Below are 57,671 nucleotides of genomic sequence, written 5' to 3'. Positions count from 1 at the left end.
CGCAGGCGGCATTGGCGATCTGCGCCGGGGAAGGTGTGGAACGGCACGGCTCGCAGGAACTGCGCGCCTGCCTGCGCCGTGTCGGCCGCGCCCAACTCCCGATCTATGCCTTGGGCACCGCAACCTGGCTGCTGGCCGACGCTGGATTGCTCGGTGACGCCCGTTGCACCATCCACTGGGGCAAGATGGCGGCGCTGTCCGAGACCTTTTACGACCTCGCCATCGACGATGCGCTGTTCGTGCGTGATGGCCAGATCATCACCTGCGCCGGTGAGTTGGCGGCCTTCGACCTCGCCATCGACATCGTGCAGGAGCGCTGCGGCACCGAGCTGGCGCGCAGCATCTGCCAACACGTCACAGCCGACCGCTGGCGTGATGGCGCGGCCTGCCAGTCGGTGCCACCCGGCCTGCGCTACGGCAACACCGGCAAGAAGCTGTTGCGCATCATCCAGCTTATGGAAAAGCACATCGAAGAGCCGCTGTCGCTCGAGGAGATCTCGGAGCGGGTTACGCTGTCGCGCCGCCAGATCGAACGGCTGTTCGAACGCCATCTCGCGACAACGCCGTGGCAGCATTATCTCGGCCTGCGGCTTGCCAAGGCGCGCCAGCTGATCGAGCTGACGGCGGTGCCGATCATGGACGTCGCGGTTGCCTGCGGCTTCGTTTCGTCATCGCATTTCTCGAAAAGCTTCCGCGATCACTTCAAGGTCCTGCCGAGCAAACTGCGGGCGGCGGCAGCCTAGCCGTCCCGATCCAAGCCTCGACCGATCTTCAGGTCCGCATGGGCAATGACGCGTTCAAGGCCGCAGCCCTGCACCAGTCACGAATGGCTATGGATCGCGCCGATGCCGCTCTTTCATTGGGAGCCGATAAGGTGCGCCTGCGTGCGTTGATCGACGCGAGCACCTGAGTTCGTTCGCACATCGAGCCGAAACTTCGCCGGCATCGTGGTCGACATGGGTCTGTGCCATGTCGGGCGCGGCGCGCATCATTGGGTACCAGAAGGCATGTGCGGCTGTGGCGGTTTGCGCGGGGGGATGACCCGACGATATCGGCGCTGCTCGTGCCGCGAAGGTGCCTGACGCCATCCGCTCTCCAACGACAATGCCGGCGAAGCCTCCACGCGACCTCTCCCCGGGGCTGCTCTGACGCCGGACCTGCCTTGGCCTGCAACGGCTTCGCCGACCTTCTTCCCCTGGCCTGAAGGCCATTCCTCGCGAGGCAACAAGGTCGGCTGACGCCGTCCTGCGCTGTCGCTTCGGTCCGCCGGATGCAGTCGGCAGAACCCGCGTCCATCGACCGCCATCGAGGCCGCAAGGGGCGGCTTCGGACAAACAGTCAGGAGATACGAAAATGGCTCAGATCGGCACCTTCACCCGCGACGAAAACGGCAACTTCGCCGGGACCATCAGAACCCTCGCACTCATCGTCAAGGCCACCATCAAGCCCTGCGACCGCGACAACGAAAAGGCACCCGACTACCGCATCAGCGCAAACGGGGTCGAGCTCGGCGCAGGCTGGAGCAAGACCGCCAAGGAAACCGGCGCCGAATACCTCTCGGTCAAGCTCGACGACCCGTCCTTCACCGCTCCGGTGTACGCCTCCCTGGTCCAGGGCGACAAGGGCGAGCACAAGCTCATCTGGTCGCGATGAACCAGCAAGGGCGCTCCGCTCACCGGCGGGGTGCCCACCTCACGCACTCCGGTATTATGCGGAGCAAAAAACACAGCAAACGCCCGGAAACCGGGCATCGCAGCCGCCGACCCCGCATAACGACGCGCTACGCATAATCCGTCCTATGTAGAGCTCTACATAACGTGGAACTCGGCGCCGCCTGGCAGAAGCACTCCGAGCAGAGCGGCCGCGACTACCTGTCGGTCAAGCTGGACGATGCGAGCTTCCAGGCTTCTATCTACGCCACCCTGGTCCAGGTGGAAGGCGAGCAGGGTCTCCAGTTCATCTGGTTCCGCCCTAACCGGGAGTAGCCGCGGAGCCGGCCCGCCCACAAGGCGGGGTCACAGCTCTGGTCCTTGGAGCGTCAGCGGTGTCTCAGCCAACTCAAGACCCGCCTTCCGCACGTCCATTGGCGCCCGGTAGCTCCGTCTTCTCATCGTCGTCTCCAGGTGCTTCCGAGCGCGCCGGTTTCGTCGACGGTTTCGATCATGGCTTGTTCGTTGGTACCGATCTGACCCCAGTTGGGAATGACCGATGCGCCGCCAAACAAGGTCGGCTGGAGAGTGAGGCCGTGGAACCGGCACATGTCCCAAGTCCGGTCGGCGCGGTCGGGGAAAGGAGCTGAAGTGCGGAGGCGCGAAGGAAGTCGTCCCAGGCCGATGCCTGTCTCGGCGGGCCGGTCCCCACCCATGTCGCTACAGCACAGTTTCCTCCTCCTTGGTGCCGCCCAAATGACCGATCCGGTCGAGGGCGCTGAAGCTGGTCGCGGGTCAATGGAATCGAGCACGATGGCCTAACAGCCGGCTTTGCCGTGGCGCGCGATCACTATCGGTGCGATATCGAAGGACGGATCAGGCACCACGAGGCCGCTGTCAAATTTGAGCGCGGTGGGGATGGTCCCCGACGAGATCTTCAAGCCGCCCAAGCCGACAAAGACAGTGCGCAGCACATCCCCGTTTATTGTGCAGTCGGCTGCGCCGCCGCTCTGGACGATGATCCCGCCGTTCCGAAGGAGCGGTCCAAGGGCGCAATTATACGTCGCTGACGCGACGCCTTGCTCAACGGCCTGTCCAGCCAGCCGCTCCAGACGAACGCACGAGTGTCCGTTCGCTATTCAGGAGCAATCTGAGCCGTGGCTGTCCCGCACTTCTCCGTCAGCATCGTCAGCCGCGGTGACGGCCGCAGCGCGGTGCTGTCGGCCGCCTACCGGCATTGCGCGAAGATGGAGTACGAACGCGAAGCGCGCTCGGTCGATTACACACGCAAAACGGGGCTGCTGCATGAGGCGTTTTCGGTGCCGCCCGATGCGCCGCAATGGCTGCGCAGCCTGATTGCCGACTGTTCGGTAGCAGGTGCTTCGGAAGCCTTCTGGAACAAGGTCGAGGCTTTTGAGAAACGCTCGGATGCCCAGCTTGCCAAAGACATCACAATCGCCTTGCCGCTGGAGCTTTCTGCCGAGCAGAACATCGCGCTGGTGCGTGATTTCGTCGAGCGACACATCCTCGCCAGGGGCATGGTTGCGGACTGGGTCTATCATGATGCGCCTGGCAATCCGCATGTCCATCTGATGATGACCCTGCGGCCGCTGACCGAAGACGGCTTCGGTGCCAAGAAGGTTGCCGTCATTGGTCAGAATGGCGAAGTCTTGCGTAACACCGCCGGCAAGATTGTCTATGAGCTATGGGCCGGCGGCATGGACGACTTCACGGCCCTTCGCAATGCCTGGTTCGAGATCCAGAACCAGCATCTGGCACTCGGCGGGATCGATCTGCGCGTCGATGGCCGCTCTTATGCCGAGCGTGGCATTGATCTCGTGCCAACCACCCATATTGGTGTTGGCGCCAAGGCGATCCAGCGCAAGTCAGCGATTGAAGGCCATGAGATGTCGCTCGAGCGGATCGATCTGCTCGAGGCACGGCGCAAGGAGAATGCGAACCGGATCCTAAAGCGACCCGAGATCGTGCTCGACATCGTCTCCTCGGAGAAAAGCGTCTTCGACGAACGCGGCATCGCAAAGATCCTGCATCGTTATGTCGACGATGCCGACACGTTCCAGCAGCTGATGGTACGCATTCTGCAGAGCCCGGAGGCGTTGCGTATCGAGCGCGAAGGCATCGACCTTGCGACGGGAGCGAAGGTCCGTTCCCGCTACACGACGCGTGAGCTGATCCGCGTCGAAGCGAAGATGGCGAAGCAATCGCTGTGGCTGTCACAGCGCACATCACATGGCGTCCGGCAGAAGGTGCTGGACAGTGTCTTGGCGCGTCATTCGCAGCTGTCGCAGGAGCAGCGTGTCGCCATCGAACATGTGGTGGACGAGGCACGCATTGCAGCTGTCGTCGGTCGTGCCGGTGCAGGCAAGACCACGATGATGAAGGCAGCACGCGAGGCCTGGGAACTGGGGGTTATCGTGTTCGGTGCTGCCCTTGCCGGCAAGGCAGCGGAGGGCTCGAGAAGGAAGCAGGCATCGTCAGCCGCACGCTTTCGTCGTGGGAGCTGCGCTGGAAACAGGGCAGGGACCTGCTCGACAAAAGCACGGTGTTTGTTGTCGACGAGGGGCATGGTGGCCTCGAAGCAGATGGCACTTGTCGTCGAAGCAGCAACCCTGGCCGGCGCAAAGCTGGTGCTGGTTGGTGATCCCGAACAGCTCCAGCCGATTGAAGCAGGGGCTGCGTTTCGGGCCATCGTTGACCGCATCGGCTACGCTGAACTCGAGACCATCTACCGCCAGCGTGAAAAATGGATGCGGGCCGCCTCTCTTGATCTGGCGCGTGGCCGCGTCGCACAGGCGCTCGGGTTTATAGCGAGCATGGCAGAGTGCGCGGATCAGAGCTCAAGGCACAGGCGATCGCCAATCTGATCGCCGACTGGAACAGTGACTACGATCCGACCAAGACTACACTCATCCTGGCCCATCTTCGGTGACGTGCGCGAGCTCAACAGCCTGGCGCGTGAGAAGCTCGTCGAGCGCGGGATCGTCGGTGTGGGACATGCCTTCCGCACTGATGACGGTCTTCGCCGGTTCGATGCTGGCGACCAGATCGTCTTCTTCTCAAAAACGAGACTTCGCTCGGGGTGAAGAACGGCATGATCGGGCGTGTCGTCGAGGCGGCACCAAACCGGATCGTTGCGGCCATCGGTGAGGGTGAGCATCGCCGGCTGGTCACGGTCGAGCAGCGCTTCTACCCCAACATCGATCATGGTTATGCGACCACGATCCACAAGTCTCAGGGCGCGACCGTCGACCGGGTCAAGGTGCTGGCTTCGCTGTCGCTGGATCGGCATCTGACCTATGTCGCAATGACCCGCCACCGGAGGACATGGCACTCTATTACGGGCGTCGTTCCTTCGCAAAGTCAGGCGGGCTCAAGATGATTCTGTCGCGAACGAACGCCAAGGAAACCACGCTCGATTACGAGCGTGGCACACTCTACCGGCAGTCACTGCGCTTTGCCGCGAACCGTGGGCTGCACATATCGCGTGTTGCCCGTACGCTCGTTCGCGACCGGCTCGACTGGGTGCTGCGCCAGAAGGAGCGGCTTGCCGATCTGGCGCAACGGTTCCGTGTCCACGGCGCGCGCCTTGGCCTGTTGCAAAGCCCGACAATGCAAATCCGCAACAGGGCCGAACCGATGGTCGCCGGTGTTACGCTGTTTGCCAGGTCGCTGGCTGATGTCGTCGAGGAAAGGCTTCTCGCCGATCCGGCCCTTGCCAAGCAGTGGGAGGAGATGTCCACACGCTTCCGCTACGTCTTTGCCGATCCGGAGGCCGCTTTCCGGGCAATGGAATTCAATGCGCTTCTCACCGACCAAAGGGTCGCGCAACACACACTTGCTCAGCTCGTCAGCGAGCCGGCATCGCTCGGAGCATTGAAAGGGCGGACGGGTCTTCTCGCGTCAAAAGCTGACAAGGAGGCGCGCCATGTTGCCGAGGTCAATGTGCCGGCACTGAAGCGCGACATCGAGCGTTATCTCAAGCTGCGCCAGGTTGCTGCCGAGAGGATCGAAAAGGAGGAGCAGGCACATCGTCACCGACTGTCGATCGACATCCCGCGCTGTCGCCGGCGCTAGGTCCGTGCTGGAAACGATCCGCGAGGCGATCGACCGCAGCGATCTGCCAGCTGCTCTCGTCCATATCCGCGACAATCGCGAGGTGAGGCTGGAGATCGACGGCTTCAACCGTGCCATTGCTGAACGCTTCGACGAGCGGACGTTGCTTACCCACGCAGCCCGGGAGGCCTCGGGCTCTCTCTTCGACAAGGCCGCCGAGGGTCTTCGACCTCTCGAGCGCGAGAAGCTCCGTCAGGCCTGGCCGGTGATGCGCGCGCGGCCAGCAGATCGCTGCCCATGAGCGCACAGTGCTGACATTGAAGGAGACCGAGCAGTTGCGACTGGCACAGCGCGAGGGCTTGGCATGGAAGCTATGAGACACTGGCGCACGAAAATTGTGGCTGCTATCGCGGGGCAGATGCGGAGGCCTGCGACGATGATCATCGAGTTGAAATCGTCGCCAACCCGCGCATCGGCTTGGTCGTGTCATGAACGCGCGTTCCGGGTAGTCCCTCGATAACGTTCGAGCCGAGGCAGCGTACGCTTATGTGGCGAAAGCCGACGGTATGTCCTGCGCGTCGAAAGGGGTACGCAATGTCGTGGTGCATAAGGGAGCCTAGTATACGTCCACCACAAGCTTGAACAGGCAATCTCCAGGCTCGGCTAGTGCCGGAGCCCGTTGGCAGGCGACGACGAGACCCGACTGCACGAAGTGAACTGACCTGGCAGGCTCCGACGGCCCTGCAATCGGATTGTGTGCCGGCAAGATCTCCTGCCTCAACCTCGTCTCCCACGGTCACGGCTGGCTCGAATATCCCCTGACCGGCGCATAGGTGAAGGCCTGCCGGCCATCGACCCGCATGGATCGTGTCGGCCCAGCCGGCTCGACGATGGCGTCGGGCAGGGATGCCCAGATGTTTCAGCACACGCAGCACCCCCCCCGGGCAAGGGTTTCGCCCGCCCGTGACAATGACGCCCCGCCACCGAGTTCGGTCGTCAGGGCAGGAATGCCGAGCGCCTGGGCTGTCGCCGACAGTGTGCTGGCGCCGCCGCCGCCCGAACCGTCGCTGATCGAGCCGATGGGAGCGCCGAAGACATGCATGAGCTCGACAAGCTGTGCCGTCTCGGCAGCGGACTTGCCCACGCGGATCAGGCAGCAGGGGAGATAAAGCAGCGAGGTGCCACCGGAGTGCAGGTCGATGACGATGTCGGTGAGCGGCAGAAACACCTCTGAGACGTAGTGGGCGATCATCTCAGTCGGTGAGCCATTGGCGTCGCCGGGAAACATCCGGTGAGATTGCCCTGATCGAGCGGCGACACGCGTCTGCCTGCGTCGACCGCAGGATAGTTCAATGCCGGCAGGATGATGATCCGGCCGCGGAGCTCGTTTGCATCAAGCTGTCGGGCAAGCTTGCTGAGCGCCACCTGGCCCTCATACTCGTCGCCATGATTGCCTGATATCAAGAGTGCGGTTGGCCCGGCACCGTTCCTGAAGCAGACGACCGGGATGGGGATAGTGCCATAGGCGGAACGGTCACTCGAATACGGCAAACGCAGGCAGGAGATCTGCTTGCCGTCTTTGTCAAAATCAACGTCCGTCCAGATGCGTGTGTCGTTCGCCACCGATCCGTCCTCTCAATGCAGCAGCGTGTTGAGGAAAGACTGGGCGCGCGGATGGCTGGGCGTCGAAAAGAACGTCATCGGCGATGCCTGCTCGACAATGCTGCCCTGATCCATGAACACAACCTGGTCGGCAACCTCGCGGGCAAAGCCCATCTCGTGGGTGACGCAGATCATCGTCATGCCTTCGTGGGCCAGTCCGGTCATGACGTCGAGGACCTCCTTGACCATTTCCGGATCAAGCGCGGAGGTTGGCTCGTCGAACAGCATCAGCCGCGGGTTCATACACAGCGCCCGCGCGATCGCCACCGCTGCTGCTGCCGCTGACAGTTGCGCAGGGTATTTGTCGGCCTGTTCGGGAATGCGGACCTTTTCCAGGAAATGCCGCGCCAGGCTCTCAGCCTCCTTGCGGGGCATGGAAAGAACCGGCGCAGTGCCAGCGTGCAGTTCGACAACACAGTCAGATGTGGAAACAGGTTGAAGCTCTGGAACACCATTCCGGTCTGGCGACGCGCCAGTGCTGTCTCCCTGGCATTGTCACCCAGCCGGATCGTGCCAAGTGTAACGGTTCCCTGCTGGTAGGCTTCGAGCCCATTGAGGCAGCGGATCAAGGTCGACTTGCCCGAACCCGAGGGTCCGCAGATCACGACGCGGGAACCGCTTGGGATGGTGAGGTCGATCTCCTTCAACACATGGAAGGCGCCATACCACTTGTTGAGCGAGGATATCTGGACGGCAGGTTTGTCGTCTGTGAGGGTCATGAAGTACCTCTGTAATCGCTTGAAGCCAGCGATCTAAGCATCTGATTTCGTGTAAACGTGACTGGCGACTGGGATGCCGACTGGCCGCCTACCTCGCTGTCGGCCCCATCAGCCTGTTTTCAAGCCGTTTGATGGCTTGCGAAATGAGGAGTGCCAGACCGAGGAAGATCAGGCCGGCAACCATCAGCGGCTCGGCATAGCGATACGTCTCCGAGGCAATGTCGAAGGCCCGTCCCAGCATCTCCGGCACGGCAAGCACCGCCAGATAGGGCGTCGCCTTGAGGATCGAGACGAAGTAGTTGCCCATCGGTGCTGCGATGTTGCGCAGCATCTGCGGGGCGATGACAAAGAGGGTCATGTCGATCCTGCCGAGGCCAAGCGCTTTTGCAGCTTCGCCCTGGCCACTGGGAATGGCATCGATGCCGGCTTTGAACACCTCCGCGAGATAACCGCTGTAATAGAGGCTGAGCCCGATCATGCCTGTGGCAAGCGCACCAAGGCGAATGCCGTAAAAGGGCAGGATGAAATACAGGCAGTAGAGCCAGACCAGCACCGGCGTCCCTGATAAAGTCGATCAGGAAGCGGACGAACAGCCCTCCCAGCCCACCCGAGCGGCGGGTGAGTTCAAGGCCAAAGCCGACTACCGAGGCACCAACGCAGCTGACCGCTGCACCAGCAGCGTCATGCCGATGGCGCCAAGGATGGTCGGCACAGTCGAAAGCGCAAAGGCGAGATCAAACTGCACAACGCGCCTCCCTTGCCGGGTTGATGCGCCGTTCCACCCAACGTCCAAACAGCGCCACGGGATAGCAGACGATGAAGTAGGCCAGCAGCAGCGAGCTGTAGATCGGCACCGGGTCGTACTCGATCTGGGATATCTCCTTGGCGCGGAAGGTCATGTCGGTCAGCGTCACAGCGAGACAAGCGATGTCGCCTTCACAAGCTGGATCAGCTGGTTGATGAAGGTCGGGCTCATGGCGACCAGTGCCTGCGGCAGTTCGATGCGCAACAGGATGGTGGAACGCGAAAGCCCCAGTGCCAGGCCAGCTTCCTTCTGGCCACGGTCCAGTGCCTGCAGGCCGGCTCTCACCGCTTGGCTGGCATAACCGCCAATGTTGAGCCCCAGCACCATGGCGCTGACAGTCATTGCCGACAGCGCCAGTCCGGCAAGCGGCAGGGCGTAATAGAACACGAACAGCAGGATGATGACGGCGGAGCTGCGCCAGAACTCGATCACCGACGTCACCACGAACCGTGCCGGGCCCGTGGTCATGTATTGGGCGACACCAAAGACGAGGCCAAAGGGAATGGCAAAGACAAGGCCATAGAGCGTCACCAAAGCGGTGACGCGAAAGCCCTGCAGGATGCCGAGCCAGATCTCGAAGATGGTCATTTGCCGGCACCAGCCGTACCGCAGAGCTTCTCGACGGTGACGGTATCAGGCACTGTCTCGGTCTCGCCAAAGCCATATCTGGCCATGACCTTCGTCACCGCGCCGTCCTTCGTCAGCGCCAGTAGCCTTTCATCCCACAGTGCCCGCAAATCCCCGTCTTCACTGCGGAACGCCACAGCGGCATAAGTTGCCTGCTCGTCTGTCGTCACGAAGGGTGTCGCACTCTCCAGTCCTTTCAGCTTGCCGCTGGCAAGCAGCCCGATCACGGTGGGCGAGGACAGTACCGTCACATCGATGCGGCCGGCGCGCAGGGCCGAGATGTTGGCCTCGATGTCGGGAAACAGCAGCATGTTGCTTTCCGGCACACCGCGACAGTCGCATTCCTGACCGACACGCTGCCGCGGCCGGCGCCCATGATGATCTGCTTGCTGACGATATCGTCAAAGCCATGGATCTGTTTTGGATTTCCAGAAAGCACGATGGCCGCGTCATGGACCTTCAGATCGGGAGCGCCAAAGGCAACTGCCGGCAGCGCTCCGGCGTGATGGACAGACCTGATGCCACCGCATCGAAGCGGCCGGCCAGCAGGCCCGGGATCAGGGCGCCGAATTCGGTGACCCTGATGTCGATCTCATTGACGCCAAGTTCGGCAAAGGCGGCCCGCAACAGATCAGGATGCCATCCCTTGGCCTCGCCGGTGGCTTCATCGCGAAAGCCCCAGGGTGTCCGGTTGTGAATGCCGATGACGATCTTGCCTTCGCGCAGGATGCGCTCCTTGGTCGTCTCGGCAAAGGCCGGACCACCTGGCAAGGCAACGATCAGCGCGAGCAAAACGCACCACATGAATGCAAGCCGCAGGCGTACAGAACTTCTGAAGGTCATCTCTCTCTCCCATTGTTGTAAAAGGTGCCTGCCCAATCGCCGATCCAGGGCACGCCTGATGCGGGGCGCGTGGCATCGCTGCCTCGCCTCCTGCGACCCTGCAGTGCTTTCAGCCTCGCCGTTGACGGCTTTCGGTGGCTTTGTTGCAGTCGGGTGCGGTTGGGCGGAGACTATTGGTTCCAGCGTCCGCGCCGCGGTCACCCAATGCCTGGAGGTCCGCCAGAGCCGACTGAATTTGCGGCCAGGGGAATGCCGATGTGTCGCCCATGTTCTCGCCGCCGCCGGCAATGACCTTCAGCTTGGCGATCACCCCGGCGAGTGATTGGGCGGGAGTGCCTGCAACAGCGTCGAGGATCTCTTCTTCGGCCTCAACGGCCTGCGCCTCGGCAGCACGGGTTCGCGAGTATCCGACCTCCTGGTCGAGCTCGTCCCAACGTGCCTGCTGATCTGCTGGGCTGCGGTGCGCACCCGTCGTTCTCAGCTCCAACGCGTGGCTCAGAAGCCCTCAGGGCATTTCTGATCCTTATCTCCAGACGCTGCTGCAGCCGGCACAAAACACGGCCATGTGGTGTGCTTGTTCCCATTCCTGCAGCAGGACCACGCATGGGTCGATGGGCGCAAGCAAACGCGCAGCGATCTTCTCGGCCGTCTTACGCCAACCGAGCTGTCACCTTCCGCCCCGTCATCCACAGCACAGCTCTTCCTTCGTCCCCTTGGGTGACGAAAGGCAAAGCTGTGGTATTGTCGGAATCAGCCATGATCCGAGCTCCAACCAGCTTGGGTTTGGTCAGGCCAGCCACAGCGTTACCGCGCTCTGGTTGGCCGAATAGCGTGCAATGCAAGTGCATTGCACGTGCGAAATATGCACGGCCGAGCGGAAAGTTCAAGCACTGAATTCGATGACCAAGAAACCTTTTACGACCCGACTTGATCCTGCAATTTTAGAACTAGCTCAAAAGCTGGCAGAAGTGGACCGTCGATCGATTACTGCTGTCATCGAGGTTGCGCTCATTGAATATGCTGGACGTCGCGGCATTCGCGTGCCGGAAGACACAAAGGCGTAGTTCGCATGTCGAACTTTGGCAGAGACGTGTTTGGCAAATAATCAATTCTAGCTAATGTAGTTAAAGCCTTCAGGCGCTCGTGGGGCGCACTTCAGAGTGAGCTGGTGCAGAAGGCGTCGAGCGCATTCGAGCGGCGGCAGAACCGGCATGCGACTTACCATCGCCACTGCAAGAAATGAACTTCCATTAGTGGGCGCGTTGAAGCGGGGCAGGGTAGGGCGGGTCGCAGCTGCCGGCTAACGCCATGTCAGCCAACGCCAGCTTGTCATGGTCTAGCGAAAGCGCAACTCGCGAGATCTGGCCAGTCGTGCTGTTTCATCCGGGACGCCACGCGTTGGTCCTACACTTGGAGTCATAGCTAGACACAAAGCGGATCACCAGCTCGGTCAGGCTAGCTGGCGACGCAGGGAGCGTTTAAGCGTCATTTGCGAGAGCAGGGGATAGGCAAAGTTGGCAATAGAAGCCTTCTTTTTCCTCGTCGCGACGGCTGCTATGCGCCCTGATATCAGTCATTCGCGATCCGATATGAATATACCGAAGCTGCCCGTCGCTCCGGCGGATGAAATGTCTCGGAAGGGCGGAAAGCTGCCTGATACAAAGCAAAGATGAAGCGCTGTAACGACGGTACAGCCGCCGTTCGCGTCGCGATGCTGGAAAGAGAGCGCACGGCAGGACACGAGTCGGACTGTTCACTAGATCAAATTCCTGCCGCCGAGACATGAATTTGACGGCGACAAATGGCATCTTGGCGGCGGGGCCTGGGTCATATGGCGCTCAATTATGCGGCCGCACGCGTTCCGCCGATTTGTCGGCAAAGGCTGCAAGGCGGGCGCGAGCTTCGGGTTGGGTGTTGACGACACCCGCCAGCACGGCCTCGGCATAGGCAGCATCCAGCGCCGACATGTTCTGCATGTGACTGATGCCCGAGCAGATGGCGAAATTCGACAGGGGCAGGTTCTGCGCCGTCTTGCGGGCGACGTCCAGCGCCTTCTCAAGGCTGGAGCCTTCGGTGATGTACTGCGCCAGCCCCAAATCGACGGCCTCTTGCCCCTGATAGACGCGGCCCGTCAGCATCATGTCGACCATCCGCGCCTTACCGACCAGATCGGTGACACGGATCGTGGCGCCGCCGCCGGTGAACAGGCCGCGTTGGCCTTCGGGCAAGGCGAAATAGGTGGTCTGGTCCATCACGCGGATATGCGCGGCACTGGCCAGTTCCAACCCGCCGCCGACCACAGCCCCCTTCAGCGCGACGATGATCGGCACGCCACCGTATTCCATCTTGTTGAAGGCCTCGTGCCAGCGCAGGCACAGATGCATGAACTCGGCTGGGCTGCGATCGGCCTGGTGGTGTTCCACGAGATCAAGGCCGGCGCAGAAATGGTCGCCCGCCCCGGCCAGAACGATCGCGCGGATGCCGGCGCGGGGAGCGGCCGAGAAGAACTCGACCAGTTCCTCGATCGAGTGGGAATCCAGCGCGTTGCGCTTGGTTGGACGGTTCAGGGTCACGACCCATACGCCATCAACATGCGCCTTCAGATCAAGGTTTTTGAAGCGGGCGGCGTCTATTTGAACGGTCATGGAATTGGTCCTCTTTGCAGGAGTCAAATGCCGGCGGTGGCGCGGACACGCTGCAGGCCGGTCTCAGGCAGGATGTGGTGGCTGTAAAATTGCGCGGTGGCGATCTTTGCGGTCATGAAGTCGCTGCTGGCCGCCTCGGCCGCCAGAACCGCGCGCGCCATCTGCCAACCCGCGACAAGATTTCCGGCCAGCATTAGATAGGGCACGCCAGCGGCATAGGCAGCGTTGGGGCCGGCGGTCAGAAGATGGGCTACGACTGCCTGGAAGTCCTCGCGCGACGCAGCGACCCGATCCGCCAAGTCCCGCGCAGTCGAAGAGCCTTGGCGCAGGGCAGACTCTGTCTCGGCGATCATGCCGGACAGGCGCGTTGCGGTCGCCCCTTTGTCGCGCAAGGTTTTGCGACCTAGAAGGTCATTCGCCTGAATGGCGGTGGTGCCCTCATAAATCGGGAGGATGCGGGCGTCACGATAGTGCTGGGCGGCACCGGTTTCCTCGATAAAGCCCATGCCGCCATGGATTTGCACGCCAAGCGACGTGACCTGCACAGCCATTTCGGTGCAGAACCCCTTGACCAGCGGCACCAGGAATTCTGCCAACGCGGTGTCGCCCTGATCCTGCAATCCAGCTGCATAGGCGGCCAGGGACCGTCCTGCCTCGGTGGTGGCGCGCATCTGCATCAGCATCCGCTGCACGTCGGGATGGTGAATGATCGCGACGGCCTCTGACGCGCTGCCATCGACGGGGCGGCCCTGAACCCGCGTCTCCGCATAGGCCAGCGCCTGCTGATAGGCACGCTCGGCGATGGCCACGCCCTGAACGCCCACCGCGAAGCGGGCGGCGTTCATCATGGTGAACATGTATTCCAGCCCGGCGTTTTCAATCCCGATGACGAAGCCCGTCGCGCCTTCAAATCTCAGCACGCAGGTCGGGCTGGCGCGGACACCGAGCTTGTGTTCGATGCTTTGGCAATGGACGGCGTTGCGGCTGCCGTCGGGCAGGATCTTGGGCACCAGAAACAGGCTGATCCCCTTGATCCCTTTCCGCGCTCCCGGCGTGCGGGCAAGGACAAGATGGATGATGTTTTCCGCCAGATCATGCTCGCCATAGGTGATGAAGATCTTGGTGCCGGTGATGCGGTAGGTGCCGTCCGCCTGACCTTCGGCGCGGGTGCGCAGCAGCGCCAGATCACTGCCGGCCTGCGGTTCGGTCAGGTTCATGGTACCGGTCCAGCGGCCCGCCACGAGCTGCGGCAGGTAGGTCGCCTTCATCTCGGGATCGCCAAAGTGGCTGAGCGCCTCGATCGCGCCATCGGTCAGCAGCGGACACAGCGCAAAGCTCATGTTCGCGGCGTTCAGGATTTCCCCTGCCATAGCGCCCACCGTTCGGGGCAGGCCTTGGCCGCCGAACTCGACAGGGTGTGGCAAACCTTGCCATCCCATGTCGACAAACTTGGCATAGGCTGCACGGAACCCTTTCGGCGTGGTGACCTGTCCGCTGTCACAGCAAGAGCTTTCGCGGTCGCCGGATGCGTTCAGGGGAGCGATTTCATTGGCGCAGAAGCGACCGAGTTCTTCCAGAACGGCGGCGGCCATGTCGAGATCAGCCTCGCCCGGTGCAATATGGGCAAGATTGAACAGCATGTCCTCCATGGGGGCTTCATAGGTCATGACTGCGGCCCCAACGCGCGGGCGGTGGTGCGCAGGATGAATTTCTGGATTTTCCCGGTTGCGGTCTTCGGCAGGGCGCCGAAGACCACGGTTTTCGGCGCCTTGAAATGGGCAATACGGTCGCGGCAATAGGCGATGATTTCGGCCTCGGTCGGGCTTTCGCCGTCCCGCAGTTCCACAAAGGCGCAGGGGCTTTCGCCCCATTTTTCGTGCGGGCGGGCGACAACCGCAGCCGCCAGCACTGCGGGATGGCGATAGAGCACCGCCTCGACCTCGACCGACGAGATGTTCTCGCCCCCCGAGATGATCACGTCTTTCAGCCGGTCGCGGATTTGCAGATAGCCGTCGGGATGAACCACGGCGGCATCGCTGGACCAGAACCAGCCGCCTTGAAACGCCTCGGCTGTGGCGGCGATGTCCTTGTAATAGCCTTTCATCACCGTATTGCCGCGAATGGCGATTTCGCCCTGGGTCACGCCGTCGCGCGGCACATCCTGCCCGGTTGCGCGATCGACAACGCGTATATCTTCGACCATCGGAAAGGCCACGCCCTGCATCGCCTGTTTCTCGGCGCGCGCCGCGGCGGGCAGGGCGTCCCACTCGTCTTGCCAGAGGCATTGCGAGATGTGGCCGTAGGTTTCGGTGAGACCATAGACCTGCATAACATCCAGCCCAAGGGCGGCGGCTCTCTCCAGGATGGCTGGCGGTGGCGGGGCGCCTGCGGTCAGCACTTTGATTGCGGGATGGAACGGCCGCGCTTCGGGACTGTCGCATAGCATTTGAAGCACGATCGGGGCGGCGCCAAGGTGGGTGACGCGGTGCACCGCCATGGCTGCCAGCAGCTTTGCCGGCGTCGCGTCGCGGGTGAACACCAAATGGCCGCCGACGATGGCCATGGCCCAAGGGTGGTTCCAGCCGTTGCAATGGAACATCGGCACGATCGATAGATAGGTCGGATGCGGCGGCAAGGCCCAGCCCGCGACGGTGCCCATCGACATCAGGTAGGCGCCGCGATGGTGATAGATCACTCCCTTTGGCCGACCGGAGGTGCCGGAGGTGTAGTTCAAGGCCAGCGCCTGCCATTCATCGGCGGGCAAGGCCCAAGCCATTGGTGGATGGGCGACCAGATCGTTGTAAGTGATCTGGCCAATGCCGGTTTCGGCAAGGTCAGTGATGTCGACCACCGGGATTTCCTTGCCGTTGATCTGGAAGGCATGCCGAACCAGCGGTGCAAGCGCGGTATCGGCAATCACCAGCTTGGCGTCGGAATGGTCCAGGATATAGGCGATTGTCTCCGGTTCCAGCCGGATGTTGATCGTGTTCAGCACCGCGCCCAGCAGCGGCACGGCGTAGTGCAGCTCGAACAACTCCGGGATATTGGGCGACAGCACCGCAACGCTATCGCCGCGCCCGATTCCCATCGCCGCCAGCCCGGCCGCGACCGACCGGCAGCGCGCGCCGGTTTCTCCCCATGTGCGGCGAATCTCGCCATAAGTCACTGCCGGCAGATTGGCGTAAACCGTCTCGGCCCGTTTCAGGAACGAGAGCGGCGACAATGCAACATGGTTTGCCGCGTCGCGCATCGGGGCGTCAAAGTGCTGCTGCATGGCGTGACCTTTACAGGAAGGGAAGTTCGACCAGCTTGGCCGCGACCGGCCCCTGATCGCGCTGCACCTGCACGGTCCCGCCATCCGGAACGCTTGCCTCGATCAGGGCGTAGCCAATATTGGCCTTAACCCTCGGCGACCAAACGCAGTTCGTCATCATGCCGATGCGCTGGCCATTACGCAGGATATCCTCACGCCGGAACCCGAGAGGAGCAGGCTTGTCGCCCTCCAGCACCAGACCCATTTGGTGACGTTTAACGCCTTCGGCCTTGATGCGGCGCAGGGCGCGGATGCCCACCACATCATCGGGCACATCCAGATCGACATATCTGCCCAGGCGCACTTCGAACGGATTGGTCATGTCATCCGTATCGCCGCCTACCGAGACGAGGCCGCTTTCCGTCCGCTCTGCCGTCGCAGGCGCGCCAGGTCCGATGCCCCAGGGCTGGCCTGCCTCCTTGAAGAGGTTCCACAGTTCGGTGCCGCGGCTGCTATCCTTCAGATAGATCTCGAACCCGCCCTGTTTCGACCAGCCCGACCGCTGAACCGCTACCGGGATGCCTTCGATTTCGGTCTCCCGGAACCAGAAGTATTTCAGCCCGCGCACCCAGTCCCCCAGCACATGCGCCACCACATCCTCGGCCTTCGGCCCCTGCAGGGCCATCGGAGACACGTCGGGTTCGGAAACCGCGACATCTAGCCCCCGCTCGGCCGCGATAGCGCTGGCCCAGAACCAGATGTCGCTGTCTGCGATGGACAGCCAGAAGAGATCGTCCGCCAGTTTCAGCAGGATCGGGTCGTTGATGATGGTGCCGCGATGGTTGCACAGCGGCACATATTTGCCCTGACCCACTTTGCAAGTCGACAGATCGCGCGGGCTGAGTATCTGCGCCAGCCGCCCGGCATCCGGCCCCTTCAACTGTACCTGACGTTCGACGCCGACATCCCATTGCGAGACGCCGTTGATCAGCCGCCAGTATTCGGCCTCGGGGTCGCCGTAAGAGGTCGGCATGATCATGCGGTTGTAGATACTGGCTGTCGTCATGCCCTCGGCCACTGCGGATGCGTAGAACGGCGAGGGGCGCAGGCGCGCGGTGGGGAATACTTGGAACATGAGGCCTCCCTTGATTGCCCCCTGAATGATCTCTCTGGCGGTTTTTGGTCAAACGACGTATTCAACGGCACCGCCCATACAAAAAGTTATGACTGGGTTGTGGAGCGTTCCGATGAACCTTGACCTGCCCCCGCTGACTTGGTTGCGCGCCTTCGAGGCTTCGGCCCGCATGCTCAGCTTCACCCATGCCGCGGCGGAATTGCACATCACGCAGGCCGCGGTTTCAAAGCATGTGAAGTCGCTGGAACACCACCTGCGCCAGCCCTTGTTCCTGCGCCACCCGCGCGGGCTGGCGCTGACCAAATCCGGCGCGGCCTACCTGCCGAAGGTGCAGGATGCGCTTCATCGCCTTGCCATCGGCACGCGCGAGGTGTTCGGCCAACGTCGAACCAGCGCGCTGACCCTGCGCTGCGCGGTGTCTTTTGCCGTCAACTGGCTGGCTCCGCGCCTGCCCGATTATCTTGACCGGCATCCGGGAAAGACGATCCGCCTGCTATCCAGCGTCTGGAATGATACTGATGATGCACAGAGCTTTGATCTCGATATCCAATACGGCACCGGACATTGGCCGGGATTCAACAGCCATCGCCTGACTTGGGAGACGATCATGCCGCTTTGCGCCCCCGATTGTCAGCTTCCAACACCCGGGGATTTGCGCCACCACCGGCTACTGCATGTGTTGGGCTATCACGAAGGCTGGGGCATTTGGCTGAAGGCGGCAGGAGCAGTCGAGGTCGATTCGGGTTCTGGTCTGCACCTTGACACGTCATTGACAGCTTTCGAACTGGCGGCCCAAGGCGCAGGCGTGGCTTTGGGGCGTAAATCGCTAGCTGGACACGCCATTCAAACGGGCCGCCTCATTACTCCATTCGATCTGTCGGTGCCGATCGACGAAGCCTTCCACCTGATCAAGCCGGCGGGCGGAACAAACCATCCCGACGCCGATGCGTTTGTCAACTGGCTGCTTTCCGTCGTCCAAGAAACGGCAAAAGGCTGTCAGGTCTGACCTGCACTGCGAATAGGTCAGGCTCATGCCTTTGATCACCTCTTGCGGACGCTGGGGCAGGCTTCCCCCATATAGATTTCGCACATCCGACCTGTTGCTGAAAGCAGGCTCTTGTGCCCTTGGCTCGGGCCCGATCAGGTTAGCGCAGACAGGCCCTGATAATTGGAGGCACTAATTCTCAGCGGCCCAAACAAAGCGCACGCGCTCATCCCAATAGTTTGCCAAAAACGTCCATATTTGAGTTGTTAGTAACCCGACGTTGATTTCTCGATCTGCTTGAGCTTGCCATTTTCGATACGAAAGAAGGGCATGGCGCGTTCGCCCGCGCCATCGTCGCGGAAGCGGAAGATACCGGTCGAGCCGCGGAACCCGGTCGGGTTTTCGATCACCTTCTTGGTGAAGCCCTTGGGGCCCATGGCGCTGGCAATGCCGGCGGCTAGCGCCACGGTGTCGTAGCCATAGGCGACATTAATGTCGGGCTCGTAATTGTAGGTCTTGCGAAAGCGGTCGGCGATCGGCCCAATCTCGGCCGCGTCGAGTGTGGCGACGTAGGCGCCCTGTAGGGCCGGGTCACCGATGCCGTGTTCGAGCCAGCGGGTGGAGCCGATCAGCGAGACGTCCTTGCCGAGCATGCCCTTGGCCTTCAGTGCTGAAACCAGAGGCGCAGGATTGGCGCTACCGCTGGCGATGACGATGGCCTGCGGATCTTCGACGAGCGCCATCATGTCTGCGACGGCCTTTTCCGAGCCGCCGCTCGACGGGCCGAAAGGCAGTGCCACTGCCAGCGATGCACCGTAGATGCTGAGGCTGTTGGCAACGCGTTTTTCGATCGCCTTGCCAGCATCGCCTTCGGCCATGAACAACACGAATTTGCGCGCCCCCTTGGCGGCGACGGCAGCAGCACCGGCTGCAGCGCTGTCGGCCTCGTTGAGCCGGACCGAGTAGACGCCGGGCGCGCCGGCGTAGTTGTCGGCGAGCGCCAGTACGAGGGGCCGGTTGGTGCCCGATATGGCGGCCAGCTGGCGCACCGCGCCTTGCTCGGAAGGGCCGATGACCAGCTTGGCGCCTGAAGCCAGGGCGCCGGTCGTGAGCGCGCGCGCGCGATTTTCGTCGCCGCCGGTATCTTCGATGTTCAAGGTCAGCAGGTCGTTGCCGAGGTCGGCCATGGCGAGGGCGGCAGCATCGCGCATCTTGCGGCCGCGGTCGCCGGCGGTCCCGCCCGCCGACAGGGGCAGGAGCATCGACACTTTGACCGGCCCCTTGCCGAGGCTTTCGCCCGATTTCGTTGGCCCGGTCTTCTCGACTGAGGCATTCTGGGAACCTTGTTGACTGTCGGCCGCGGAGCCCAGGACGTCCTCGCTGCTCGTGCCGGACTGGCATGCCCCGAGGCCGAGCGGCAGCGCCAAGGCGAGAGCCAGCATTGCGGCATGCCGCAGCCGATTAGATCCCCTCATCATCCCTCCCGAGAAGCGCAAGCGGGCGCCCCGACAATCAACCTGCTCACCGCGTGTCGCAAAAGTCCACGCCATTTCCACCGGGCCGTTGACCAGGCGACCAATTGTCCCCGCCACCTGTTGCAAAAATATTGGTTGGCGCATTGATGGATGGGCAATCCTAGCCGCCGAACAGCTTGGCACGCAGGCTGCGGATATGGCGCGCTTGTGCCGCCGGCCGGTACTCCGCGCAGCGCATGTAGCGCGGGCCTGGCACAAAGGATCTCCTGATGCAGACGCCCTTGGGGGCTGCCGCTCCTTTGGCACTGACCTCACCCAGACCGGCCACGGCGGCGAAGCCGAAAGTCGCCTCCGGCACTGTGCCGGTGACCTTGAAACCGTCCCGTTCGAGAATCGCCCGGGCGCGGAGGCAATAGCGCACCGAGAGGGCTGAAAACCGCGTTTCGGCGTGACCGGCACGGTATTTCATCACAGTCGTGCAGAGATCGCCTTGCGCCAACCGGAACGCGCCAGCGAGGTAACGCACGCCAAGGGATATGTTGGTCCGGGGGTCGGCGAGCTCGTCGAGCGTGCCGCGAAAACCCATCAGCCGGGCGGTCGCCGGCATAACCTGCATGAGGCCAACCTCGCCATCGCCGCCGCGTGCCTCGGGATCGTAGAAGCTCTCGATCTCCAGCACGGCAAGCACGAACTCTGCTGGCAATTCCTTTGCGTGGGCTTCGCAGGCGGCAAAGGCACGGAACGCATTCCTGTCGGCCTCTTTGCCGAGGTCGGCACAGGCCTCCGCACGCGCGCTGATCGGCCTTTCAGCCTGTGGCCACATTTGCTCGGGAACCGCAGCCGAGGCTGCTGCCGAAAGCGTCAGGCTGGCCAGGAGTGTAGGAGCGAAATGCCTCATCATCATGCGGAGCCGAGGTTCATCAAACGACCGCCACATGACAAGGCGGCGGTCGCTCGGCTAGTTCATGTACTCCACCATACGGCTATGGAAGCATTCGCATTTGTTGAGGTAGTCCTCGTCGCGATAGTTGGTCTTGAGGTAGCCATAGGCCTTGCCGCAGGCGACCTTGGCTTCCGACGCCCAGACGAAGACCGGGCGCGAGGAATCGAGCCACTGGGAGCTGTTTGCCGCAGCCACAGCCTCGTCCATCATGCGCACGACCTCGGTCTTTACCTCGCCGATGTTCTCGTTCAGGGCCAGATCCGAGGTCGTCGCCAGACGGCAGTAGCTTGCCGTCGGCACGTCGATCAGGTCCGCCGCCGCCACTTGCCCGGCGAAGGCGAACAGGCAAAGGCCGGCAATGGCCGACCGCTTCAATCCTTCAAACAGCATCGATCGTTCCTCTCCTCGCCGGAAGCAGTTGTTGCCGGCCTGCTGACATCATGGCGATCCGGTTGCCCGGCTCGCATCCCCTGTTCACAAAGCAATATGCCCCTTGTCGCTGTCGTCCAGCAATGACGACAAGGTTACGGTTGGCATGAAAAACGCATCTGGAAGATCGATCAGATCGCCTACCATACCGGCTGGCGCTGCCATGTCTTCCAGCATGGGCACCAGCACGGCATGGGACGCCGGCTCCTGAACGTCTGGCAGCAGGTCCGAAATGTCGACCGGTTCGACAATCAGCGAGTCCGCAAGAATTTCGCCGAGGTCCTGGGGGGCGACGACATGAACGGGGCTTGGCGCAAGCATCGGCATGTCGGGCATCGCCTCGGCATGCCACGTTCCGAGATCGACCGCCGATACCAGCGAGATGCTGGCACCGACGCCGCCCGTTACGTCCGGCCCCTTGTCCGTCATCTCGTCACGCCAACCCTAAGCCGTTGTCCAGGCATCATATGTTATCCTGATGCTTGGTGCCCGCATTATCTTCGAACAGCACCTTCACGGCTTCGTTGACGGCGGTGTAATTTTCGAGCACCGCGACCGTCTGGAAATTGTTGCCGCCGCCATCCACATCGACCTGAAGCTCGGCATTTGCGCCATTCTGGACGATGCTGACGTAGCCCGACGTCTCGAGATTGGTACCGGGAGCGATTCCGGACAGCAGTTCGCTCAGGTCAATCTGATCGCCTTGGCCGGGGTTGAAATCGGTGATGACATCGTTGATCGCGCCGATTGCGTCGGCACTGATGACAAATGTATCTCCGCCGCTGCCGCCCGTCATGCGATCGGCACCCGAACCGCCGTCGAGGATATCGGCCCCGCCTGCGCCGCTAAGGATGTCGTCGCCGTCAAGGCCATAGAGAATGTTGGCGCTGCCGTCGCCTGTCAGCGTATCGGCGAAGTTGGACCCCATCAAATTCTCTATTCCTGACAAGGTATCACCTTGGGCGTCCCCCCCGATGCCCGAGCCATTCACGGTCACAGTCACGCCTGCGGCCGAATCCCGATAAACGGCAGTGTCAGTACCACCTTCGCCATTGAGGGTATCGGCACCCGAGCCACCGATCAGCCAATCGTCGCCGGAACCTGCGTTGATCGTGTCGCTACCACTACCAGCTACGATTGTTTCTCCGCTGCTGGTTCCGGCAACTGTACCCGACAGTGGGGCCGTGGTGATACCGATCGTGCCGGCAGCCGTATCCCCGTCTGCGTCGGTCGCTGTTACATTGAAGTTCATGGCGAGCGGATTGCCAACGTTGAACTCGGTAAATCCGACGTTCGCGACCGTGAAATTTGCTCCGCTGCTGTAGCCAACCTCAATGCGGTCGTAGCCATTGGCGCCGACGATGGCAAAAACATCTCCGTTCACACCCGAGACAAGGATGCCTCCGCCGGAGACGGTGTATGAGGTCAAGACGCCATTCTTGTAAACTTCAAATACCGGTACCGTTGTCGTGTCGTCGGTAAACGTAGTGTCGTTGTCCGCGTCGATGGCAGTTATCAGAAGTGTTGAAGTGCCGGAATTTTGAAGCGTAAAGGTAAATCCATTTACGAGGTAATGGTTCAGTGATGCAGGGCTGATGCTGTTGTTGCCGCCGCCGCTTACGCCTGCACCGGTTGCGAAATCGAACCGGAGTTTCTCACCGGATGCAATTGTCGTCCCGCTTCCGACGCCGAAGTCCGTGTACAGACCACCATTGTTGCTGCCATTTACGCGCGCAGCACTTCCTGCGTTATCGGCCGAAATGATCACGTCGCGATCGTTCGCACCGTTGAAGACCTTGTAGTTTTGTGACGAGTTGTCCGTGTAGTTGCTTGGATTGATGGTCTGGCCTGAGCCATCGTCGAGTGGCTTGAAGAATTTTACCGTATACGCGTCCTGGGCCTCGACACTCGCATTGGGCGAAAGCTTGACCGTAAAGACCGTCGTGCCGCCATTGCCAGCGGCATCGGCTCCGGTCTTGGCGACGAGCATGTCAGTGCCAAACCCGTAGAGCTTAACCTGTACGCCGCCGGAAGTAATGTTTGTGCTGCCAGTTGTCTGAAGGTTGGAGTTGTTGGTGCCCGTAAAGACTACCGATCCGCCGTCCGCTCCAATGCTCTCGAAGAAGTTGAGGGCGCCGCTGCCTGTCGCATTGGTAATGTTTTCGATCCGCATCGACTGGGCAGAAAACCCCTCCGGCGTGTCGTCATTGAACGTTATGGCAAGCTGGCCCGTTCCCGTATCCGTCGCCGAGACATCGGCATCGGAATCCGCAACCTTGTAGTCCAGATTGACAACGATGCTCTGTTCGTTGCCACCGGTCGCATGCATGACCGGCTTGAGGAGAACCAGGTCGTAGGCGCCGGTCGCGGGGTTCAATGCGACCGTGAACAGAGTTTGGCCCGCTCGCGCGCCTCCGGCAATGGTTGCCGTCAGCATGTTGGTCGTAGCGTTCCAGCCGTATTGCACTGTCTCGGTTCCGACCGCCTGCGTGGTCGTGTTCAGGTTGGAGAAGCTGTAGGTCAATGCGCCATCGCCGCCGGTTCCAGTCAGCGTGCCGCTGAACGTGGCCTCGTTGTTGTCGGATTGCGCTGGGACAACTATGTCGCCCGTGCCGCCTGCGTTGCCGCCGGACAGTCCTTCGTCATCGAGCTGCGCAGCTACGCTGCCGCCAGTCGGAACCTTGTTCACGTTCTGGACGGTGATATCCAGCGTGGCCGAATCGCCGTCACCGTCGCCATCCACCAGAGTGTAGGTGAAGAGCTCGTGCTTGTCGCTGGTGACGCCGGTCGGCGCTGTGTAGCCCCAGGCTCCTGCCTGATTTGAGCCATTGTTGGCGAAGTTGAAGACGAACACGCCACCCAGGTCGGTCTGTATCTTGATCTGTGTGCCGGTGTTCGAAATCAGGCCTGGATCGGAAGCGGAGGCGGTAATCGTGCCGTTGGCCGGATTGTAGGTGTAGGTGACACCATCGACGACGATTGTCTTGATAAAGCCGCCGTCAGCACCAAACGCGCTGGCCGGAACCCCATCATTCGCAAGCACGTTGCCTGTCACCGCACTTGGCAGTGTATTCGTCAGCGTCTGGCTGAGCTGGGTGGCTTCCGTAATGATAATCGGCGGGAAGTTCGCATTGCCGTTCGACCATGAGATCGGCTCGAGCGGGCCTGTCGTGATGCCATTGCCAATGCCGACGGCGTAGACGTTGTCGATGGCGTCATTTGTCGCCGCATTGTTGTCCGGATTGACCAGGAAGCTCTCCCAGACTCCCTGCTCCGTGGCGTCAAGTCCGGCGGAGTTCGGATCGGGATTGCCGTCCGACAGGAAGTAGACATTGGTGAAATCGGCCTCAGAGGGCCCCGTTCCCCAATTCGCGCGAACCGCTGCTGTCGCGGCATCGTAACTCGTTCCGCCGCCGGCGACTCTGGAGTTGATGAACGACTCGATGTCAGCCTTGTCGGCTGCGTTGCTCCAATTTCCCCAGATCGGGGTATTGACGGTCGTGCCATTGTAGAATTCGACCACCATAACCTGATTGATGTTCACCCCGGGCGAGTTCAGCAGATTGAGTGCTGCCGCCTTGGCAAGGTCCAAACGCGTCAAGACGCCGGGGCCTGGATCGAGATCGTCATCGTCCATGCTGCCAGAGGTGTCGATGACCAACACTATATTGACACTCGGAATGGTTCCCTCGTCGACCACGGCCGTGTCGTTGACGGCATCTGGCGTGTCGTCGTCGACCGTGATGGTCAAGGTAGAGTTGGTGGTGTCGCCGTCACGATCGGTAGCCGTATAGTTGAAGGTGAGGACGAGGTTGTCTTCATAGGCCGTAAGCACGGAGCCACCGACATCGTCGCTCAGCGGATGAGATAGAGGTGCGTTGAGCGTGAACGTGTAATCGCCGTCCGCCTCGACCTTGAGCGTAAATGCCGGCGATCCTGCCGGGAAATGCACGCTGGTGCCAGTAAGTGTGCCGCCCCCAGCCCCGTCTGAAGTCCAGCTGGTGCTGATGGTCTCGAGCGTGGGCAACTTGGTAACTGGATCCACGTAGATCGCCTGCAACGGCGAAACCGGGCCGGCTTCGCCGGCGGCAGTTACGGTGGCGGAGAAGGCGACCGAGGCCAGTCCGTCCGCGCCAGGCGTTATGTTGAGCGTGCCCGTGGCCACTTTGGCCGCTTCCGGTGCATCAACATCTCCAGGAGCCTCGTTGGCAGTGATGCCGCCAGGCTGTGCCTCGTCGTCAAGGACGGTCGCTGCGGTAGTCGCATTAGCCTGGGGCACGTCGTCGACGACGGTGACGCTGAAGGTGCCCTGCACGGGGTCACCATCCTTGTCGGTCGCCTGGAAGGTGACACCGGTCAGCACCGCGCTGTTCTCGATGCCGCCGGCAGTGTGCTTGATCGGTTGCGACAGCGTCGTCGAGTAGCTGTAGGTCACGTCGCCTGCGCCAGGTCCCGCCACCGCGCCGGTGACCGCAATGCGGATCACTTCGGCGTTGGTGACACTGTCACGGCCTACCAGGGCGCCACTCTCTAGGCCGAAGTTCACGGCATTGCCGGCCAGCGTTTGCAACTGCCCGTCGAGGCCAGCCGTGTCGACCAGTGCGATCGAGGCGGCAAGGTTGGCGGGAACGTCGCTGCCGAAGTTGACCACCGCAGTGCCCGACTGGGTCAGGCTCTCGGTCGAGTCCGTCTCGTCTGCGCGCGTCGTCGAGGTGTCGACCGCCGCATTGGCAAAGCCGTCTTCGTCGACGACCAGGTTTGCGGCCGAAGACACCGTCGGGGTCGAATCCGCAGCCAGGGTCAGCGACACGGTCGCCGTCGAGACGTCGCCGTCACCATCCTTGATGGTGTAGGTGAAGCTGTCGGCGGTCGAGCTGCTGCCGGCGCCGGCATTCGGCGTGTAGGTGAACAGGCCGTTCGTCGGGTCGTAGGTGACGACACCCTGCGTCGGCTGGGTGAAGGTCACCGCCACTGCCGGGTTGTTGTCGATGTCGACGCCGTCGGCGCCGAACACGTCGTTGGCAAACGCATCGATCGTGAACGCCTGGTTCTCGGCGCCCTGCGTGGCAACGTCATTGTTGGCGGTCGGGCCGTCGTCGTTGACGGTGATGGTCAGCGTGTCGGGTGCAGAGACGTCGCCGTCGCTGTCTTCGACGCGGACCTGGAAGTTGTCGCCGGGCTTCTGGTCGGCGGCACCACGGTCGCTGTCGCCATCGACGCCGCTGAGGGCGTTGTCGTCATGGCTCAGCAGGTTGTTGGAAAGGGTGTAGCTCCAGCTGTAGGTGCCGGCAGTGTTGGTCACCGTCAGCACGCCATTGGCGCCCTGGACGGTGCCGCCGCCGGTGACGTTCTGCCAGACGCCGTCCTTGTCCTGGATCTCGAGCTTGGCCAGGCCATCGCTGCCGGTGGCAACGGTGAAGGTGCCGGTCGTGGTCTCGGAGTTGTCGGTGTCGGGCGCCGGGTTGGCGACCTCGCCGGAGCCGTTGACGAGACCCTTCTCGTCGACGGTGCCGTCGGTCACCGTGACCGTCGGGGTCGAATCCGCTGCCAGTGTCAGCGACACGGTCGCGGTCGAGACGTCGCCGTCGCCATCCTTGATGGTGTAGGTGAAGCTGTCGGCGGTCGAGCTGCTGCCGGCGCCGGCATTCGGCGTGTAGGTGAACAGGCCGGTCGTCGGGTCGTAGGTGACGACACCCTGCGTCGGCTGGGTGAAGGTCACCGCCACTGCCGGGTTGTTGTCGATGTCGACGCCATCGGCGCCGAACACGTCGTTGGCAAACGCATCGATCGTGAACGCCTGGTTCTCGGCGCCCTGCGTGGCAACGTCATTGTTGGCGGTCGGGCCGTCGTCGTTGACGGTGATGGTCAGCGTGTCGGGTGCAGAGACGTCGCCGTCGCTGTCTTCGACGCGGACCTGGAAGTTGTCGCCGGGCTTCTGGTCGGCGGCACCACGGTCGCTGTCGCCATCGACGCCGCTGAGGGCGTTGTCGTCATGGCTCAGCAGGTTGTTGGAAAGGGTGTAGCTCCAGCTGTAGGTGCCGGCAGTGTTGGTCACCGTCAGCACGCCATTGGCGCCCTGGACGGTGCCGCCGCCGGTGACGTTCTGCCAGACGCCGTCCTTGTCCTGGATCTCGAGCTTGGCCAGGCCATCGCTGCCGGTGGCAACGGTGAAGGTGCCGGTCGTGGTCTCGGAGTTGTCGGTGTCGGGCGCCGGGTTGGCGACCTCGCCGGAGCCGTTGACGAGACCCTTCTCGTCGACGGTGCCGTCGGTCACCGTGACCGTCGGGGTCGAATCCGCTGCCAGTGTCAGCGACACGGTCGCGGTCGAGACGTCGCCGTCGCCATCCTTGATGGTGTAGGTGAAGCTGTCGGCGGTCGAGCTGCTGCCGGCGCCGGCATTCGGCGTGTAGGTGAACAGGCCGGTCGTCGGGTCGTAGGTGACGACACCCTGCGTCGGCTGGGTGAAGGTCACCGCCACTGCCGGGTTGTTGTCGATGTCGACGCCATCGGCGCCGAACACGTCGTTGGCAAACGCATCGATCGTGAACGCCTGGTTCTCGGCGCCCTGCGTGGCAACGTCATTGTTGGCGGTCGGGCCGTCGTCGTTGACGGTGATGGTCAGCGTGTCGGGTGCAGAGACGTCGCCGTCGCTGTCTTCGACGCGGACCTGGAAGTTGTCGCCGGGCTTCTGGTCGGCGGCACCACGGTCGCTGTCGCCATCGACGCCGCTGAGGGCGTTGTCGTCATGGCTCAGCAGGTTGTTGGAAAGGGTGTAGCTCCAGCTGTAGGTGCCGGCAGTGTTGGTCACCGTCAGCACGCCATTGGCGCCCTGGACGGTGCCGCCGCCGGTGACGTTCTGCCAGACGCCGTCCTTGTCCTGGATCTCGAGCTTGGCCAGGCCATCGCTGCCGGTGGCAACGGTGAAGGTGCCGGTCGTGGTCTCGGAGTTGTCGGTGTCGGGCGCCGGGTTGGCGACCTCGCCGGAGCCGTTGACGAGACCCTTCTCGTCGACGGTGCCGTCGGTCACCGTGACCGTCGGGGTCGAATCCGCTGCCAGTGTCAGCGACACGGTCGCGGTCGAGACGTCGCCGTCGCCATCCTTGATGGTGTAGGTGAAGCTGTCGGCGGTCGAGCTGCTGCCGGCGCCGGCATTCGGCGTGTAGGTGAACAGGCCGGTCGTCGGGTCGTAGGTGACGACACCCTGCGTCGGCTGGGTGAAGGTCACCGCCACTGCCGGGTTGTTGTCGATGTCGACGCCATCGGCGCCGAACACGTCGTTGGCAAACGCATCGATCGTGAACGCCTGGTTCTCGGCGCCCTGCGTGGCAACGTCATTGTTGGCGGTCGGGCCGTCGTCGTTGACGGTGATGGTCAGCGTGTCGGGTGCAGAGACGTCGCCGTCGCTGTCTTCGACGCGGACCTGGAAGTTGTCGCCGGGCTTCTGGTCGGCGGCACCACGGTCGCTGTCGCCATCGACGCCGCTGAGGGCGTTGTCGTCATGGCTCAGCAGGTTGTTGGAAAGGGTGTAGCTCCAGCTGTAGGTGCCGGCAGTGTTGGTCACCGTCAGCACGCCATTGGCGCCCTGGACGGTGCCGCCGCCGGTGACGTTCTGCCAGACGCCGTCCTTGTCCTGGATCTCGAGCTTGGCCAGGCCATCGCTGCCGGTGGCAACGGTGAAGGTGCCGGTCGTGGTCTCGGAGTTGTCGGTGTCGGGCGCCGGGTTGGCGACCTCGCCGGAGCCGTTGACGAGACCCTTCTCGTCGACGGTGCCGTCGGTCACCGTGACCGTCGGGGTCGAATCCGCTGCCAGTGTCAGCGACACGGTCGCGGTCGAGACGTCGCCGTCGCCATCCTTGATGGTGTAGGTGAAGCTGTCGGCGGTCGAGCTGCTGCCGGCGCCGGCATTCGGCGTGTAGGTGAACAGGCCGGTCGTCGGGTCGTAGGTGACGACACCCTGCGTCGGCTGGGTGAAGGTCACCGCCACTGCCGGGTTGTTGTCGATGTCGACGCCATCGGCGCCGAACACGTCGTTGGCAAACGCATCGATCGTGAACGCCTGGTTCTCGGCGCCCTGCGTGGCAACGTCATTGTTGGCGGTCGGGCCGTCGTCGTTGACGGTGATGGTCAGCGTGTCGGGTGCAGAGACGTCGCCGTCGCTGTCTTCGACGCGGACCTGGAAGTTGTCGCCGGGCTTCTGGTCGGCGGCACCACGGTCGCTGTCGCCATCGACGCCGCTGAGGGCGTTGTCGTCATGGCTCAGCAGGTTGTTGGAAAGGGTGTAGCTCCAGCTGTAGGTGCCGGCAGTGTTGGTCACCGTCAGCACGCCATTGGCGCCCTGGACGGTGCCGCCGCCGGTGACGTTCTGCCAGACGCCGTCCTTGTCCTGGATCTCGAGCTTGGCCAGGCCATCGCTGCCGGTGGCAACGGTGAAGGTGCCGGTCGTGGTCTCGGAGTTGTCGGTGTCGGGCGCCGGGTTGGCGACCTCGCCGGAGCCGTTGACGAGACCCTTCTCGTCGACGGTGCCGTCGGTCACCGTGACCGTCGGGGTCGAATCCGCTGCCAGTGTCAGCGACACGGTCGCGGTCGAGACGTCGCCGTCGCCATCCTTGATGGTGTAGGTGAAGCTGTCGGCGGTCGAGCTGCTGCCGGCGCCGGCATTCGGCGTGTAGGTGAACAGGCCGGTCGTCGGGTCGTAGGTGACGACACCCTGCGTCGGCTGGGTGAAGGTCACCGCCACTGCCGGGTTGTTGTCGATGTCGACGCCATCGGCGCCGAACACGTCGTTGGCAAACGCATCGATCGTGAACGCCTGGTTCTCGGCGCCCTGCGTGGCAACGTCATTGTTGGCGGTCGGGCCGTCGTCGTTGACGGTGATGGTCAGCGTGTCGGGTGCAGAGACGTCGCCGTCGCTGTCTTCGACGCGGACCTGGAAGTTGTCGCCGGGCTTCTGGTCGGCGGCACCACGGTCGCTGTCGCCATCGACGCCGCTGAGGGCGTTGTCGTCATGGCTCAGCAGGTTGTTGGAAAGGGTGTAGCTCCAGCTGTAGGTGCCGGCAGTGTTGGTCACCGTCAGCACGCCATTGGCGCCCTGGACGGTGCCGCCGCCGGTGACGTTCTGCCAGACGCCGTCCTTGTCCTGGATCTCGAGCTTGGCCAGGCCATCGCTGCCGGTGGCAACGGTGAAGGTGCCGGTCGTGGTCTCGGAGTTGTCGGTGTCGGGCGCCGGGTTGGCGACCTCGCCGGAGCCGTTGACGAGACCCTTCTCGTCGACGGTGCCGTCGGTCACCGTGACCGTCGGGGTCGAATCCGCTGCCAGTGTCAGCGACACGGTCGCGGTCGAGACGTCGCCGTCGCCATCCTTGATGGTGTAGGTGAAGCTGTCGGCGGTCGAGCTGCTGCCGGCGCCGGCATTCGGCGTGTAGGTGAACAGGCCGGTCGTCGGGTCGTAGGTGACGACACCCTGCGTCGGCTGGGTGAAGGTCACCGCCACTGCCGGGTTGTTGTCGATGTCGACGCCATCGGCGCCGAACACGTCGTTGGCAAACGCATCGATCGTGAACGCCTGGTTCTCGGCGCCCTGCGTGGCAACGTCATTGTTGGCGGTCGGGCCGTCGTCGTTGATTGCGATCGACAGGGTTCCAGGCGCGGAGCTGCCGTCGGTATCGGTGACCGAGATCGCATAATCGGCGAACAGTTGATCGGCGGCGCCGCGATCCGAATCGCCATCGACGCCGCTGAGGGCGTTGTCGGTGTGGCTGGTGAGATTGTCGGTCAGGGTGAACCGGTACTGAACCGTGCCGCCGGCCTGGCTGCCGGTGAAGCCGTTGATGATCAGGGTGCCGTAGGCCGGACCGCCGGCGATGGTGATGGGAGTGCTGCCGGAGGCGGCGAGCTGGGCGTAGCTGATCACCGTTCCCGCAATCGTCAGCGACTGCAGCCCATCCGGCGAAGTGAAGTTGAAATTGCCGGTGGTCGTCTCCGACGTGTCAGAATTGTCATTCGGGTTGGGGGACGCCTCGCCGGAACCAGCCGGTTCCCCGGAGCGCGGCGGCAGGCCCTTTTCGTCAACGACGGCGTCGCCGCCCTCAGCGCTCGGAGTCAGCCCGCCAATGGTCACGCCGTCGTCAGCACCGTTGATGGTGATGGTCAGCGTTGCCGGCGAGCTGTCGCCGTCGCCATCGGTCAAGGTGTAGTCGAACGACTCCGCAAGCGTCTCGTTGGCCGAAAGCCCCTGCACGGCGGTATAGCCGGCAGGGTTCTGTGCCTGGGTATAGAGGGTGTAGGTGTAGCTGCCGTCCACGCCGACGGTAAGCTGGCCATAGGTGCCGGCGACAACAGTTCCCGCAGCGCCGTCCCATGCGATCGAACCGAAGCCATCCGTGCCGGTGGCGTCTGCTCCTGGTGCATCCGTGACCACGTTGCCGCTGGCCGAAACGGGACCGTCCTCGGTGACCGAGTTCTGGTCGTTATGGGCAACAGGGCCGTCGTCCTGGAAGTCAATGGCAAGCGCCACATCGGAAACCGCCGAAGTCGAATCGCCATCGAAGTCGGTGATCGTCGCCTTGACATGAAGCTCCGCTGCGATTGTCGCGATGTCGTCGAAGGCGGCGGCGCTCGAACCGTCAATTGCATGTGCAATCGGTTTGTATTGCGCGATCCAGACGGCGCCATCGCCGTCGACATAGACCTTGAAGACGGTTTCGCCGCCGGCAGTGCCGACAAGGACACCGTTGCCGTCGGTGGAAAGCATGATCGCCGTGCCGTCGAGGCTCTTCAGGCCGGAATCGACATTGCTGAGCGCATTGCCATTGGCGTCCGTGATGGCATAGGCATAGGTGGCGTCATCGTCCGCGCCGACCGAAACATCCTGGAACAGCGTCAGTACCGATGCCGAAGACTTGGCATAACCGAAGGCGCCATCGATCAGCGCCGGGTGAGGTATCAGCGCGACGTCGTTGGCCGGATTTGGATCGCTGCCGGTATTGACGCCGGCCGACTCGTCGTGGCTGACGCGGAAGACTTCAGTCACCGTGGTCGTGATGGTGACCTTCGCCTCTATGCCATAGATCTTGAACGGATTGCCGCCCGTAAGCGTCGTATCCGTCCCGCCCGCGGTCGAGTCGAAGGTGAAGTCGTTGTAGTTGCCAACCCTGAGCTGATCGAAGGGGGTGTTGCCGGTGACCTCGACGGTGGCACCGTCCGGCACGTTGCCGAAGGCGTAGCCGACCTGGACTCCCCCTTCGAACACAGGGGTACCCACGACCGAGACACCGTTTATCTTGACGGTGACGGCTTCGAATGCGCCGCCATCCTTGGCGCCGATGAACAGGACGGCGGACTCGATCCCCTTCGCTTCGGCAACGTCGATGGAGAAGGTGACCGAACTGACGTCGTACGAGCCGCCATCTGTGACAATCGGCGGGTTGGGATTGTTGGGCGTGATGGACAGGTTGTTGACGAAATCCATCGTCAGGATTTCGGGACCGGTCGTCTTCGGATGGGTTTCATAACCGTCGATGATCTGGCCGTCGCCGACGCCGATCTTGGTGCCCGTGGTGTTGACGGAGTTGTCGCCTTCGTTGATATCGATGCCGGAAAGCTTGATGTCATGGTTGCCCGTGCCATCCATGCCGCGAACGTCGGTATTTCCCGCCTGCAGCGTATAGACGATCGTTTCTGTCGTCGTAGTTGTCGTCGAACCGGCATCGCGGGCGACGATTGTCGGGATATCGTCGAGCACCTGGACCTGGAACGAGCCTGCACCAAGACCGATGGTGTCTCCGTCGCCATCCATTGCCACCACAAACGACGAGAGGTCGATGCCGCTGTTGGTGAGCAGGTTCTCTGCGTCGTCACCGGGCTGTCCAGTCAGGGCAGGGTGGTCGATCTGGTCGATCAACGTAAAGACATAAGAGCCATCGCCGCCCACCACGAGCGTGAAGACGGCCCGGTCGGTTCCCGCGTCAAATCCCGCGCCGCCCCCGACGTTGACATAGCCCGTCAAGGTGGTGCCGTCCGAAACGATGACGACATCGCCGCCCTTCGAGTTGAACCCAGAGTCCACCGGAGTAGCCTGGGTGACGAGGCCGAATGCTTTTGTCGGGTGGGGCCCGTCCTGGCCGAAATCGACAAGCGACAGCAGCGCACCCGCATTTCCCGTGGCGACGGCCAGGTTGGTCCCTGTCACTTCGCCGGTCTTGCCGTCGTCGGCGTTGCCTGTGGATTGGCTGTTGCCAAGCCCGTCTTCGTCGACCGTCGCGACGAGCTGGGCCCTGCCGACCAGCTTCGGACCATCGTCGTCGAAGACGAAGCCGGAACCCTGGCTGTCGGCCAGCTGCACGGTCGCCGTCTGGGTGATGCTGTCGCCGTCGCCGTCGGTCCGGGTGACCTCGTACTGCAGCTCGATCTTGTTGCCCTGGGTCAGGGCCAGGATCTGGCTGGAATCGAACTGGTTGGAATCCTGGCCATGGTCGAGCGCTTCATAAAGCGTCGTCTGCAACTGCTCGGAGCCGGCGCGCGCCAACGATGGCGATCTTGAGCACCATGTTGTTGTCGGTGTCGCGGCCGATAATCTCGCCGCCTTCCAGGAACAGCGTGATCGCGCCGCCGTCGGTCGCGACAGGTTGGTGGCAAGGCCAGTGTCGGGAATGCCGGTGAAGCTCAGGGAACTGGTGACGTTGCCCGGACCGTCCGAGCCGAAGTCGCCGCCCACGGTGAAGAGCTGCGTCAGGCCGCCGGTCACATTGCTCGAGACCTGTGCCAGAACGCCAATGGCGTCGTCGGTGTTGTTGTTGCTGCGCTTTCGACCTCGCCGGTATTGTAGCGGTCAGCGCCGACGGTTTCGTCGAACTCGGCGGCAAGCTGGGCGGCAGCACCCTGATTGGCTGCAACCGTCAGGCTCGGACATCGTCGTCGAAGACGAAGCCGGAACCCTGGCTGTCGGCCAGTTGCACGGTCGCCGTCTGTGTGATGCTGTCGCCGTCGCCGTCGGTCCGGGTGACCTCGTACTGCAGCTCGATCTTGTTGCCCTGGGTCAGGGCCAGGATCTGGCTGGAATCGAACTGGTTGGAATCCTGGCCATGGTCGAGCGCTTCATACAGCGTCGTCTGCAACTGTTCGGAGCCGGGCGCGCCAACGATGGCGATCTTGAACACCATGTTGTTGTCGGTGTCGCGGCCGATGATCTCGCCGCCTTCCAGGAACAGCTTGATCGCACCGCCATCGGTTGCAAGCAGATTGGTGGCAAGGCCGGTGTCGGGAATGCCTGTGAATGAAAATGTGCCTGCCGTATTGCCTGCGCCATCTGCTCCGTAGACGCCGCCAATGAGGAATAGCGACGAAAGTCCGCCAATCAGGCCGGTGGTGACCTGCGCGAGGGCTGGTGCAGCATCGTCAGTGTTAGTGTTAGTGCCGCTCTCTGCTTCCCGGTGTTGTAGCGGTCAGGGCCAACGGTTTCGTCGACTTCGATGGTCAGCGTGCCTGATGCCTCACCGTTGGCTTGAACCGTCAATGTCGGGCCATCGTCCAGAACGTCGATGTTGAGGGTGGCCAAGGCGGCATCACCGTCTTCGTCCGTCACCACAACGTTGAAGCTGTCGAAAATACCTTCTGAAGTGCCGGTCGAGGCAGCATCAAGATGGTTCAACGTGTTGTCGTCGAGAACATAAGTCCAGCTATAGCCGCTGGCAGGGTTGCCCGTGACATTCAAGGTGCCATAAGTTCCTACAACCTTCCTACAACCTGGCCACCGTTGGTGACGTCGACGCCATTGATGACCAGGCTGCCAATGTCGTTCCCGGAATTGATGGCGAATGCGCCCGCTGCCTGCTCGGCATCGCTGCCGGGATTGGATCCATCCGCAAGCGCTTCCTCGTCGACAAAGAATCCGCTGCCGACATCGATGGTCGGATCGGTATCCCTCTCCCTGAGACCGGCGTAGAGTTCGCGGTTTTCATATTGTGGGAACTGCAACGCCGTCGGCGGCAGCAGGGCCGAGAGGTCGAAGCCATTGCCGATGCCCACCGTGTTTCGAAATTGCCGCCGGAGCTGTTGGCGGAGCCGGGTCCGACCGAGATCGATCCGTCAGGGCCGAAGGCGACATCCACGCCGCCTGCTTCAAGCGCCGCAATCAGGGCAACACGCGGGAGTTCGACGTCGCCGAGCATGAAGGTCGGCACGTTGGAGGCGGCATCCTTGACGACGATCTCGGTGCCGTCGGCCTGTTCGAGGATCAGGTTCTTGCCGTCGACCTTGATGTTGTCGACGGAGATGTTGGCAGGCAGATGGACGACGTTGGAGGCGTCGGCGGCATACTCGGCAGGAGCGGCCTGAGCCTGGGACGCTGCATTGGGCTGTGCGGCCTGGATCGGCTGGCCGGAGCCGGCATCGACGGGGACAGGATCGGCCTTTGCTGCAGGCTCGGTCGCCTGCGCGAGAAGCTGTGCTTCTGACAATGGCACTGCCCTATCGAGCAGCGCGTCGCTGTCGGTTGCAGATGCCGAAACGTTTCCCTGGTCAACGGAGGTTGCCATAGCCCATCCCCATATTTCTTGCTGGCCGTAGCAGAGCAGCGAGATTTGAGTGATTGCAACGGGGGCGTGCGCAAAGCTGCATATCCCCATATGCAGGCCAACATGAAAACTTAACGGGTGGTTAATTTAGCGAAGTCAGATGCGCCGGAACGACATCGACTAGCAGATTTTCGCCAAGTGTCGCGAGTATCGAACAAGGTCTGCTGTCAATGTCAGGAACCGTGTTCACAACTATCCGTTGACGACGAAGGAAAGCAGCAGGTCCGGCGACTTGACCGGCGCGCGGACGATGTTGAGCTGGCCACGATAGCGCCGTTCGGCTGTCGCGATGACGAAGCCGCTGGCGATCGGCACGCCATAATTGGCGTCGAGCCTTGTGAAGATGTCGGCGACGTTCAGGTCGAGGGACAATCTGAGGTCGCGACGCGCTTCTTCGCCAAATCCGATCGGCAAGTGCCGCTTGACCAGGTTCTGGAAGGCAGGGTTGAAGGTCAGGATCTTCTTTGTCGATGACAAGGCAAAGGCCGGCGCCGGGCAGGCACCCAGGATGGCGTTGATGGTCCGCAGCGAGGCCAGCTTGGCCAGCGCTGCTCTTTGATCGGTCATCCAGCGCAGGCAGGCAACACGGATGGCCGAGGTAAGATTGCCGGTCTCGTTGTTGGAGAGTTCGATCTCGTCGACCATTTCGCCGAGCGTCAACTGTTTGTCTTCAGCGAGTTGTTTCAGCGTTGCCCAAAACACGCGCTCGAGCTTGATGCCGCGTCGCGTGCCCTGACGCACGACAACGCGAAAATCCGATGTGAGATCGTCGGCCGTATAGATGTGGAGCGCGGGTCCACCAGGCGCTGCTCCACTATCGTTCATGGAGCGCCTCGTCGCGCGCCTTGTTGATAGGTTTCAGCAGGTAGCTCAGGATCGTCTTGCGCCCGGTGATGATCTCCACTGTACTGATCATGCCGGGAATGATGGAGTAGGATTTGCCATCGCGTTGCAGTGTCGAGCGGTCGGTCGAAACCCGGACTTGATAGTAGGGTTCCCCGGTGTTCTGGTCGACGAGGCTGTCGGCAGTGATGTTCTGCACCTTGCCGTCCAGGCCACCGAAAATCGAGAAATCATAGGCCGAGACCTTTATCAGCGCCTTCTGCTCCGGACGGATGAAGGCGACGTCGCGTGGCGAGACGCGTGCCTCGACGAGCAAAGTCTCTGACGTCGGCACGATGCCGGCCACGACAGCGCCGGGCTGGACGAAAGCGCCCAGCGTGTTGACGTCGAGCGTGTTGACAATGCCGTCCACGGGCGAGCGGATGTCGGTCCGTGCGACGCGGTCGGTGGCGCCTCGGATTGTCTCTTCCACGACCGAAAGCTCGGCCAGTGCCTGGGTCAGTTCGTCAAGCGCTTCCTGCTGCAGTTGCAGTCCGAACTCGTCGACCTGGAGTTTCGCCTCGACGATCGCAGCACCCGTTCGCTTGATCGTCTCATCGGCGAGATTGAGCTGGCCTCGCATCTCCGTCTGCTCGCGGTCGACACGAATCTGTTCGGTCTTGGCCATCAGGTTGCGCTTGACCATGGAGGTGACGAGCTCGGCTTCCCTGTCGCTGACCTTCAGGCTTTCGGTCAGGCGCTGGACATTGACCTTCGCCTCGTTGAGTTCCTTTTCGCGTTGGTCCAGTCGCGACTTCAGCACATTGAGCTGGTTTCGAAATTCTGCCGGCGTGCCACCAGCAGTTTCTGTTCGTTTCTCGCAGATCTCGGGGGCTGCTTTCACAAGGCTTTCGGGCAAGCGAGCGGCTCGCCGATCCGGCCTTCCTGCTCCTGCCTGAGACGGGCGATGCGGGCGCTCAGCGTGCGCGCCTTTGCCTGCTGTTCACCCAGGCTCGAGGTGTTGAGCGTATTGTCGAGCCTGATGATGAGGTCGTTCTTCTTGACCACCTGGCCGATCTTGACTGCAATCTCCTGGACTACGCCGGCCTCACTTGCCTGCACGATCTGGGTCTTGGATGCCGGAATGACCTTGCCTTCGCCACGCGCGATCTCGTCGATCTCGGCGAACGAAGCCCATACCACAAATGCCGCAAACAGGGCTGCGATGATCAACACCGCAGCCGATGCAAACAATGGTGGACGGTCTTCCCTGGCTATCATTAGAACTCCATTATATTGAGCAAGGCCAATACAATCACCCCTCAAACCGATGAATCTCAGCCACCTGGCTTCTGCAGCGCCTGAATGACTCTCTTTGGTCCATCCGCAACGACACGCCCCTGTTCGACCACAATGAGACGGTCGACGATTTCCAGCATACTGTAACGGTGGGTCGATATGATCAGAGTGGTCTTGTCGTCGAAGGCGACCTTGAGCTGCTTGATGAGTTGGCGCTCGGAGGCCAGGTCCATCGAACCTGACGGCTCGTCGAGAAAGACGATCTTCGGTTGGTCAGCAGCAGCCGCGCGATCGCCACCGCTTGTCTCTGCCCGCCAGAAAGATTGGTGCCGCGCTCGCCGACATTCATGTCGTAGCCGCGCGGATGGCGCGAAACGAATTCGTCGACGCCGGCGGCCTTGGCAGCGAGGATGATCTCCTCGTCCGTTGCCTCTGGGCGCGCCATCAGCAGGTTTCCTTGATCGTGCCTGAAAACAGGTCGCCGGCCTGGGCGACGATGCCTACGGCGGCGCGAACTTCCGAGGGGTGATACTGGCGCACGTCGATGCCGTCGAGCAGCAACTCGCCCGTCGTCGGCAAATAGAGCCGCCCAACCAGCCGGCCGAAGGTCGTCTTGCCTGAGCCGATACGTCCGATGATGCCGATGCGCTCGCCCGGATTGATCGACAGGTTGACCCCCGTCAGGACCTCCGCCTCGGTGCCGGGATAGACGAAGCCGACATTGCGCAGCGTCAGCGCACCGACCCGGATCGGGCGGTTGACGAAGCCGACGGTGTCGGGCCGGTCCTCGGGTTGTTGCATGATGGAATTCAACACGCGCAACGACAGCATCGCCTGGCGGAAGCGGAGATCGTCATCGCGCAGTTGGCCAAGCGGTGCACGGCGCGCCGGAGAGCATCACGGCGGCGATGATGGCACCGGTGGAGATCGCGCCGCTGTCGAATGCGTAGGCTCCTGCCACCACCAGCGCCACCGTCACCAGTTGCTGGATGAACTGAGTGATGTTGGCCGCGGCAGCCGAAAGCTGCTTGATCTTCTCGGAGGTGTTGGCGCATTTTTGGAATGCTCGCGCCACTTGCGCAGCAGATAGGCTTCAGCGCGCAGCGACTTGATCGTCTCGACAGTCGATATCGACTCGACAAGCAGCGCCTGGCGTTGGGAAGCCTCGTTCATCGACGCGGCAACGCGCTTTCCGATGCGATGCTGGGCGACAAGCCCGATGATGATCGCGGCGATGAAGGCGATGATCGGCACGATCACCAGCCAGCTTGCGACGGCATATATTACCAGCAGGAAGATGAAGACGAAGGCGGTGTCGATGAAAGTGCTGACGGTGTTGGAGGTGAAGAACTCGCGGACAAATTCGTATTGCGTAACGCGGTTGGCATACTCGCCGGTGGATGCCGGGCGAGCACTGAGTGAAGTGTTGAGGACCTTCTCGAACAGCATGTAGGAATGCGCAGGTCGGCCTTGCGGCCGGCATGGTCGATGAGTGCAGCGCGCGCCGTCTTCAGCAACAGGTCGAAAAGGATTGCGGTCGCGACGCCGATTGCCAGCACCCACAATGACGAGATACTTGTTGGGCAGGATGCGGTCATAGACATTCATCGTGAAGATGGGGAGGCGATGGCCAGTAGATTGATGAAGATCGCCGCCAGCGCCACGCGCGAATAGGACCGCCAGAACGCGCCCAAGGTCCCGAACAGCCAATGCGGGCGTTCGATCTTGGCCGCATTGCCGACATTCATGGCTTCAGCGGTATTGGCATAGGTAATGGAGAAGCAGACGCCGCCTGAAATCGGAATGGATGTCAGTTCGGCACGTGATATCGACGTGCGGCCGTCTTCCTGGGGTCCGGTCAGGAACTCCGCGCCGTCGCCTTGTTCGGCCAGTATTGCGATCGGCAGGCGATTGGAGCGAAAGATGATGGCCGGCAGGTCGAAGCGACCGCGCATGAAATCGCGATGCGCGAACTCGGTCGTCTCGAGGCCGATCCGTTCGGCAAGGTGCCTGATCTCCTGGACCTCGATCCGCTCTTCTGAGATGGGTACGCCGGCGAACAGCACGGTTTCGGCGCTCGGCCGGCCCAGAAAAGCGGCCACAGCCGAGAAGCAGGACTTGAACGCTTCGACCGGGGTCTGGATATGCGCCTGCTGATTCATGACGGACGGGGTCTGCCGTCAGACGCCCTACTTCTTTCTGACTGGGGCCAAGAGATCAAAAGGCATGTCGTTTGCCTGCTGCGAAGGTGTCCGCGCATAAGTCTCGGTGTCGGCTGTCGCCGGCACGTTGAACTCGGTTCGGGCATAGGCTTCAGCCTGCTTTGCCGGCGCAAGGTTCATCGTCTTCAGCAGCTGTCCGGTTGCTGCCAGCAGACGATACTCTGCGAAAAGCGACGCGAATGCGGCAGTGTTGGAGAGAGTGGCGGTGTTGAAGCGCGTGTTCTGCGCGTCGAGCACGTCGAGCAGCGAACGCTGGCCGACCTTGAACTGCTCACGATAGGAGGTGACCAGCCTGTCGTTGGCGATGGACTGCTGGCGCAGCGTCTTGGCCAGATCAGCCTGGCGGAAGCGGCGGTCCCATGAAATCCGCACGGCCTCCTCGATCTCGCGCTGCACCTGATGCAGGGCGAGCCGCTGCTCGCTGACGCGCCGGATCTGCTCCTGCTCGTTGGCCTTGTCGATGCCACCACGGTACAGGTTCCAGCGCAACACAAGCCGTGCCTGCAGATCGTTGGTTTCGTCCTCGGCACCGTCAATGTCGTTGCCGATCCGGGCGCGACCTTCGGCGACGACCTCGGGGCCGTATTTGGCGCGGGCCGCATCGACGAGCGAAGCTGCCGCGTCGATATCGCTATTGGCCATGTGGACGCGTGGATTGTTGCGGCGCGCAAGGCCGAGCGCATCGTCGAGCGAACGGGGTAGGGCCTTGGCGACCGAGCCCGGCTTGGACGGGTTGGTCAGCGGCTTGCCGACAGTCTTGAAGAAGCGGATCTTTGCCGCTTCAAGCTCTTCCGAGGCTTCCTGCACGCGAGCCTTGGCGGCATAGAGCCGCTCCTCGGCCTGCTGGCGGTCGGCGTCGGTGAGTGCGCCGCCCTGGATGCCCTCGCGAATGTCGCCGAGGATCGACTGATGGAAACCGAGGTTGCGCTTGGCGTCGCCGACGATCTGCGCCTGCAGCAGGTATTCGAGGTAGTCCTGGACGACCGACAGACCGATGAATTCGGAGCGTTCGAGAACGCGGAAGGATGCGCCGTCGACGCGCGATGCCTGACGGGTCAGTTCGGCGCGCCGGGCGCCATTGTCGAAGAGCTTCTGGGTGACGACCACGCCGGCTTCCGACGGGTACAACTCGTCGTCTTCGATGCCGTTCAGGCGCCGCGACGGGTTGTCGAGGCGGCGCACGCCGGTCGATGCTTCGAGGTCTACGCTTGGGAGGTAGAGCCCTTTTGCCTGCCTGAGCTCGAATTCGATTGCTTCGCGGTTTTCGATTGCCTGGCCGATTTCCGGATTGGATTCGACGGCGACAGCCATTGCTTCCTTGAGCGTCAGCGCTTTTGCACCCGTGCCCGACAGCATGGTCGCGGCAAACATGATGGTGAGCCGCGCCGCAAGTTGCCCAAAACGCTTCGGCATAAAGTATCTCCCACTCCCATCCCGACGCAGAGCGTTCGAGACCCCAATCGTACCCAACTGAATGCAATTATCCAGAAGAGAACTGAAATCGACAGTGTTTTGGTTACTTTGGTATCGATTCGATCGCATTCGAGCCATTTGTCGCCGCTGTGATGCAAAAATGCTACATTTCCTGCGCCTAAAATACATTTGTTGGGTTAGCGCTGAGGTTGTGTTCTCACCGCGCGGCCAAGCGAGATATGCTCACACTCAGCTTGGGATTGCGGCAGCGGCCTGATGCCGAGTCGCAGTGAAGTGTTCGGTCCGTCTTTTTCTGCGGGGACCGGATTATTGCTGCAGAGGACCTTCACCGGGCGCTATCGCGGCAAAATTGTTGCTGGCGGAGGCGATTTGCCCCGATCCCGGACGCGCGCCGTGGATCCATGCACGGTCGGTGCTGAACGAGTAGAGAGGGACATAGCTCTTGAGCGCCTCGTCGCGCAGGACCTGGTTGCTCAGATTGTCGAGAATGAAGGTTCCACTCTGGGTGGCAACGGACAACACCGCGTGAAAGACGCCCCGACTCGCGTCCTGGAGAACCACCAGCGACATGCTTTGTGCCGGAACACCCGCTTTTATCAGTGCCGACATCTTGAGAATGGCAAAATCTTCACAGTCGCCCGCACCGCGCGACAGTATTTCAGCCGGTTTCGCCCAGTAATCCAGATTGCCGTAGACACCCTGATCCTTGCGATAGGCGATCATGGTGTTGACGGCACGGTTCACGACGGCGAGCTTGTCGAGAAATTTCCTGTCGCGGCTGTTCACTGCAAGTCCGAAAAGTGCAGCGCCATTCTTGCCGCATGAGGTTTCGGTGCAGCCGCCGATGTCGCGATAGACCTTGGCCCACCGGCCTGCTACCGGGAAGTTGCGCATCGGAATTGCGACCGACCCGAAAACACCCGGGATGATGGCCGCTGTCTTCATCGGGTCGACGCCCGCCGGCGTTTCCACTTGACCAACTGCGGTTCGCGCAAGGAGCCCGTAGCCATCGAAGTCCGGTCCAAACTGGAAGGGCTTGGCCGCAACGGCTGCCGGTGGTTCCGCCAGCATCAAGCCACCAAGAAGCTGTGGCATGCGCGTCTCAATCGAGACGGTTGCTTCAGTGACGCGATCCTGACTTGCCATGGCGCCTTGCACGGCTACAGCAAGGAATGCTGCAGCTGCAAAGCTCTTGGTCAGGTATCTTGCAATATTGGCCGTCGTTGCTTTCATCGCGCTCACCTATTTTGATGAACGATAGCAACGGCGTATCAAATTATCGGAAAGGAACTAGGACAATTCTCCCATAATATCGCTGCTATATTTTAGATCAAATTTTATCGAAGTTTTTCACTTGCAGCATAGGTGACTGGCGCTCCGCCGCGATCCATGGCCTTCTGTTTCGAAACAGGAGCCAGGCAATTTGGTCGAAACGGCGCGCATCTGGCGCGGGGTGGGGTGCGACGTATGAAGCAGGCGCGTCCTGTGCTGATCAATATCGCAGCCGCGGCAGCCATCGGCGCTATCGCGTTCGTCGTCGCGTCGGTGCCAAGTTTGCCACGGCAGCCGGTTTTCAGCGACGCGGGTGAAGCGGACCTCCATCCAGTTCGGGTCCTGGAAAATGGATCGGGGCGGACAGCTGGCGGGACGGAGCCTGCCGCCTCGCGTGCGATCGCGCCCGACATTGTTGCGCCGCCCGAGGTTCCGGGGCTCGGACTGGAACGTATCGAGGCGCGGCCGCCGCTCGGCGAACTCGGGCTTGCCGCGCCTCCGAAACCGGTCAAGCCCGACGATTGGAGAGGCACCGTGCTGTACCGTCCGGTCGTGACCTCATCCGCTTCGTTCGAGGCGATGGGCTATACCATCCTCGTGGCCGGCACCGAGCCGATCAGACCGGATCAGTCCTGCGACTTCGCGGGTGGCATGGCGCTGTGGCGAGCGTGCCAGGCTCGCCTTCCGCTACTGGTTGCGAGGCCGCGCACCGCTGTGCCAGGTGTTTCCGCCGGCCGAGAGGCGGCCGGTTGCGGCCGCATGCAAGCTTGGCAAACAGGATGTCGGAGCCTGGCTGGTTGCCAATGGTTGGGCCTACGCGCGCCCAGGCGGCGGCTACGAAAAGGCCGAGGCCGTCGCGCGCAAGGCGAAGATGGGTGTGTTCGGGCCACCAGATTGAGCCTGCCAGGCCATTCAAACCAGCGCTCGGGGCTGTTACTATGCCGATACGACGCGACTTTCGACCGGTTTGGTCAAACTGTTCGAAATCGCACAAGGAATGTTTCATTCTCCACAGGTAGATCGATTCGACCATGGAGCGGAGGGATCTGGCGTGGACACTTCTGGTACGGGCAATACGGTTGGCATTTCTGCGGCGGCGGCGCGCGCTATGCCGGGCTTGGCACGGCTGCCTGCGTCGTCATTGCGGCGGGTGCGGCTGCACTCCTGTTTCAAGGCAGGCTGACGGCATATTCTGGCGCGGAGTGATTGGCGCCGGTGTCGTTGCGGGCTCGTCGCTGCACCGCTCCTTACGATCATCGCCAATGAACGACGCAAGTTCGGCGCGCTGAAATCGGAAGTCAGCCGCCTGTCGTCGGTTGATCCCTGACCTCCTGCCTGAACGGCAGCGTGTTCGCCAGCCTGATCGACGCCTTTCGCAACTCGCCCTCCAGCCGGCAGGGCGCCTTGCTGGTTGTCGACATCGACGACTTCAGGGCGATCAATGCCCGGTTCGGCCATGCCTGGGGCGACGAGGTGCTCAAGATCGTCGCCGGTGCGATCAAGTCGTCCGTCCGTGGCGGCGATTTGGTCGGCCGCATCGGTGGCGAGGAGTTCGGGGTCTTCCTGCCCGGCGCCAGCAAAGAGAATGCCGAGCGCGTCGCCGAGCGTATCCGTGGCTCGATCTCCGATACCGTGCTCGAACCGGGTGGCCGCCAGTGCCCGCTGACGGTCAGCGTGGGAGCCGTCCTGTTCGACGATCAGTTCGAGTTCGACGAGATGTTCCGCAAGGCCAACGGCCGTCTTGACGAAGCAAAGGCCCGCGGCCGCAACCGCGTCGAATTCACCGACATGTCGGACGACGGTGACGACAAGCCCAGCCTGAACGCTTGAGGCAACCATTCCCTTTTTCGCCATATTGAGGCTTCTTTCCGAAAGTCGGCATTTTAGCGATTTCGGCAACACATCCTGAAATGTCAACGTGTCCTAATGTATCGCAAATTCTGGCGAGGGGAGGGCATGCGAAACTTTCGTCGGGTCGAAAAAGGGCGGTTCCGCGATCGGCACTGCCCTTGCTGCTGATGATGACCGACGTCGCTGGCGTGTTTCTGCCTGAGCAACAAGGCGGACAGGCGACGGAACTCACTTGTGCGCTGATGGCGCGCACCGGGACATTTCACGCTGCAACACGAGTTGGCTGGAAGGCATATCGCGAGATCCTAATGTGGCGTCGGGCTTGATTCGAATTCAGCACCGAGAGAGGGAGAAAATCCGGTGACCGACAGCAGGAAGCTTCTTGTTAGCGCGGCCGCCGCGTTTGCCATCAGCGCGTTGCCGATCAAGCTCGACATCGGGTCAATCGGCGGCTTTGCCCAGACATCCGCTTTTGCCAAGAGCGAGAATGGCGGTGGCAACGGTGGTGGCAATGGTGGAGGTGGCGATCGAGGCAATGGTGGTGGCAAGAGCAGCGGGTCGTCCAACGGCAAGTCCGCATCGGCCGCCGGCAAGACCAAATCGAACGGAGGTGTCCAGACGGCTTCTGTCGGCAACGTGATGAAGTCGATCTTCGGCGGCGGCCAGACCAAGAAGTCGGCGGCTGCGAACAACAAGCGCACGACGCCAAAAACCGCCAAGGCCAAGCAGAATCCCAAGACCCCGCCGGCCAACATACTGCCGGCCTCCGTGGTGGTGCCAGCGGCAAAGCCCATCGAGGAAAAGAACCTCAATGCGCGCCTGGCGGCTCTCAACTCACTTAATCGAAACTACCACGCCTATCTGAACTCGCAGTCTCCGCGGATGGCGCTTGTCAGGGAGTATGTCCTGAATTCTGCCAAGGCAGAGCTGGCGGGCGAAGCTGCAGCAGCAGCAGCCGAAAAGGCCGCCCAGTTGCAAGCTGCGTTGGATGCGGCCGCAGCAGTCATCGTGCCTTTTGACGGCGGTGCGCCAATTGCAGATCCGACCGCAGATGCACTTCAGGCGCGCCTCGACGCGCTGGATGCCCTGGAGCCGCCGGTCGATCCGGCCGACCTGGCCGCATTCGAGGCGGAGAAGGCAGCGCTGTCTGATGCACTTGCGGCCGCAGAAGATTTGGCCAAGGCAGAAGAGGAGCTTGCAGACGCCCAAGCGGCGGCCGATGCCGCGGCCGACGGCACCAGCGAAGACGACCTCAACGAGGCGCTGCTCGCCGCAGCCAATCCCAATCGCGTCGGCGACGCCTATTTGAATGACGAGGTCATGGATTGGGCCAAGGATGTCCTTGGCGTCGGCGACGCTTACGGCAAGATCGACGAGGTCAAGGCCACCTTCCCAAGCGAGACAGCGGAAGCAACTGTGGTGGTCGAACCAGTGTCTGAGGCTGCGCCCCCTGTGCCGCTCGTTCTGCCGGCCAACTAAAGCCATCGTTCGGTTGGTCGCATGCCAGCCAAGATTCTAATCGCTGCCGGGCATCTGGCGGCGGTCAGGCCAAGGGGCAGTGGTTAGGCGCGCCTCACTCCGGTCGTCGTAGATGGCAGCCGTGTCGGGTTAGGAAATCGACAGAATCTCAAGCTCGCGCTGCCCCAGCATGACGATGTCGCCGACGGCCTTGCCGATTAGCGCCAAGGCGACCGGCGAACCATGCGAGATGGAGGCTCGAGACGGGTTGGCCTCGTCCTCGCCGACGATGCGGAAGCTCTGGGTGCGGCCATCGTCACGCTCGAACTTGACGGTGTGACCAAACGCAACCACCTCGTTCGAGACCGGCGCCGGCATGAGCTGGGCCGTACGCACGCGTTCAGCAAAATAGCGCACGTCCCGCATCGGAACCGCCGACTGCCGTCGCCGTTCATTGACGTCTTCAAGCAAATTCGCGGCCTCGAGTGCTTGCTGGGCGCGGGCCAGATCATCCTTCAGCATCTGAAGGCCCGCCTCCGTGACGAGGTTGATCCGATCGGAGATAGGGCGTGCCGGCAGAATGGTTTCCGATGCCGCCTCAGCACTTTCTTCCTTGGCAAATGCGACGCTCAATTGGCCGATACTCCGTCGAACTCTGTTCCCAAGTCGTAGCCCACAGCCAACAATAAAGCTGCAACAATCTGCTGGCGGAGCTCGAGCCGATGCGGCCGGCGGATGCTCATGATCACGGCGCCACCGAAAAAAAGGCTCGCGAGCGACGGCGCATCGATGTCATGAAGTATGGACATTCGTATTGACACAAATACAGATGTTCATTACCTCTGGGCGCAATTGCAGAGCGTGCTCGGGAGGAACCATCGGATGACCATCAACGTAGCCCCTGTCGGCTTGGCGCGGGATCTTGCCGAGCGCGGCAAGTCCGGCAAGCCGATCCGCATTGGCCTGATCGGCTCGGGCGAGATGGGCACCGACATTGTGGCGCGGGTGGCGCACACATGCCCGGCATCGAGGTCGGCGCGATCTCCGAGCTCAACCTGCCCAACGCGCATCGCGCGTCGACATCGCCTATCAGGAGAAGGGTCACCCGCGAAGTTGCCTCCGGTTCGGCGCTGAACGAAGCCATCGAAGCCGGCAAGGTCGCGGTCACCAACGATGCTGATCTCATCCTCAACAGCGGCCTGATCGACGTCGTCATCGATGCGACGGGCGTTCCTGCCGTCGGCGCCGAGATCGGCCTGCGCGCCATGGAGCATGGCAAGCATCTGGTGATGATGAATGTCGAGGCCGACGTCACCATCGGTGCCTATCTCAAGTCAGAGGCCGACAGGCTTGGCGTCACCTATTCGCTCGGCGCCGGCGACGAGCCGTCGTCCTGCATGGAGCTGATCGAGTTCGTCTCGGCGATGGGCCACACCATCGTCGCTGCCGGCAAAGGGCAAGAACAACCCGCTCAACATCGACGCCGTGCCGCACGACTATGCCGAGGAAGCGGCCCGCCGCAACATGAACGTGCGTATGCTTGTCGAGTTCGTCGACGGCTCCAAGACCATGGTCGAGATGGCGGCGATCGCCAATGCCACCGGTCTGGTGCCGGACAAGGCCGGCATGCACGGCCCGGCCGCGACCTTGCCGGAGCTCAACAAGGTGCTGGTCCCGGAGAAGGACGGCGGTGTTCTCTCCAAGGTCGGCGTCGTCGACTATTCGATCGGCAAGGGGGTTGCCCCCGGCGTGTTCGTCATCGCCGACATGTCGCATCCGCGCATCCGCGAGCGCATGGAAGATTTGAAGATGGGCCATGGCCCGTATTTCACCTTCCACCGGCCCTATCACCTGACCTCGCTCGAGGTGCCGCTGACCTGCGCCCGCGTGGTGCTCTACGGCAAGGCCGACATGGTGCCGCTGGCCAAGCCGGTGGCTGATGTCTGTGCGGTGGCCAAGAAGGATCTTGCGCCCGGCGACGCGCTCGATGCCATCGGCGAATACACCTACCGCGCCTGGATCATGACGGCGGGCGAGGCCCGTGCGGCAAAAGCCATCCCCTGCGGCCTGCTGCAGGGCGGCACGGTGACGGCCCCGATCAAAAAGGGCGAGCTGATCACCACTGCCAATGCATCAGTCGCGCCAGGCTCCAAGATCGCCGAGCTGCGCGCGAGGCAGGACAGGCTGGTTTACGGGGCGGAGGCATAATCGTGGCCCAGCTTAAGACCAAGGACCTGCCGACGGGCGTGAACCTGCCCTTCATCTACCGGGAATACAGTGCCGAGCGGCTGAAGCAGGCCCTGCACAAGATGTATCTCATCCGCCAGTTCGAAGAGGGCGCGGAAGAATCCTACATGCGTGGTCTGATCCACGGCACGATGCACCTGTCCATCGGCCAGGAGGCGAGCGCCATGGGCATCTGCATGCCGCTCACCAATGACGACCAGATCACCTCGACGCATCGCGGCCATGGTCACTGCATTGCCAAGGGTGCTGAAGTGTCGAAGATGTTCGCCGAGTTCTTTGGCAAAACGACCGGCTATTGCCGCGGCCGCGGCGGCTCGATGCACATCGCCGACGTGACGACGGGTAATCTCGGTGCCAATGGCATCGTTGGCGGCGGCATTCCGATCGCCGTGGGTGCGGCACTCACCGCCAAGCGCCTGAAATCTGATCGCGTCGTCATCTCCTTCTTCGGCGACGGCGCCAACAATGAGGGCGCCTTCCACGAGGCGCTCAACATGGCCTCGCTGTGGAAGCTGCCGGTCATCTTCGTCTGCGAAAACAACGGCTACGGCATGTCGACCTCGATGGCGCGCTCGACCGCGGTGCCGAATGTCGCCGACCGCGCCGCCGCCTATTCGATGCCGGGTGTGATCGTTGACGGCAACGTGCTGTCGGAGGTTGCCGAGGCCAGCCACGCAGCGGTTCGCCGGGCGAGGGCAGGGGAAGGGCCGACGCTGATCGAGTCCAAGACCTACCGCCATCGCGGCCACTCGAAGAGCGACCGTAATCGCTACCGGACCAAGGAAGAGATCGAGGACTGGATGACCAACCGCGATCCGATCGTCCGCTACGAGAATGAACTGATGGAATTCGGCATCATCGACAAAGCTGGCATCGAGGCCATCCGCGAGGCGGTCGCAAAGGAGATCGCCGACGGCATCGAGTTCGCCAAGGCAAGCCCGTCGCCCGAGATCCGCAATCTCGAACGCTACGTCTACACGGAGACTGTGTAATGGATCAGGCCGTGCGTGAGCTGAGCTATGCCCAGGCGATCCAGGAAGCCATGGCGATTGCCCTGGAGACCGACGAGCGCGTCTTCCTCATGGGCGAGGACATCGGCGTCTATGGCGGTGCCTTCCAGGTGACCGGCGACCTGGTCGAGCGCTTCGGCGCCGATCGCGTCATCGATACGCCGATCTCCGAACTTGGTGGCGCCGGCGTTGCCGTAGGTGCCGCCGTGACAGGCCTCCGGCCTATCTTCGAGTTCCAGTTCTCCGACTTCGCCACGCTCGCCATGGAGCAGATCGTCAACCAGGCCGCCAAGATGCGCTACATGCTCGGCGGCGCGGTGTCGGTGCCCGTGGTCATGCGCTTTCCGGCAGGTTCGGGCACGGGTGCTGCAGCCCAGCACAGCCAGAGCCTTGAAGCCTGGCTCGGCCATGTGCCCGGCTTGAAGGTCATCCAGCCTGCGACGCCTTATGACGCCAAGGGCATGCTGCTCGCGGCCGTTGCCGATCCGGATCCGGTGATGATCTTCGAGCACAAGCTGCTCTACAAGACCAAGGGCCCGGTGCCCGAGGGCTATTACACCGTGCCGATCGGCAAGGCCGAGATCCGTCGTGAGGGCCGCGACCTCACCATCGTCGCCACCTCGATCATGGTGCACAAGGCGCTCGAAGCCGCCAAGACGCTCGAAGCCGAAGGCATCGACGTCGAGGTCGTCGACCTGCGCACCATCAGGCCGATGGACAAGGAAACCGTCATCGAGAGTGTCAAGAAGACGTCGCGCCTGCTCTGCGTCTATGAAGGCGTGAAGACCCTTGGCGTTGGAGCTGAAGTCAGCGCCATGATCGCCGAGAGCGAGGCCTTCGACTTCCTCGATGCGCCGATCGTCCGCCTCGGCGGCGCCGAGACGCCGATCCCCTACAATCCGGAACTGGAAAGGCGACCGTGCCGCAAGTGCCCGACATCCTGGCCGCCGCGCGCAGCCTCGCCACGGGGAGCCGCTAGACCATGCCGGTCGAAGTAATCCTGCCCAAGGTCGACATGGACATGGCGACCGGGCGCATCTCGCGCTGGTATGTCGACGAAGGTGCTGCGGTCAAGAAGGGCGACCTGCTGTTCGAGATCGAGACCGACAAGGCGGCGATGGAAATCGACGCCCCAGCCTCGGGCACCATCCGCGACATCACAGGCAAGGAAGGTATAGACATCCCGGTCGGCGAAGCCGTTGCCTGGATCTACGCCGAGGGCGAAGCCGGCAAGCCGGCCAAGGACGCAGCAGCCGAAGCCAAGCCTGTGCAGGATTTGGTTCCTGCTGCGCCGGCTGCCGCGGCAGCGATCGCCCCGGTGTCTCCGGCAGAGCTCTCCCGGGTGAAGACCGTCGCCCCGTCCATGTCATTGAACGGCACGCGCGCCACGCCGCTCGCACGCCGTCTCGCGGCGGAAGCCGGGCTCGCGCTTGACACCATCGCAGGATCCGGCCCCAAGGGCCGCATCATGCGCAAGGACGTCGAAAGCGCCATGACGGCGCCTAAGCTTGAGGCGAAAGCCGCGCTTTGGCCCGACCGGATCATTTCCAGGCCGCCGGCATCCTCCCAGCCGCGGCCGGCGCCACAGCGGTCCGCTGGCGCGGCACCGCTGAACTTTGCCTGGCTGCGACAGGGTGAAGGGCGTCCGATCGTTCTGATCCACGGCTTCGGCGCCGACCTCAACAGCTGGCGGCCGATGCTGGCGGCCGGTCCGGTCGATGCACCGCTGCTGGCGCTCGACCTGCCCGGACATGGCGGCTCGCCGCGCCAGACACCTGCCGACCTCGACGCCATCGCTGCGGATGTCGAGGCGACGCTGGCATCGCTTGGCCTTGGCCCGATCCTGCTTGTCGGCCATTCCTTCGGTGGAGCCGTGGCGGCAACCGTTGCCGCGCGCGGCCATGCCGATGTCCGTGCGTTGGCGCTGATCGCGCCGGCCGGCCTCGGCCCCGAGATCAACGGTGCCTTCCTGCAGGGTTTCGTGCGGGCAAAGAGCGAGGCGAGCCTGATGCCATGGCTTCGCCAGCTGGTATCAGACGAGCAGGTTCTGTCGAAGCCTTTCGTCAACGCCACGCTGGCGCAGGCAGCCGACAACGAGTTGCGGACGTCGCAAGCCGAGATAGCGGACCGCTTCTTCGCCGATGGCACCCAGACCTTCGACATCAGAAGGCTTTTGGCAGCCTTGCGCATTCCGGTTCGTGTCATCGTCGGCGCCAATGACCGGATCATCCCGGCCAGCCAGTCGCAGGGGCTTTCTGGTGAGGTGGCGCTGCATGCCTTCCCGACCACCGGGCACATGCCGCAGGTCGAGCGGCGTGAGCAGGTGCTCAAGATCCTGTTGGAAATGGCGCGGGCGTAAGCGCAGTTTCGAGGTCCCCGCGCTGCCTGCGTGGGGATTTTGCATTCCGGCTTGCTGGATCAGCTTTCGAAATCGCCGAACGTGTTCTGCAGTCGGGTCAGCAGGTCGACACGTTCGCCGACCTCATCGCCAAGCAGCACGATGATGTTGCTCAGCATCAGGTCCATCACCGCGATGATGGTTGCCGAGCCGTCCCAAAGCGGGCCGTGCGATCCGGGCACGACAAGGCATATGTCTGACACCTCCGGCCCCCAAGGGCAGAACTCGTCGGTCAGAAGCACGACCTTCACGCCCATGCGCCGCGCTTCCATGGCGAGCGGACGTGCCTTGGCGGCGAAGCGCCGGACGTCGTGCAGGAAGAGCACGCGGCCTTCGACCGAGCCGTCGAGCAATTCGGAATAGGTGCCGTTCAGGCCGTCTACGAACTGCACACGCGGGCGCGTGTAGGACAGCTGGCTGGCGAAATATTGGGCGATGCCGCGAACATTCTGGTAGGCCGCGACATAGACTTCGCTTGCCGAAACCAGCGCGTCGATCGTCTGCTGCCACTCGGGAGCCGCCGTCAGCTCATAGATCCGCCCAAGATTGTCGATCTGCTGCTGGATGAGCCCGGCAAGCAGCTTGCCCTCGCGAATGTCTTCCCTGAAATGGTCGACCGGCCCCTTGACCTGCCAGGCAGGGTTGGAACTGCCGCGCCGCAGCTCATGCTTCAGCTGGTCGAGACCGTCGAAGCCCATGCGGCGGAGGTAGCGTCCGACGGTCATCGGTGACAGTTCGAGACGGGTGGCGATGGATCGCGCCGTCTCGAACGGAATGTCCGCCAGGTTGCGCTCGATATAGTTGGCAATCAGCTTGTCGGATTTCGACCGTCTTAGCTCCTCGCCTTGCACGAGCTTCAGGATTCGCTGCGCCATGTCCTCTCCGGCCAACCGCCTTGCGGGGCAGCTATTGCGCTGTCTTCACCTTGGTCCAGACCCTGTCAAGCTGACGCAGGCCAGGTCCGAGATCCTCGAAAATCTGCAGCCGCTGCATCGTTTCGGGTGAAGGATTGATCTCCTTGCTATTCTTGATGTTGTCGGGGGTCAATTGCCGCGCCGGGACGTTCGCGGTGCCGTTTGTCTGTTGCGAAACGTTGAGCGCGGCGACCTCCGGGCGGGTGTAGAACTGCATGAATTTGAGCGCGCTTTCCTTGTTGGGTGCGGACTTCAGGATGCAGATGTCCTCCTGGTACATGGTCGCGCCTTCTTCCGGGATGACATAGCCGAGGTCGGCAGTGTTGCCGAAAACGTCGACCATCGCGCCGACGAAGAAATGTCCCGCCGCGACGTCGCCCGATTGCACCATGGGGCGCGTGTCATAGGTGAAGGCAGCGACATCAGGTTTCATCGCGATGATGGTATCGGCGGCCTGCTGCAGTTCGGCGGGATCGGTCGAATTGACCTTGTGGCCATTGAGGATGAGGCCAACGGCAAGCACCTCGCGCATGTCGTCGAGCAGGGTGAACTTCAGGCCCTTGGCCTCGACGGTGGCGATCAGGTCCTTCCAGCCGGTGATGTCCTTGCCGAGGATCTTACGGTTGTAGAAGATGCCCACCGAGCCGAATGCATAGGGCAGGCAGTACTCGCCCTTCGGGTCGCTCTTGGCGCGCATGAACGCCGGATCGATGTTCTTGAACCCTTCATAAGTGTTGATGTCGGTCTTCTCGAGCAGGTCGAGCTTGGCCATGATGTCTTGCATGTGCACCGATGGAAAGACGATGTCGTAGCCGGTGGCGCCGCCCTGGATCTTTGCCAGCATTTCCTCGTTTGACGAGTAGGTCGACAGGTTGACCTTGATCTGGGTCTCGTCCTCGAACTTCTTCAGCACGGCCGGATTGATGTATTCGCCCCAGTTGTAGATGTTCAATTCGGCAGCGCTGGCCGGCGCGATTGTGGTGATGACAGCCGCGATCGAGATCGCGGCAACTTGCGCCAATAGGCCCGGCCTGGTCGGCCCGGTGCCCGCGAGGGCATGGTTCATGATCCTCATCGAATTCTCCTCTGTGTGGTTATCTGCCCATTGCAGGCCGGCTTCGCGTGTTCCGGCTACGGCTTCTGCTGGCCGTTGACTTGGATGATCAAATGGTATCCAAATCTCGAAATCGCACAAGAGTTATTTGAATAACAATTCGGGGAACGGCAGATGCGAGATTCCATTGTCCGGCTGGAGGGAGCGGCAAAGACCTTCCCCACGCCGGAAGGTCAAAGCGTGGTCGCGCTCGACAAGATCGACCTCGATGTCGATCGCAACGAGTTCCTGACGCTGCTCGGCCCTTCGGGTTGCGGCAAGACGACCTTGCTGCAGGCGATCAGCGGTTTTGTCGAGCTCGATGCCGGCCGCATTCTGATCGACGGTGTCGACATGACGACACGTCCGCCCTATCGCCGGCCCGTCAACACCGTCTTCCAGAACTATGCGCTGTTTCCGCACATGACCGTCGGCGAGAATACGGGCTATGCGCTGGAGGTTGCGGGCGTCGCCAAATCCGATCGGATGAAGCAGGTCGCGGCCGCCCTCGACATGGTCGGCCTGACCGGCATGGAGGGCCGCCGGCCACGCCAGCTTTCCGGCGGCCAGCAGCAGCGCGTGGCGCTGGCCCGTGCCATCATTGCCCGGCCAAAACTGCTGCTTCTCGATGAACCCTTGTCGGCACTGGACAAGAACCTTCGCCAGTCGATGCAGATCGAACTGAAGACACTGCAGAGTGAGCTCGGCATCTCGTTCATTTTCGTCACGCACGACCAGCAGGAAGCGCTGACGATGTCGGATCGGGTCGCCGTTCTGTCAGGCGGACGCATCCAGCAGCTCGATACCCCGCGCAACATCTATGATCGCCCGGCCAACAGTTTCGTGGCGACCTTCGTCGGCGCCAGCAATCTCTTCGAAGGCCATCTGGACAATGGGTGGCTGCTGACCGGCGACGGCCTTGCGATCCGCCACCTGCCATCGCTTGGGCACGTGTCAGGCAAGGCTAAGGCCTTGATCCGCCCCGAGCAGTTCTTCATTGCGGGGGAGGGCCGGGATTATCCTTTCCTCGACGTCGAGGTCGAGCAGATCGTCTTCGTCGGCGCCTCGTTCGAGCTGTTCGGTCATACCGTCGAAGGCCGCAAGGTTGTTGCCGAAATTCCGGCCGGACGGCGCAGCTTCGTCGGCGAGGTCGAACAGGCAAAGAAGGCACGGCTGTCCTACGACCCGTCCGCCGTTCATCTCATCAGGTGCGACGCCGATGGCATCTGAGATGTCTCTCGCCGGTCGTCGCCGCGTTCAACTGGCACTCTTGCTCGCGCCGGTGACGCTGTTTCTTGCGGTCTTCTTCCTCGGGCCGCTGGTGATCATGATCGTCACCAGCTTGCTTGCGCCGGGCCTCTATGGCGGGGTCGAGTGGACCTTCTATCCGCACAATTATGGCCGCATCCTCGGCTTTGCCGATCCGGCATTCGAAGTCTTTGATCCGGTCTATCTCTCGATCTTCCTGCGCTCCATCAAGATCGCAGCCTTCACCGTCATCGCCACGCTGGTCGTTTGTTATCCCGCAGCCTTCTGCATTGCGCGGCTGTCGGAGCGCTGGCGGAATTTCTGCCTGTTCCTGATCACACTGCCCTTCTTCACCAGCCTGATCGTGCGATTGTTCATCTGGGTGCTCATCCTGCGCCAGACTGGCATCGTCAACGAGGCGCTGCTCGCGACAGGCGTCATCACGCGACCGCTCGAGCTGATCTACACCGATGGCGCCATTGTACTCGGCATGGTCTACATCTTCATTCCGTTCATGTTCATGCCGATCTATGCCAGCGTCGAAAAGCTCGACTGGACGCTGGTACGCGCGTCGCTCGACCTCGGCGCGGGCCCGGTCCGGACCTTTGTCCGCATCATCCTGCCGCTGACCGCGCCCGGCATTGCCGGCGGTGCGATAATCGTCTTCATCCCGGCGCTTGGGAACTTCGTCGTTCCCGCGGTTCTCGGTGGCGCCAAGGTGATGATGCTGGGAAATCTCATCGAGCAGCAGTTCCTGTCTGCCCGCAACTGGCCCTTCGGGTCGGCCCTGGCGATGATGGTGATGAGCGTGATGTTGGTGCTGCTCTTCATCTATGTCGTCGCGTCCGGTCGCCGCGGCGCTGACGCCACAAATTGAGGGGCTGAAGATGAAGATTGCCCGCTTTCTCTTCCGCGGTGGCCTGGTTGCCTACACCATGCTGTTTTTCGCGTTCATCTACATCCCCCTGGTGCTGATCGCCGTCTATTCGTTCAACTCCAATCCCGTGAACATGATGACGTGGAGCGGCTTCACCACCGAGTGGTACGCTCAGGTCCTCGGCTTCAAGACGACGATCTCGGAGAATGCCCTTTACATCGAATCGACGGACCAACTCGTCCAGGCGGTCTGGAACAGCCTGCTCATCGCAACGTCCACCACTTTGATCGCGACCGTGTTCGGGACCGCCATCGCCATTGCGCTCTATCGCTTCGCCTTCTTCGGCAAGCGTTTCTATCGCACTGTGATGTTCATGCCGATGTTGATGCCCGACATCGTGCTCGGCATCGCCTTGCTGATCTTCTTCGTCAATTCGGGCATCACGCTCGGCCTGAAAACGATCATCATCGGACAGTGCACCTTCCTGATCTCCTATGTCTTCATCGTCGTGTCGGCGCGTCTTGCCGGCATGGACCGCACGCTCGAAAACGCTTCCGCGGATCTCGGCGCCAATGAGTGGGTGACATTCCGCAAGGTGGTCTTCCCGCAATTGCTGCCAGGCATCATCGGCGGTGCGCTGCTCGCCTTCATCATCTCGATGGACGACCTGGTGATCACTTATTTCATCGCCGGCGTCGATGTGACGACGCTGCCGATGTTCATCTTCGCCATGCTTCGCCGCGGCATCAAACCCGAGATCAATGCGATTGCGGTGATGATGCTCACCTTCTCCTTCGTCGTGGCCTCGCTTGGCCTCTACCTGCGCTCCCGGCAGAAATGATCCTGATGACCAAAACGAAATCTCCTGCACCCAACGCCCGGGCCCGCGACCTCGGCCTGCCGTTTCCAGGCCGGACCGGCCCGCTCAATGCCATCACCGATGTCGAGGGCATTGGCGTCGGGTTCAGGACAATTCTCGAAGATGTACCGAGGCCCGGCCGCAAGCGCCCGGTGCGCACCGGCGTAACCGCTATCCTGCCGCATGCGGCTTCGCCGACGCCCGTCCCGGTTTATGCAGGTGTGCACCGCTTCAATGGCAACGGGGAGATGACCGGCACGCACTGGATCGAGGATGGCGGCTACTTCCTCGGTCCTGTCGTCATCACCAATACCCATGCCGTCGGCATGGCCCACCACGCGACGGTGAAATGGATGCTGGAGCGCTATGCCTCGACATACGACACCGACAACTTCCTCTGGGTCATGCCGGTCATTGCCGAGACCTATGACGGTGTGCTGAACGACATCAACGGCCTGCCACTGACCGAGGCGGACGTCAGGGCAGCCCTCGACAGCCTGTCATCGGGGCCTGTGCAGGAAGGCAACTGTGGCGGCGGCACCGGTATGGTCACCTACGGCTTCAAGGGTGGGACCGGCACGTCGTCGCGTATCGTCGAATTCGGCGGCCGCGAGCACAGGATCGGCACGCTGGTCCAGGCCAACCATGGCCAGCGCGACTGGCTGACGATCAGGGGCGTGCCCGTCGGCGAACACATGCGCGACGGCACGCCCCAGAGCCAGCTCGCCGAACGCGGGTCGATCATCGTCGTCGTCGCCACCGACCTGCCGATGGCCGCATCAGTTGCAGCGTCTGGCGCGGCGCGCCGCTATTGCATCGGCCGTGGTGGCACGCCCGGCGGCAACAACTCCGG

At 62.3% G+C, this 57,671-nt stretch carries 44 protein-coding genes and 8 pseudogenes (2 of these 52 cut by a window edge); 21 read left to right on the top strand and 31 right to left on the bottom strand.

The genetic code is table 11. The features are described from left to right. The 4 genes and pseudogenes from SLT36_RS29800 to SLT36_RS29785 form a co-directional block, all read left to right on the top strand. On the top strand, window positions 1-743 hold the 3' portion of the coding sequence (locus SLT36_RS29800; RefSeq protein WP_432288684.1) for a GlxA family transcriptional regulator. The gene continues 316 nt to the left of window position 1, outside the view; the window shows 743 of its 1,059 coding nt (coding positions 317-1,059); its start codon lies off the left edge, out of view; its stop codon occupies window positions 741-743. 38 nt (window positions 744-781) lie between these two features. Continuing rightward, window positions 782-910, top strand: a complete 129-nt coding sequence (locus tag SLT36_RS29795) for a hypothetical protein (RefSeq protein ID WP_432288682.1) — start codon at window positions 782-784, stop codon at window positions 908-910. 443 nt (window positions 911-1,353) lie between these two features. Continuing rightward, the gene (locus SLT36_RS29790) at window positions 1,354-1,653 is read left to right on the top strand and encodes a DUF736 domain-containing protein (protein WP_432288681.1); all 300 of its coding nucleotides are present in this window, start codon (window positions 1,354-1,356) and stop codon (window positions 1,651-1,653) included. 161 nt (window positions 1,654-1,814) lie between these two features. Further along, window positions 1,815-1,985: pseudogene (locus tag SLT36_RS29785) on the top strand (DUF736 family protein); the annotation flags it as partial. Window positions 1,986-2,107: 122 nt separating this feature from the next. Here the strand turns inward: SLT36_RS29785 and SLT36_RS29780 are convergent. Continuing rightward, window positions 2,108-2,260: a WGR domain-containing protein gene (locus tag SLT36_RS29780; protein ID WP_432288680.1), complete on the bottom strand. Its 153-nt coding sequence runs from the start codon at window positions 2,258-2,260 to the stop codon at window positions 2,108-2,110. Window positions 2,261-2,806: 546 nt separating this feature from the next. On the opposite strand from SLT36_RS29780, the gene traA reads away from it, so the two are divergent. The 4 genes from traA to SLT36_RS29760 all read left to right on the top strand — a co-directional run bounded on the left by traA (window position 2,807) and on the right by SLT36_RS29760 (window position 6,024). Continuing rightward, window positions 2,807-4,534 (top strand): Ti-type conjugative transfer relaxase TraA, encoded by a 1,728-nt coding sequence (gene traA, locus SLT36_RS29775; protein ID WP_432288679.1) that lies wholly within the window; start codon window positions 2,807-2,809, stop codon window positions 4,532-4,534. Between the two features lie 227 nt (window positions 4,535-4,761). After that, window positions 4,762-5,049 carry a hypothetical protein gene (locus SLT36_RS29770; protein ID WP_432288677.1) on the top strand — a complete coding sequence of 96 codons (288 nt, stop codon included), beginning with the start codon at window positions 4,762-4,764 and terminating at the stop codon, window positions 5,047-5,049. Then, window positions 5,046-5,744 carry a BID domain-containing protein gene (locus tag SLT36_RS29765; RefSeq protein ID WP_432288675.1) on the top strand — a complete coding sequence of 233 codons (699 nt, stop codon included), beginning with the start codon at window positions 5,046-5,048 and terminating at the stop codon, window positions 5,742-5,744. The genes SLT36_RS29770 and SLT36_RS29765 overlap by 4 nt, the downstream gene beginning before the upstream one ends. A gap of 4 nt (window positions 5,745-5,748) precedes the next feature. Continuing rightward, window positions 5,749-6,024, top strand: coding sequence for a hypothetical protein (locus tag SLT36_RS29760; RefSeq protein ID WP_432288673.1), 276 nt, complete (start codon window positions 5,749-5,751; stop codon window positions 6,022-6,024). Between the two features lie 618 nt (window positions 6,025-6,642). Here SLT36_RS29760 and SLT36_RS29755 read toward each other — a convergent pair. From SLT36_RS29755 to SLT36_RS29720, 8 genes and pseudogenes are all read right to left on the bottom strand, one after another. Further along, a pseudogene (locus SLT36_RS29755) lies at window positions 6,643-7,148 on the bottom strand (hypothetical protein). Window positions 7,149-7,358: 210 nt separating this feature from the next. Continuing rightward, entirely contained in the window at window positions 7,359-7,628 is a 270-nt protein-coding gene (locus SLT36_RS29750; protein WP_432289229.1) for a hypothetical protein, read from the bottom strand. A gap of 21 nt (window positions 7,629-7,649) precedes the next feature. Continuing rightward, window positions 7,650-8,104, bottom strand: a pseudogene (locus SLT36_RS29745) (ATP-binding cassette domain-containing protein); the annotation flags it as partial. 88 nt (window positions 8,105-8,192) lie between these two features. Beyond that, window positions 8,193-8,663: pseudogene (locus SLT36_RS29740) on the bottom strand (amino acid ABC transporter permease); the annotation flags it as partial. Window positions 8,664-8,838: 175 nt separating this feature from the next. Then, a pseudogene (locus tag SLT36_RS29735) lies at window positions 8,839-9,497 on the bottom strand (amino acid ABC transporter permease). Continuing rightward, on the bottom strand, window positions 9,494-9,847 hold the full coding sequence (locus SLT36_RS29730; RefSeq protein ID WP_432288671.1) for a hypothetical protein: 354 nt from the start codon (window positions 9,845-9,847) through the stop codon (window positions 9,494-9,496). The pseudogene SLT36_RS29735 and the gene SLT36_RS29730 overlap by 4 nt, the downstream one beginning before the upstream one ends. A gap of 148 nt (window positions 9,848-9,995) precedes the next feature. Further along, window positions 9,996-10,379 (bottom strand): transporter substrate-binding domain-containing protein, encoded by a 384-nt coding sequence (locus SLT36_RS29725; protein ID WP_432288670.1) that lies wholly within the window; start codon window positions 10,377-10,379, stop codon window positions 9,996-9,998. 109 nt (window positions 10,380-10,488) lie between these two features. Further along, window positions 10,489-10,866 (bottom strand): hypothetical protein, encoded by a 378-nt coding sequence (locus SLT36_RS29720; protein WP_432288669.1) that lies wholly within the window; start codon window positions 10,864-10,866, stop codon window positions 10,489-10,491. 412 nt (window positions 10,867-11,278) lie between these two features. Between SLT36_RS29720 and SLT36_RS29715 the strand changes: the two genes are divergently transcribed. After that, window positions 11,279-11,443, top strand: coding sequence for a hypothetical protein (locus SLT36_RS29715; protein WP_214390328.1), 165 nt, complete (start codon window positions 11,279-11,281; stop codon window positions 11,441-11,443). Window positions 11,444-12,217: 774 nt separating this feature from the next. On the opposite strand, the gene SLT36_RS29710 is transcribed toward SLT36_RS29715, so the two are convergent. The 4 genes from SLT36_RS29710 to SLT36_RS29695 are packed head-to-tail and all read right to left on the bottom strand — an operon-like array spanning window position 12,218 to window position 17,412. Continuing rightward, window positions 12,218-13,024: a crotonase/enoyl-CoA hydratase family protein gene (locus tag SLT36_RS29710; RefSeq protein ID WP_432288667.1), complete on the bottom strand. Its 807-nt coding sequence runs from the start codon at window positions 13,022-13,024 to the stop codon at window positions 12,218-12,220. A 23-nt stretch (window positions 13,025-13,047) separates the two neighbouring features. Then, a complete protein-coding gene (locus SLT36_RS29705; protein ID WP_432288665.1) occupies window positions 13,048-14,691 on the bottom strand; it encodes an acyl-CoA dehydrogenase in 1,644 nt (547 codons plus the stop codon). Continuing rightward, a complete protein-coding gene (locus SLT36_RS29700) occupies window positions 14,688-16,298 on the bottom strand; it encodes an AMP-binding protein (protein ID WP_432288664.1) in 1,611 nt (536 codons plus the stop codon). The genes SLT36_RS29705 and SLT36_RS29700 overlap by 4 nt, the downstream gene beginning before the upstream one ends. A gap of 10 nt (window positions 16,299-16,308) precedes the next feature. After that, window positions 16,309-17,412, bottom strand: a complete 1,104-nt coding sequence (locus SLT36_RS29695) for a glycine cleavage T C-terminal barrel domain-containing protein (protein ID WP_432288662.1) — start codon at window positions 17,410-17,412, stop codon at window positions 16,309-16,311. A gap of 112 nt (window positions 17,413-17,524) precedes the next feature. Here SLT36_RS29695 and SLT36_RS29690 point away from each other — a divergent pair, with 112 nt between their 5' ends. Beyond that, window positions 17,525-18,418: a LysR substrate-binding domain-containing protein gene (locus SLT36_RS29690; protein WP_432288660.1), complete on the top strand. Its 894-nt coding sequence runs from the start codon at window positions 17,525-17,527 to the stop codon at window positions 18,416-18,418. 245 nt (window positions 18,419-18,663) lie between these two features. On the opposite strand, the gene SLT36_RS29685 is transcribed toward SLT36_RS29690, so the two are convergent. The 14 genes and pseudogenes from SLT36_RS29685 to SLT36_RS29620 all read right to left on the bottom strand — a co-directional run bounded on the left by SLT36_RS29685 (window position 18,664) and on the right by SLT36_RS29620 (window position 42,824). Further along, complete coding sequence (locus SLT36_RS29685; RefSeq protein WP_432288659.1) at window positions 18,664-19,839, bottom strand: ABC transporter substrate-binding protein; 1,176 nt, start codon at window positions 19,837-19,839, stop codon at window positions 18,664-18,666. Between the two features lie 193 nt (window positions 19,840-20,032). Next, window positions 20,033-20,776, bottom strand: coding sequence for a lytic transglycosylase domain-containing protein (locus SLT36_RS29680; RefSeq protein ID WP_432288657.1), 744 nt, complete (start codon window positions 20,774-20,776; stop codon window positions 20,033-20,035). Between the two features lie 54 nt (window positions 20,777-20,830). Further along, entirely contained in the window at window positions 20,831-21,205 is a 375-nt protein-coding gene (locus SLT36_RS29675; protein WP_432288656.1) for a hypothetical protein, read from the bottom strand. 84 nt (window positions 21,206-21,289) lie between these two features. Further along, window positions 21,290-21,673 carry a hypothetical protein gene (locus tag SLT36_RS29670; RefSeq protein ID WP_432288655.1) on the bottom strand — a complete coding sequence of 128 codons (384 nt, stop codon included), beginning with the start codon at window positions 21,671-21,673 and terminating at the stop codon, window positions 21,290-21,292. Between the two features lie 34 nt (window positions 21,674-21,707). Then, complete coding sequence (locus tag SLT36_RS29665; RefSeq protein WP_432288653.1) at window positions 21,708-33,986, bottom strand: Ig-like domain-containing protein; 12,279 nt, start codon at window positions 33,984-33,986, stop codon at window positions 21,708-21,710. Between the two features lie 151 nt (window positions 33,987-34,137). Then, the gene (locus SLT36_RS29660; protein ID WP_432289217.1) at window positions 34,138-34,569 is read right to left on the bottom strand and encodes a DUF5801 repeats-in-toxin domain-containing protein; all 432 of its coding nucleotides are present in this window, start codon (window positions 34,567-34,569) and stop codon (window positions 34,138-34,140) included. Window positions 34,570-34,595: 26 nt separating this feature from the next. Next, window positions 34,596-34,952, bottom strand: coding sequence for a hypothetical protein (locus SLT36_RS29655; protein WP_432288652.1), 357 nt, complete (start codon window positions 34,950-34,952; stop codon window positions 34,596-34,598). A 25-nt stretch (window positions 34,953-34,977) separates the two neighbouring features. Further along, window positions 34,978-35,775: a hypothetical protein gene (locus SLT36_RS29650; protein WP_432288650.1), complete on the bottom strand. Its 798-nt coding sequence runs from the start codon at window positions 35,773-35,775 to the stop codon at window positions 34,978-34,980. Between the two features lie 231 nt (window positions 35,776-36,006). Next, entirely contained in the window at window positions 36,007-36,639 is a 633-nt protein-coding gene (locus SLT36_RS29645) for a ribbon-helix-helix domain-containing protein (protein WP_432288649.1), read from the bottom strand. After that, the gene (locus tag SLT36_RS29640) at window positions 36,629-37,555 is read right to left on the bottom strand and encodes an HlyD family type I secretion periplasmic adaptor subunit (protein WP_432288647.1); all 927 of its coding nucleotides are present in this window, start codon (window positions 37,553-37,555) and stop codon (window positions 36,629-36,631) included. The genes SLT36_RS29645 and SLT36_RS29640 overlap by 11 nt, the downstream gene beginning before the upstream one ends. Next, the gene (locus SLT36_RS29635; protein WP_432288646.1) at window positions 37,537-37,917 is read right to left on the bottom strand and encodes a biotin/lipoyl-binding protein; all 381 of its coding nucleotides are present in this window, start codon (window positions 37,915-37,917) and stop codon (window positions 37,537-37,539) included. The genes SLT36_RS29640 and SLT36_RS29635 overlap by 19 nt, the downstream gene beginning before the upstream one ends. A 56-nt stretch (window positions 37,918-37,973) precedes the next feature. Next, window positions 37,974-40,097, bottom strand: a pseudogene (locus tag SLT36_RS29630) (type I secretion system permease/ATPase). A 27-nt stretch (window positions 40,098-40,124) separates the two neighbouring features. Further along, window positions 40,125-41,570, bottom strand: a complete 1,446-nt coding sequence (locus tag SLT36_RS29625; protein WP_432288644.1) for a TolC family outer membrane protein — start codon at window positions 41,568-41,570, stop codon at window positions 40,125-40,127. Between the two features lie 327 nt (window positions 41,571-41,897). Next, entirely contained in the window at window positions 41,898-42,824 is a 927-nt protein-coding gene (locus tag SLT36_RS29620; protein WP_432288642.1) for a transglutaminase-like cysteine peptidase, read from the bottom strand. Between the two features lie 234 nt (window positions 42,825-43,058). On the opposite strand from SLT36_RS29620, the gene SLT36_RS29615 reads away from it, so the two are divergent. The 3 genes from SLT36_RS29615 (at window position 43,059) to SLT36_RS29605 (ending at window position 46,193) form a co-directional block, all read left to right on the top strand. After that, the gene (locus SLT36_RS29615; protein WP_432288640.1) at window positions 43,059-44,069 is read left to right on the top strand and encodes a hypothetical protein; all 1,011 of its coding nucleotides are present in this window, start codon (window positions 43,059-43,061) and stop codon (window positions 44,067-44,069) included. 117 nt (window positions 44,070-44,186) lie between these two features. After that, window positions 44,187-44,693, top strand: a complete 507-nt coding sequence (locus tag SLT36_RS29610; protein ID WP_432289215.1) for a GGDEF domain-containing protein — start codon at window positions 44,187-44,189, stop codon at window positions 44,691-44,693. 381 nt (window positions 44,694-45,074) lie between these two features. Further along, window positions 45,075-46,193 carry a hypothetical protein gene (locus tag SLT36_RS29605; RefSeq protein ID WP_432288638.1) on the top strand — a complete coding sequence of 373 codons (1,119 nt, stop codon included), beginning with the start codon at window positions 45,075-45,077 and terminating at the stop codon, window positions 46,191-46,193. Between the two features lie 129 nt (window positions 46,194-46,322). On the opposite strand, the gene greA is transcribed toward SLT36_RS29605, so the two are convergent. Next, window positions 46,323-46,805, bottom strand: coding sequence for a transcription elongation factor GreA (gene greA / locus SLT36_RS29600; protein ID WP_432288637.1), 483 nt, complete (start codon window positions 46,803-46,805; stop codon window positions 46,323-46,325). Then, on the bottom strand, window positions 46,802-46,981 hold the full coding sequence (locus SLT36_RS29595; protein ID WP_432288635.1) for a hypothetical protein: 180 nt from the start codon (window positions 46,979-46,981) through the stop codon (window positions 46,802-46,804). Before SLT36_RS29595 ends, greA begins: the two co-directional genes overlap by 4 nt. A 73-nt stretch (window positions 46,982-47,054) precedes the next feature. Between SLT36_RS29595 and SLT36_RS29590 the strand changes: the two are divergent. The 4 genes and pseudogenes from SLT36_RS29590 (at window position 47,055) to SLT36_RS29575 (ending at window position 51,788) form a co-directional block, all read left to right on the top strand. After that, window positions 47,055-48,380 (top strand): annotated as a pseudogene (locus tag SLT36_RS29590) (NAD(P)H-dependent oxidoreductase). Window positions 48,381-48,382: 2 nt separating this feature from the next. Continuing rightward, complete coding sequence (locus SLT36_RS29585; RefSeq protein ID WP_432288633.1) at window positions 48,383-49,411, top strand: thiamine pyrophosphate-dependent dehydrogenase E1 component subunit alpha; 1,029 nt, start codon at window positions 48,383-48,385, stop codon at window positions 49,409-49,411. Beyond that, window positions 49,411-50,408 (top strand): annotated as a pseudogene (locus SLT36_RS29580) (alpha-ketoacid dehydrogenase subunit beta). The gene SLT36_RS29585 and the pseudogene SLT36_RS29580 overlap by 1 nt, the downstream one beginning before the upstream one ends. A 3-nt stretch (window positions 50,409-50,411) precedes the next feature. Then, window positions 50,412-51,788: an acetoin dehydrogenase dihydrolipoyllysine-residue acetyltransferase subunit gene (locus SLT36_RS29575; protein WP_432288631.1), complete on the top strand. Its 1,377-nt coding sequence runs from the start codon at window positions 50,412-50,414 to the stop codon at window positions 51,786-51,788. A 59-nt stretch (window positions 51,789-51,847) separates the two neighbouring features. On the opposite strand, the gene SLT36_RS29570 is transcribed toward SLT36_RS29575, so the two are convergent. Together SLT36_RS29570 and SLT36_RS29565 are read right to left on the bottom strand one after the other, a co-directional pair. Next, the gene (locus SLT36_RS29570) at window positions 51,848-52,702 is read right to left on the bottom strand and encodes a MurR/RpiR family transcriptional regulator (protein WP_432288629.1); all 855 of its coding nucleotides are present in this window, start codon (window positions 52,700-52,702) and stop codon (window positions 51,848-51,850) included. Window positions 52,703-52,733: 31 nt separating this feature from the next. Then, window positions 52,734-53,816 (bottom strand): polyamine ABC transporter substrate-binding protein, encoded by a 1,083-nt coding sequence (locus SLT36_RS29565; RefSeq protein ID WP_432288627.1) that lies wholly within the window; start codon window positions 53,814-53,816, stop codon window positions 52,734-52,736. Window positions 53,817-53,969: 153 nt separating this feature from the next. Here SLT36_RS29565 and SLT36_RS29560 point away from each other — a divergent pair, with 153 nt between their 5' ends. The 4 genes in view from SLT36_RS29560 to SLT36_RS29545 are tightly spaced (at most 10 nt apart) and all read left to right on the top strand, a layout consistent with a single transcriptional unit that may run on beyond the window. After that, on the top strand, window positions 53,970-55,064 hold the full coding sequence (locus tag SLT36_RS29560; protein ID WP_432288626.1) for an ABC transporter ATP-binding protein: 1,095 nt from the start codon (window positions 53,970-53,972) through the stop codon (window positions 55,062-55,064). A 1-nt stretch (window position 55,065) separates the two neighbouring features. Beyond that, the gene (locus tag SLT36_RS29555; RefSeq protein ID WP_432289213.1) at window positions 55,066-55,959 is read left to right on the top strand and encodes an ABC transporter permease; all 894 of its coding nucleotides are present in this window, start codon (window positions 55,066-55,068) and stop codon (window positions 55,957-55,959) included. Window positions 55,960-55,969: 10 nt separating this feature from the next. After that, entirely contained in the window at window positions 55,970-56,800 is an 831-nt protein-coding gene (locus SLT36_RS29550) for an ABC transporter permease (RefSeq protein WP_432288624.1), read from the top strand. A gap of 5 nt (window positions 56,801-56,805) precedes the next feature. Beyond that, window positions 56,806-57,671 carry the 5' portion of a P1 family peptidase gene (locus SLT36_RS29545; protein ID WP_432288622.1) on the top strand. 262 nt of this gene lie beyond the right edge of the window, so only the first 866 of its 1,128 coding nucleotides appear in the window; it begins with the start codon at window positions 56,806-56,808; the stop codon falls past the right edge of the window.

The sequence above is a fragment of the Aminobacter sp. BA135 genome, from assembly GCF_050859125.1.
GTDB classification, from domain to species: Bacteria; Pseudomonadota; Alphaproteobacteria; order Rhizobiales; family Rhizobiaceae; genus Aminobacter; species Aminobacter ciceronei.
This window is presented reverse-complemented; position numbering and strand designations above follow the sequence as displayed.

Excerpts from the sequence above, each read along its gene's own strand:
- SLT36_RS29795 (WP_432288682.1), top strand. The coding sequence starts at position 782 with ATGGGCAATGACGCGTTCAAGGCCGCAGCCCTGCACCAGTCACGAATG.
- SLT36_RS29790 (WP_432288681.1), top strand. The coding sequence starts at position 1,354 with ATGGCTCAGATCGGCACCTTCACCCGCGACGAAAACGGCAACTTCGCC.
- SLT36_RS29780 (WP_432288680.1), bottom strand. The coding sequence starts at position 2,260 with ATGTGCCGGTTCCACGGCCTCACTCTCCAGCCGACCTTGTTTGGCGGC.
- SLT36_RS29770 (WP_432288677.1), top strand. The coding sequence starts at position 4,762 with ATGATCGGGCGTGTCGTCGAGGCGGCACCAAACCGGATCGTTGCGGCC.
- SLT36_RS29765 (WP_432288675.1), top strand. The coding sequence starts at position 5,046 with ATGATTCTGTCGCGAACGAACGCCAAGGAAACCACGCTCGATTACGAG.
- SLT36_RS29750 (WP_432289229.1), bottom strand. The coding sequence starts at position 7,628 with ATGAACCCGCGGCTGATGCTGTTCGACGAGCCAACCTCCGCGCTTGAT.
- SLT36_RS29730 (WP_432288671.1), bottom strand. The coding sequence starts at position 9,847 with ATGCTGCTGTTTCCCGACATCGAGGCCAACATCTCGGCCCTGCGCGCC.
- SLT36_RS29725 (WP_432288670.1), bottom strand. The coding sequence starts at position 10,379 with ATGACCTTCAGAAGTTCTGTACGCCTGCGGCTTGCATTCATGTGGTGC.
- SLT36_RS29715 (WP_214390328.1), top strand. The coding sequence starts at position 11,279 with ATGACCAAGAAACCTTTTACGACCCGACTTGATCCTGCAATTTTAGAA.
- SLT36_RS29710 (WP_432288667.1), bottom strand. The coding sequence starts at position 13,024 with ATGACCGTTCAAATAGACGCCGCCCGCTTCAAAAACCTTGATCTGAAG.
- SLT36_RS29705 (WP_432288665.1), bottom strand. The coding sequence starts at position 14,691 with ATGACCTATGAAGCCCCCATGGAGGACATGCTGTTCAATCTTGCCCAT.
- SLT36_RS29700 (WP_432288664.1), bottom strand. The coding sequence starts at position 16,298 with ATGCAGCAGCACTTTGACGCCCCGATGCGCGACGCGGCAAACCATGTT.
- SLT36_RS29695 (WP_432288662.1), bottom strand. The coding sequence starts at position 17,412 with ATGTTCCAAGTATTCCCCACCGCGCGCCTGCGCCCCTCGCCGTTCTAC.
- SLT36_RS29690 (WP_432288660.1), top strand. The coding sequence starts at position 17,525 with ATGAACCTTGACCTGCCCCCGCTGACTTGGTTGCGCGCCTTCGAGGCT.
- SLT36_RS29685 (WP_432288659.1), bottom strand. The coding sequence starts at position 19,839 with ATGCTGGCTCTCGCCTTGGCGCTGCCGCTCGGCCTCGGGGCATGCCAG.
- SLT36_RS29680 (WP_432288657.1), bottom strand. The coding sequence starts at position 20,776 with ATGATGATGAGGCATTTCGCTCCTACACTCCTGGCCAGCCTGACGCTT.
- SLT36_RS29675 (WP_432288656.1), bottom strand. The coding sequence starts at position 21,205 with ATGCTGTTTGAAGGATTGAAGCGGTCGGCCATTGCCGGCCTTTGCCTG.
- SLT36_RS29670 (WP_432288655.1), bottom strand. The coding sequence starts at position 21,673 with ATGACGGACAAGGGGCCGGACGTAACGGGCGGCGTCGGTGCCAGCATC.
- SLT36_RS29650 (WP_432288650.1), bottom strand. The coding sequence starts at position 35,775 with ATGGCAACCTCCGTTGACCAGGGAAACGTTTCGGCATCTGCAACCGAC.
- SLT36_RS29645 (WP_432288649.1), bottom strand. The coding sequence starts at position 36,639 with ATGAACGATAGTGGAGCAGCGCCTGGTGGACCCGCGCTCCACATCTAT.
- SLT36_RS29635 (WP_432288646.1), bottom strand. The coding sequence starts at position 37,917 with ATGATAGCCAGGGAAGACCGTCCACCATTGTTTGCATCGGCTGCGGTG.
- SLT36_RS29625 (WP_432288644.1), bottom strand. The coding sequence starts at position 41,570 with ATGCCGAAGCGTTTTGGGCAACTTGCGGCGCGGCTCACCATCATGTTT.
- SLT36_RS29620 (WP_432288642.1), bottom strand. The coding sequence starts at position 42,824 with ATGAAAGCAACGACGGCCAATATTGCAAGATACCTGACCAAGAGCTTT.
- SLT36_RS29615 (WP_432288640.1), top strand. The coding sequence starts at position 43,059 with ATGAAGCAGGCGCGTCCTGTGCTGATCAATATCGCAGCCGCGGCAGCC.
- SLT36_RS29595 (WP_432288635.1), bottom strand. The coding sequence starts at position 46,981 with ATGTCCATACTTCATGACATCGATGCGCCGTCGCTCGCGAGCCTTTTT.
- SLT36_RS29575 (WP_432288631.1), top strand. The coding sequence starts at position 50,412 with ATGCCGGTCGAAGTAATCCTGCCCAAGGTCGACATGGACATGGCGACC.
- SLT36_RS29570 (WP_432288629.1), bottom strand. The coding sequence starts at position 52,702 with ATGGCGCAGCGAATCCTGAAGCTCGTGCAAGGCGAGGAGCTAAGACGG.
- SLT36_RS29565 (WP_432288627.1), bottom strand. The coding sequence starts at position 53,816 with ATGAGGATCATGAACCATGCCCTCGCGGGCACCGGGCCGACCAGGCCG.
- SLT36_RS29560 (WP_432288626.1), top strand. The coding sequence starts at position 53,970 with ATGCGAGATTCCATTGTCCGGCTGGAGGGAGCGGCAAAGACCTTCCCC.
- SLT36_RS29555 (WP_432289213.1), top strand. The coding sequence starts at position 55,066 with ATGTCTCTCGCCGGTCGTCGCCGCGTTCAACTGGCACTCTTGCTCGCG.
- SLT36_RS29550 (WP_432288624.1), top strand. The coding sequence starts at position 55,970 with ATGAAGATTGCCCGCTTTCTCTTCCGCGGTGGCCTGGTTGCCTACACC.